The following is a 57,544-nucleotide window of genomic DNA, read 5'->3' as shown; positions in this document are numbered from 1 at the left end:
CGCCCTGGTCGTTCTGCCGCTGCTCGTGCTCGCCTGGGGCGGCACGAAGACCGCCGACAGTTCGCTCGTGAACTTGAATGCTCCAGTGGCGGAATGGAGGCAGGAACCGTCATGAACGATGCAACGCTGAAGGTCCGGCGGGTGGCCGCGACGGTGCTCGCAGCACTCGCCATCGTCGGGGGGACGCTCAGCCTCGCCGGGTGCGCGGAGGTCACCGAGGCCGGTGCCGCAGCCGGACCCGAGCCGGCCGTCAAGGAGGAGATCACGGAGGAGCTCAGCAGTCTCACGCTGACACCCCAGGCCATCGAACGGCTCGGACTCGAGACCGCCGAGGTCGAAGCGGGTGATGGCGGGCTCACGGTTCCCTACGCTGCGCTGATCTACGATCACGACGGCGACACGTGGGTGTACACCACCACCGAACCCGAGGTGTTCATCCGGGCGGCGGTCGTGGTCGACCGCATCGACGGCGAGACCGCCCACCTCTCAGAGGGCCCCGAGCCGGGCACGAGCGTCGTGACGCTCGGCGCTGCCGAGCTCTTCGGTGCGGAATTCGACACTGCGCACTGATCGCGACGGCACCGACATGCGACGCCTCATCGGGTTCAGCCTTCAGTTCCGGACCATCGTGATGACGCTGGCCATCGGCATCATGGTGTTCGGCGGCGTGCAGCTCAGCTCGGCGCAGGTCGACGTGTTCCCCGAGTTCGCGCCTCCGAGGGTCGAGATCCAGACGCTCTGCATCGGCCTGACCGCAGCAGAGGTCGAGCAGCTCGTGACTGTGCCCCTCGAGGAGGCGCTCAACGGCGTCGAGGGGCTCGACGAGATCCGATCGAAGTCGGTCAGCCAGATCTCGTCGATCGTGCTGATCTTCGAGCCGGGTGCCGATCTGCTCAAGGCGAGACAGCTCGTCGCCGAGCGCCTCACGACCGCCACACCGACCCTGCCGACGTGGGCCTCGCCGCCGATCATGCTGCAGCCGCTGTCGTCGACGAGCCGGGTGATGAAGATCGGCCTGACCTCAGAGGAACACTCGGTCATCGAGATGTCGATGATCACCTACTGGAAGATCCGCGCGCACCTGCTGCGCGTTCCCGGGGTGGCGAACGTCCCCATCTGGGGCGAGCGGCTGCAGATGCTGCAGGTGCAGGCCGAGCCCGAGAAGATGGCCGCCGAGGGGGTCAGCCTCGAGCAGGTCATGACCGTGACCGCCGACGCGCTCGATGCCGGGCTGCTGCAGTTCTCGAATGGCTCCGTCATCGGAACGGGCGGGTACGTCGCCACACCCCAGCAGCGACTCGGGATCCAGCACGTGCTGCCCATCACGACCCCCGAGGAACTCGCCGAGGTGACGATCGAGGAGCGCGGCGGCGATCCGCTGCGGCTGAGTGACGTCGCCCGCGTCGTCGAGGATCACCAGCCGCTCATCGGCGACGCCGTGATCAACGAGGGCGAAGGGCTCATGCTCATCGTCGAGAAGCTGCCGTGGGGCAACACGCTCGAGGTGACCGAGGGCGTCGAGGCGGTGCTCGCCGACCTGGCGCCCGGCCTGCGCGGCATCGAGATCGACACCGAGATCTTCCGGCCCGCGACCTTCATCGAGGAATCGATCAGCAACCTCTCGCTCGCGCTCCTGCTCGGCGTCCTCCTCGTGATGATGGTGCTCGCCCTGTTCCTGTTCCAGTGGCGCACCGCGCTCATCAGCATCATCGCGATCCCGCTTTCGCTGGTCTCGGCGGCGCTCGTCATCTACCTGACGGGCACGCCGATCAACACCATGATCCTCGCCGGGCTGGTGATCGCCGTCGGCGTCGTGGTCGACGACGCCATCATCGACATCGAGAACATCGTGAGACGCCTGCGCCAGGAACGCGCCGAGGGCGGGCAACGATCCACGGCGAGGGTCGTGCTCGAGGCCTCGCTCGAGGTGCGCGGCCCGATCATCTACGCGACCCTCATCATCATCGTGGCCGCCGTGCCGATCTTCTTCCTCGAGGGTCTCACCGGGGCCTTCTTCCGCCCGCTCGCGCTGGCCTACACCCTCGCCGTGCTCTCGTCGATGGTCGTCGCCCTCACGGTCACACCCGCGCTCGCGCTGATCCTGTTGCGCAAGGCGCCGCTCGACCCGCGCGATCCGCCGGTCGTCCGGGTGCTCAAGCGCGGGTACCGCAAGGGGCTCGAGCCCATCGTCGACCGCCCGTGGCCCGGGTACGTGTTCTTCGGCGCGCTGGTCGTCGTCGGCGCGGTCACGGTGCCGTTCCTCGGCCAATCGTTGCTGCCCGACTTCAAGGAGCGCGACTTCCTGATGCACTGGGTCACGCAACCCGGCACCTCCGCTCCCGAGGAAGTGCGAATCAGCGAGCGGGCCTGCCGGGAACTGCTCGAGATCGAGGGTGTGCGCAACTGCGGCGCGCACATCGGGCAGGCGTACAACGGGGACGAGGTCTACGGCGTGTACTTCGGCGAGAACTGGATCAGCATCGATCCGGCGGTCGACTACGACGCGACCCTCGCGAAGGTGCAGGAGCTCGTGCAGGGCTACCCGGGCATCCGTCGCGACGTGCAGACCTACCTCAAGGAACGCATTCGCGAGGTGCTCACGGGCGGCGATACCGCGGTCGTCGTGCGGTTGTACGGCGATGACCTGCAGACCCTGAGAGACACGGGCGAGGAGATCCTCGAGATCTTCCTCGAGACCGACGGGGCGATCGACGAGCACATGTCGCTGCAGGTCGATGTTCCCCAGCTCGAGGTCACGGTCGACCTCGACGCCGCGCAGGAACACGGCCTGAAACCGGGCGACGTGCGTCGCGCCGCGGCCACGCTCGTCGCGGGTGAAGAGGTCGGCGACGTCTTCCGGGGCGGCAAGGCCTACGATGTGCAGGTCTGGAGCCCGGTCGAGATCAGATCCGATGTCACGAGCATCCGCAACCTGCCGATCGATACTCCGTCGGGCGAGGTGATCCCGCTCTCGGCGGTCGCCGACGTGTCGTTGCGGGCGACTCCGAACGCGATCGAGCGCGACGACAACTCGCGCCGCATGGACATCGAGGCCAACGTCGAAGAGGGCAAGCTCGGTTCGGTCGTGGCCGCGATGGAGGAGGGGCTGCGCGAGGTCGAGCTGCCCGCCGGATTCCATGCCGAGATCATCGGCGAGGCCGAGGAGCGCGACGCGGCGACCAACCGGTTGCTCCTGCTCGCCGTGGCGGCGATACTCGTGATCTACCTGCTGCTGCAGGCGGCGTTCGCAAGCTGGCGACTGGCGACGCTGATCCTGCTGACGCTGCCCGTGGCCCTGGTCGGCGGCGTGTTCGCGGCCTTCATCACCGGTGCCGTGCTCTCACTCGGTTCGATCGTGGGGTTCCTCACGGTCATGGGCATCGCGGCGCGCAACAGCATCCTGCTGATCAACCACTGCCAGCACCTCGAACGCTACGAGGGCGAGACGTTCGGCAGGCAACTCGTGATGCGCGGTGCCGCCGAGCGACTCTCGCCCATCCTCATGACCACGCTCGCCACGGGGCTCGCCCTCGTGCCGCTCGTGGTCATGGGCGAGATCCCCGGCCACGAGATCGAGCACCCGATGGCCGTCGTCATCCTCGGCGGGCTCGTCACGTCGACGCTGCTCAACCTCTTCGTCGTGCCGCCGCTGTACCTGCGGTTCGCGAAGCCGAAGTCGCAGCGGACTCCGCCGCCCGAGGAGCCCGAGCCCGAGGCGGCGCCACCGGCGCCCGAGCCGGCCGCGGTCTGATCGCGGCGTCTGATCAGCGGGGGAGCGGCGGGCCCGGACGTGCGGCCGCTTCCTCGACGAGTTGCAGGATGCGCGCGGCGACGCTCACCGCGATCGCCGCCGGATCCTTCGACGCGATGCCGTCGATGCCGATCGGCGTCGTCACCCGGGCCAGCTCGGCCTCATCGTGACCGGCGTCGATGAGTCGCGCCCGGAACCGCGCCCACTTCGACCGTGAGCCGATGAGCCCGATCGATGCGAGGCCCGGCGTGTTGAGGGCGGACTCGACGATCGCGAGGTCCTCACCGTGGTCGTGCGTCATCACGAGCACGTGCGCGCCGTCGGGCAGGTCGGCCAGCGCCGCCTCGGGCACCGGCAGGTGCCGCACGTGCACCGTCGCGACCGCATCGGCGAGCACCCCGATGCGCTCCGACGCCAGCATCTCGGCGCGCGAGTCGACGAGGTGCAGCTCGACCTGCTGCCGGCTGAGCACACGGGCGAGCTCGAGACCGACGTGGCCCAGACCGAAGATCGCCACCGACGGCACGACCCGCACGGGTTCCAAGAGCATCGTGACCTCTCCTCCGCAGCACTGCACGCCGTAATCGGTGACGGCCCGGTCGCTGAGGGTCAGCGTGAGCAGATCGGGCTCGGCCGCGCCGGAGGCCAGCATCGCGCGGGCCCGGTCGACGGCGGTCGCCTCGAGGTTGCCGCCGCCGACCGTGCCGAAGAGCGAGTCGGCGGCCACGACCATCTTCGCCCCGCCGTCGCGCGGCGCGTGCCCGCGCACCATCGCGAGCGTGACGATCACGAACGGCGTGCGCGCACCGCGCAGCCGCTGCACGGCGTCGACCCAGTCCACGGCACGCCCCGGCTCAGGTGTCGGACGCGACGAGCGGTTGCGACGTCGTGCGCGCGGTCGCGACATCCGATCGGGGTGCTTTGCGCACCACAGCCCCGGCACCCCGTGCCGCGCGGATCGCCATGAACACCGCCTCGGGCGTCGCCGGCGAGCCCAGCTCGACGCAGTGGCCGGCGGGGCCGAACGCGGCGACCGCCTCGCGGATCGCCTCGCGCACGCTGAACGCGAGCATGAGCGGCGGCTCGCCGACCGCCTTCGACCCGTAGACGGCACCGTCTTCGGCGGCGTGCTCGACGAGGTGCACGTTGAACACCTCGGGCATCTCGGAGAAGCTCGGCAGCTTGTAGGTGCTCGCCGACTGGGTGAGCAGGCGGCCACGGCCGGGGCCGTCGGTCTCGTCCCAGCGCAGCTCTTCGAGGGTGAGCCAGCCGGCGCCCTGGACGAAGCCGCCCTCGATCTGGCCGAGGTCGATGAGCGGCGAGAGCGAGTCGCCGACGTCGTGCACGATGTCGACCCTCCGGGTGCGATACGAGCCCGTGAACCCGTCGACCTCGACCTCGCTCGCCGCCGCGCCGTAGGCGAAGTACTTGAACGGCTGGCCCTGCATGCGCGCGGTGTCCCAGGCCAGTCCCTCGGTGCGGTAGAAGCCCGCCGCCCACAGCTGCACCCGCTGGTGGTAGGCCGCCTGGGTGATCTCGGCGAACGAATACGAGCGATCGGATGTCGCGTGCGCCGACACTCGACCGTCGGCGAAGGACACGTCGCCCGGGTCGGCGTCGAGCATGCCCGCCGCGACCGCGGCCATGCGGCCGCGGATCTGCTCGCACGCGGCCTTGACGGCGCCGCCGTTCAGGTCGGCGCCCGACGATGCGGCCGTGGCCGAGGTGTTCGGCACCTTGTCGGTGCGGGTCGGCGCGAGTCGCACGGACTCGATCGGCAGGCCGAGGGCGGTCGCGGCGACCTGCAGCATCTTGGTGTGCAGGCCCTGACCCATCTCGGTGCCGCCGTGGTTCACGAGCACCGAGCCGTCTTTGTAGACGTGCACGAGCGCGCCGGCCTGGTTGTACGCGGTGAGGGTGAACGAGATGCCGAACTTCACCGGCGTGATGGCGAGGGCGCGCTTGGCGTCGGGGTGGGCGGCGTTGTACTCGGCGATCTCGGCGCGCCTTGCGTCGAAGTCGCTCGACTCGCGCAGCTCGCTCCAGATGCGCCGCAGCCGCTCGGCGTGCCGCACCGGCTGTCCGTACGGGGTGGCCTGCCCGGGCGCATAGAGGTTGCGCTCGCGCAGGGTGGCGGCGTCGATGCCGAGCGCGGGCGCCACCCGGCCGAGCACGTCTTCGATGACATGCATGCCCTGTGGCCCGCCGAACCCGCGGAACGCGGTCTGCGAGGTCTTGTTCGTCTTCGCGATGCGGCCGTGGGCGGCGAAGTCGGGGACGAAGTAGGCGTTGTCGACGTGCAGCAGGGCGCGGCCGAGCACGGGCTCCGAGAGGTCGAGGCTCCATCCGCCGTCGGAGGTGAGCGTCGTCTCGAGTGCGACGATGCGCCCGTCGTCGTCGAACCCCGCCGTCCACTCGGCGTGGAACGGATGCCGCTTGCCGGTCATCGTGAGGTCTTGCGTGCGGTTGAGCCGCAGCCGCACCGGCCGGCCCGTGAGCGTCGCGCCGAGCGCGGCGATGGCCGCGAAGCCGTGCGGCTGCATCTCTTTTCCCCCGAAGCCGCCGCCCATGCGCAGCGCCTGCACGGTGACCCGGTGGCTCGACACCCCGAGCACGTGCGCGACGATCTCCTGCGTCTCGCTCGGATGCTGCGTGCTGCACTCGACGAACACCTGCCCCTCGGAGTCGACGTGCGCGAGCGACGCGTGCGTCTCGAGGTAGAAGTGCTCCTGGCCGCCGATCTCGGTGACGCCCGTGAACACGTGCGGCGCGGTCGCGAGGGCCGCGGCCGGATCGCCGCGCTGCACGGTGGGCGAGATGCCCTGGAAGGACCCCGCCTCGATGGCCTCGGCGATCGTGATGATCGAGGGGAGCGCCTCGTACTCGACCGTCACCGCGGCCGCGCCGAGCCGCGCGGCCTCGGCGCTCTCGCCGAGCACCCACGCGAGCGCGTGCCCGTGGAACATCGCCTCGGAGGGGAACAGCGGCTCGTCGTGCTTGACGCCCGCGTCGTTGACGCCCGGCACGTCGGCGGCCGTGAGCACCCGCACGACGCCGGGCACCTCGAGCGCGGGCCGCACGTCGAGCAGCACGTGCGCGTGCGCCTGCGTCGACTGCACCGGCCACGCGGTGAGCACGCCGTCGGTGCGGGCGGCGAGGTCATCGGTGTACATCGCGGTGCCCGTGGTGTGCATCGCCGCGCTCTCGTGGGGCATGGGGACTCCGACCACGGGGTTCGCCGGACGTGCCGCGAGTTCGCTCATGCGGGCACCTCCTCGCTCGCCATCGGGTGGGTGCGGTGCAGTTTCAGCAGGGCGCTCTCGAGCATGAGCGCGCGGTACTCGGCGCTCGCGCGATGGTCGGACATCGGCGTGCCCTCGGACCCCAGCACGGATGCCGCGTTGCTGACGATCTCGTCGTTCCACGGCTGCCCGTAGAGGGCCGCCTCGGTGGCTCGAGCCCGGATGGGGGTGGCGGCGACGCCGCCGAGCCCGATGCGCGCCGAGGCGACGACACCGTCGTCGAGGTCGAGTGCGAACGCGACGGCGACACTCGAGATGTCGTCGAAGCGTCGCTTCGCGATCTTGTGGAACGCCGTGACGTGCGCCATCGGCAGCGGCACGCGCACGGCCCGGATGAGTTCGTCGGAGCGGCGCACCGTGGTGCGGTACCCGGTGAAGTAGTCGGCGAGGTCGACCACGCGCTCGCCGTCGACCGACGCGAGCACGACCCGCGCCTCGAGGGCGAGCAGGGCGGGCAGCGTGTCGCCGATGGGCGAGCCGGTGCCGAGGTTGCCGCCGAGCGTCGCGCGGTTGCGGATGAGCGGCGACGCGAACTGCGGGAAGACCTGGTCGAGCAGTGGCACGCGACCCGAGAGGCGGCGCCCGATCTCGGAGAGCGTGAGCGCGGCGCCGATCTCGAGCGAGGCGTCGCCCACGGTGAGTTCGCGCAGCTCGGGCAGCCGCTCGATCGCGATCGCGAGTTCGGCCCGCAGGCCGCGCAGGTTCACGTCGACGCCCCAGTCGGTGCATCCGGCGACGACCACCGCATCGGGCTCGTCTCGCACGAGCCGCAGCGCCTCGTCGAGCGACGCCGGGCGCACGAAGCGGGCGCCGTCGGCGCCGAGACGGGTGGCGACGGGCTCGGGGGCCGGACGGGCACGGCGTTGCGCGAGCGGGTCGGCGGGTTCGGGCGTGCCGAGCCCGAAGGCGGCGTCGCGAATCGGACGGTAGCCCGTGCACCGGCAGAGGTTGCCGCTGAGCGCGTGCAGGTCGAAGCCGTTCGGGCCGTGTTCGCCGTTGCCGCCGTGTGAAGCGCCGTCGGCCGGCGCCCGCCCGGCACGGTAGAACTCGGCGGCCATGCTGCACGCGAAACCCGGGGTGCAGTAGCCGCACTGCGAGCCGCCGGCGGCGGCGAGGCCGGCCTGCACGGGGTGCGGCGCCGCGGGCGTGCCGAGTCCCTCGGAGGTCACGACCTCTTGGCCGTCGACCGCGGCGACCGGCACGAGGCAGGCGTTCACCGCCGTCCATTCGGCGCCGCCCCGCTCGTCGGCCGTGGCGAGCAGCACCGCGCACGCACCGCACTCGCCCTCGGCGCAGCCCTCTTTGCAGCCCGTGAGCCCCAGATCGCGCAGCGCATCGAGCAGGCTCGTATGCGCGGCGACACCCGGCAGCGGGCGCGCCATCCCGTTGACCGTCACAACGACGTGATCCATGGTCCAACTCCTCGTGTTCGGAGTCTACGCCGCGCCGTTCCCGCTGTTCTTGTACCCACGCGGTCGCTTCTGCGCGAAGATGAAGCAGAGCGTGTGAGCGACATCCCCGGAAGGGAGCGGAAGCCGCATGAGCATCGAGACCGCCCGCCACGACGAGGTTGCGGGCAGCAGCGAGATCCTCACCGATGAGGCCCTCGCCTTCGTCGAGCAGCTGCACCATCGATTCGACGCACGCCGTCGCGAGCTGCTCGCCGCGCGGCACGCGCGCCGCGAACGCATCGCCCGCGGTGAGCCGCTCGACTTCCTGCCCGAGACCGCCGACGTACGGGCCGCCGACTGGACCGTTCCGCCCCCGCCCGAGGCGCTCGTCGACCGCAGGGTCGAGATCACGGGGCCGGCGATGCCCGCCAAGATGGCCATCAACGCGCTCAACTCGGGCGCGCGGGTCTGGCTCGCCGACATGGAGGACGCGTCGAGCCCCACCTGGGCGAACGTCGTCGGCAGCGTGCGCAACCTGCGCGACGCGGCGCGCGGCACGCTCGCCTACACGTCGCCCGAGGGCAAGGCGTACGCGCTGCGCACCGACCTGCGCCGACCCACCGTCGTCACCCGGCCGCGCGGCTGGCACCTGCCCGAGAAGCACGTGCTCGTCGACGGCGAACGCGCCTCGGGGTCGCTCGTCGACTTCGGGCTGCACTTCTTCCACACGGCGAGGCAGCTCATCGACAACGGCGACGGCCCCTTCTACTACCTGCCGAAGCTCGAGAGCCGTCTCGAGGCACGCCTCTGGAACGACGTGTTCGTGTTCGCACAAGAGGCGCTCGGCATCCCCCGGGGCACCGTGCGTGCGACGGTGCTCATCGAGACGATCCCGGCCGCGTTCGAGATGGACGAGATCCTCCACGAACTGCGCGAGCACATGTCGGGCCTCAACGCCGGCCGCTGGGACTACCTGTTCAGCATCATCAAGGTGTTCCGCGACGCGGGCCCCGAGTTCATCGTGCCCGATCGCGCGTCGGTGTCGATGACGGCGCCGTTCATGCGCGCGTACACCGAGTTGCTCGTGAAGACGTGCCACCGCCGGGGAGCGGTCGCGATGGGCGGCATGGCGGCGTTCGTGCCGAACCGAGCCGACCCCGACGCCACGGCAGTCGCATTCGAGAAGGTGCGCGCCGACAAGACCCGCGAGGCGAACGACGGGTTCGACGGGTCGTGGGTCGCGCACCCCGACCTCGTGCCCGTCTGTCGCGAGGTGTTCGATGCGGTGCTCGGCGACCGGCCGAACCAGCTCGACCGGCAGCGCCCCGACGTCGAGGTCGCCGCCGCGCAGCTGCTCGACATCGCGGCGGGCGGCGGCGAGGTCACCGAGGCGGGCCTTCGCACCAACCTGTCGGTCGGCGTCGCCTACACGGCGGCCTGGCTCGCCGGCAGCGGTGCCGTCGCGCTGCACAGCCTCATGGAGGACGCCGCCACCGCCGAGATCTCGCGCTCGCAGGTGTGGCAGCACGTGCAGCACGGCGTCGTGCTCGCCGACACCGGGCGCACCATGACGCCCGAGCTCGTACGCGAGGTCTTCGACGAAGAACTCGCGCACCTGCGCGCCGACACCCCGCCCGAGCGGTTCGCCGCCTATACCGAGCCGGCCGCGCGACTCGTCGCCGACCTGTGCCTCGCCGACGAGTACGTCGACTTCCTCACCCTGCCCGCCTACGAGCTCCTGGAGTGAGCGTGACCACCTCGCTCACCGCAGCCGATCTCGCCGCGATCGACGCCCGCCTCACCGCGACCGACGACCTGCTGCGCACGGCGTACCCCGGCGACGACGGATCCCGCCAGCCCGTGCACACCGTGTACGTGCCGGCCGACCGGTTCACGCCCGAGTTGGCGACCGTGTGGCGGCGCACCGTGCGCGACGCCGTCGACGATGCCGGCGGTCTCGACGCCGTCGCGTCGCTCGTCGGCCTGCATCCGACGCTCGCCGCCGACGTCGTGCCGCGCGTCCGCGAGAAGCTCGCGATCGAACCCATCGAAGACCTGCGCATCGACTTCGAGGACGGCTACGGCGACCACGGCGACGTGGCCGAAGACGCCGAGGCGATGCGCGCCGCCAAGCGCATCACCGCCGCCGCGGGTGCCGGATTCGCGCCGCCCTTCATCGGCATCCGGTTCAAGTCGTTCGAAGCCGCGACCCGCGCCCGGGGCATCCGCACCCTCGATCTCTTCATCGGCACCCTCATGGAGAACGGCGGGCTGCCCGACGGCCTCGCGCTCACCCTGCCGAAGGTGTCGACGGTCGCCCAGGTCGAAGCCGCAGCCGAGGTCATGACCGTGCTCGAACGCGCGCACGGACTGCCGCACGGGCGGCTGCGGTTCGAGGTGCAGGTCGAGACGCCGCAGCTCGTGCTCGGCGTCTACGGATCGTCGCCGGTGGCGCAACTCGCCCTGGCCGTGCCGGGTCGCATCAGCGGACTGCACTACGGCACCTACGACTACAGCGCCGCGCTCGGCATCGCGGCACGCTATCAGTCGCTGGAGCACCCGGCGGCCGACCTCGCCAAGGGCTTCATGCAGCTCGCGGTCGCGGGCACGGGCATCCGCCTCTCGGACGGGTCGACCAACATCCTGCCCGTCGGCCGGCGCACCGCCGACGCGTGGCGGCTGCACGCGCGGCTCGTGCGCCGGTCGCTCGAACGCGGGTTCTTCCAGGGCTGGGACCTGCACCCCAACCAGCTCGTCACCCGGTACCTCGCCACCTACGCCTTCTACCGAGAGGGCTGGCCCGAGGCATCCGAACGCCTTCGCGACGCCCTCCGCGGCGCCACTGGCGCAGTGCTCGACGAACCGGCCACCGTGCGCGCGCTCGCCGGATTCGTGCTGCGCGGCGTGCGCTGCGGCGCCATCTCGGTCGACGAGGTCGCGGCCGCAACCGGAATCGACGAGGCGACCCTCGTCGCGCTCGCACATCCGCCGCGTCACCAGGAGGCGTCATGAGCTACTACACCCCGTCCGGCGGGCTGCCTGCACAGAGCGAACTGCTCACCGACCGGGCGATCGTCACCGAGGCGTACACGGTCATTCCCAAGGGCGTGCTGCGCGACATCGTGACGAGCAACCTGCCGGGATTCACCGGCACGCGCGCATGGATCCTCGCGCGCCCCATCGCCGGGTTCGCCACGACGTTCTCGCAGCTCATCGTCGAGATCGCGCCGGGAGGCGGAGCCGACTGGCCCGAGCGCGAGGAGGGAGTCGAGGGCGTCCTGTTCGTGACGACCGGCCAGCTCACGCTCGAGCTCGAAGGAGAGCGATACGTGCTCGAAGCCGGCGGCTACGCGTACATCGCGGCAGGGGCCGACTGGGCGATCTCGAACGAGGGCGCCGAGCTCACGAGCTTCCAGTGGATCCGCAAGGCGTACGAGCCGCTCGAAGGGTACGAGGTCGCCTCGTTCGTGACCCGCGACCAGGATGTCGCGCCGCGAGAGATGCCCGGCACGAACGGCGCCTGGGCCACCACCCGATTCGTCGACCCCGACGACCTCGCGCACGACATGCACGTGAACATCGTGACGTTCCAGCCCGGAGGAGTCATCCCGTTCGCCGAGACGCACGTCATGGAGCACGGGCTCTTCGTGCTCGAGGGCAAGGGCGTCTACCGGCTCAACGGCGACTGGGTCGAAGTCGAGGCGGGCGACTTCATGTGGCTGCGGGCGTTCTGCCCGCAGGCCTGCTACGCCGGCGGTCCCGGGCCGTTCCGCTACCTGCTCTACAAGGACGTGAACCGCCAGGTGCGGCTCACCGGCCCCGACCTCGCGAGGGCGGCGAGCCGATGGGGGTGAGCCGGTGATGGCGGTGAGCGAGCGGATGTCGCGTGCGGCCGCGGCCGCGGCATCCGAACCGTTCGATCTCGTGGTCAGGGGAGAGCGGGTGCTCGTCGGCGGAGAGTTCTCGCCGCACGAGGTCGGTGTGCGCGACGGCGTCATCGAGCAGGTCGTGCCACTCGTGTCGGGACTGCGGCTCGCTGGGGTTCGCGAGGTCGAACTCGCCGACGACGAAGTGCTCATCCCCGGGCTCGTCGACACGCACGTGCACGTCAACGAGCCGGGGCGCACCGAGTGGGAGGGCTTCGCGTCGGCGACCCGGGCCGCCGCGGCCGGCGGCGTCACGACGATCGTCGACATGCCGCTCAACAGCATCCCGCCGACGACGAGCATCGACGCGCTCGCGGTGAAGCGCGCGGCGGCCGAGGGCGAGGTGTTCGTCGACGTCGGGTTCTGGGGCGGAGTCGTGCCCGGCAACGACGACGATCTCGTGCCCCTCGCCGAAGCCGGGGTGTTCGGGTTCAAGTGCTTCCTCGTGCACTCGGGCGTCGACGAGTTCCCGCCCGTCACGGTCGACGAGCTCGAGACGGCGATGCGCGTGCTCGTCGAGGCCGACGACTCGCTGCTGATCGTGCACGCCGAGGACGCGGCGCTCATCGACGGCGCGGCGCACCCGCACAGCTCGTCCTACGCCGACTTCCTCGCCTCGCGTCCCCGTGCGGCCGAGGGCGCCGCGATCGCCGCGGTCATCGAGCGCGCCGCGCACACCGGGGTGCGCGCGCACATCCTGCACCTCAGCGACGCCGACGCACTCGACCGCATCGCCGCGGCGAAACGTCACGGGGTGCGGCTCACCGTCGAGACCTGCCCGCACTACCTGACGCTGTGCGCCGAAGAGGTTCCCGCCGGCGCCACCGCGTACAAGTGCTGCCCGCCGATCCGCGAGGCCGGCAATCGCGACGCGCTCTGGCACGGGCTCGAGTCGGGAGTCGTCGACTTCGTCGTCTCCGACCACTCGCCCGCGCCGGCCGCACTGAAGTTCGCGGGCGACGGCGACTTCGCCGAGGCGTGGGGCGGCATCGCCTCGGTGCAGCTCGGACTGCCGCTCGTGTGGACCGAGGCGCGCGGGCGCGGCATCCCGCTCGCGCGCGTCGTCGAATGGATGTCGCCGGCTCCGGCCCGTCGCGTCGGCCTGAACGCGAAGGGGGCGATCGCCGCGGGCTTCGCTGCCGACCTCGTCGTGTTCGCGCCCGACGAGTCGTTCACCGTCGACGCCGAGGCGCTCGAGCACCGGCACCCCATCACCCCGTACGACGGGCGGGAGCTCACCGGGGTGGTGCGGTCGACGCTGCTCGCGGGCGAGCCGGTCGACCGGTCGGTGCCGCGCGGGCGGCTGCTGCGACGGGAGGTGGGGCCGTGACCCCGGCACTGTCGCTCGATCAATTCAACGCCACGCCGCGCGACGAGGCGCTCGCGCTGTTGCGGCCCTGCCTCGACATCGCTCGCTGGTGCGCCTCACTCGTCGACGGCCGCCCGTACGCCGGAGTCGACGAACTCGTGGCTGCCGCCGAGGACGCCGCGTCGCCGTTCACCACGGCCGAGGTCGACGGTGCGCTCGCGCAGCATCCGCGCATCGGCGAGCGCCTCGGCGGCTCGAACGCCGAAGCCCGGATGTCCCGTGCCGAGCAGGCCGGCATCGGCACGCCCGAGACCGCCGTGGCCGCGGCGCTCGTCGAGGGCAATCTCGCGTACGAGCGGAGGTTCGGCCGGGTCTTCCTGATCCGGGCTGCGGGCCGGTCGGCGACCGAGATCCTCGGCGCACTCAACGAGCGTCTGGGGCACTCCGATGACGAGGAGTTGCCCGTGGTCGCCGATCAACTGCGCCAGATCGCGGTGCTGAGGCTGAAGGGACTGTTCGAATGAATTCGCGCATCACCACCCACGTGCTCGACGCCACGAACGGCCGGCCCGCGGCGGGCATCGCCGTCGAGTTGCAGACCCGCCAGGGCGGCAGCTGGCATCGCGTCGCGACATCCGTCACCGATGACGACGGTCGCGTCTCGCAACTCGGACCCGACGAGTTGGCGTCGGGGGAGTACCGGCTGCGGTTCGACACCGGCGCGTGGTTCGGCGGGCGGGGCGTCGACACGTTCTACCCCGAGGTCGTGCTCACCGTGCGCATCGTCGACGACGGCCGGCACGTGCACGCGCCCCTGCTGCTGAGCCCGTTCGCCTATTCGACCTATCGAGGGAGCTGAGCCATGACCGAACCCGCCATCGTCCTCGGAGCCAACCAGTACGGCAAGGCCGAGGTGCGTGTCGTCAAGGTGACTCGCGATACCGCCCGGCACGAGATCGACGACCTCAACGTCACGTCGCAGTTGCGCGGCGACTTCACCGCCGCCCATCTCGCCGGCGACAACGCGCACATCGTGCCCACCGACACGCAGAAGAACACGATCTTCGCCTTCGCGCGCGACGGCATCGGTTCGCCGGAGGAGTTCCTGCTGCGCCTCGCCGACCACTTCACGGGCTCGTTCGACTGGGTGAGCGGCGGGCGGTGGGAGGCCGAGAAGTTCGCGTGGCAGCGCATCGTCGCCCACGGCGAGCCGAACGACCACGCGTTCGTGCGCTCGGGGCAGGAGGTGCGCACCGCGCTCGTGGTCGCCGATGGCGCTGATCGGCACGTCATCGCCGGGCTCAAGGACCTCACCGTGCTGAAGACCACCCAGTCGGGGTTCGAGGGGTACCCGAAAGACCGGTACACGACGCTCCCCGAGACGCGCGACCGCATCCTCGCGACTGATGTGTCGGCGCGGTGGCGCTACCGCGGGGCAGGCGTCAACGCCGGCTTCGACTACAACGACGCCTGCGACAGCGTGCGCGCGCTACTGCTCGAGGCGTTCACCGAGGCGTATTCGGCCGCCCTGCAGACCACCCTCTTCGACATGGGCCGCCGAGTGCTGGAACGGCACGACGAGATCGCCGAGATCCGCCTCTCCATGCCGAACAAGCACCACTTCGTGGTCGACCTCTCGCCGTTCGGGCTCGACAACCCCAACGAGGTGTTCTACGCCGCCGACCGCCCCTACGGCCTCATCGAGGCCGCCGTCGTCCGCGAGGGAGTCGAGTCACCCGCAGCCGCCTGGGACGCGGTCGTCGGCTTCTGCTGACGCCCGTCCGCTCCGCGGGGTCGTCCTCGCCCGATCCATCCCCATGGTTCGCTCCCGAAACCCACTCTTCGCTCGTCGGCCAATGCAGGAACCTCTGGTTCCCCTGCGGCGTGTCGCGCCCCGGCGCGCCAGCACAGACGCGGATGTTCCTGCACTGGCTCTGACCACGCGTGGAATCCGCAGCCCGCCTGCCTGCACTCGTCCTCCCGGGTCCCGGTCGTCGGAGCCCCGTCCCCGGTGTCGCGATGTCCGCCCAATGGGCCGGCGCGCTGCCGCACGATGTGGTCATGCCCGATCTTCTCGCCGAACTCACCGTCCTCGGCGAGGTCGCACGCGCCACGACGTTGCGGGCACGGGGCATCCGCGAGGCCGATCTGTACGCAGCCGTCGCATCGGGACTGGTCAGCCGACCCCGGCGCGGCTGGGTCGCTTCGCCGCTCGCCGATCCGGACCAGCTCCGCGCGATCACGGTCGGCAGCCGCATCGGATGCTCGTCCGCCCTCCGTCGCTTCGGCGTGTGGGCGGGCGTCGACGAGAGGCTGCATCTCCGCGTGCCGCGCACGGCGTCGCGACTCGTTGCCCCATCCGAGAAGCTCGAGGTCGCGAACCCCGGTGTGTGGCATCCGTCGGTGCCGAATCGGAAGCGCCGTTCGCGCAAGGTCCTTCTCGCACCTGATGCGCCACCCCGCGTGCACTGGGCTCGCGAGATCGCCCCGCGGCGCGCCCTCGACTGGATCGACTCGCCGCAGACCGCGCTGGCCGCGGCCGTGCGCTGCATGGACGCCGAGCACGCGAGCGCGGTGATCGATTCGGTGCTCCACGAGCGCGTGCTCACCCGTCGTGAGGTCCATGCCGTGCTGGCGACCCTGCCGAGCGCATCCGCCACGCTCGTCGACCGCTTCACCGGCATGCCGGAGTCGGGCGTCGAGAGCCTGTTCGTTCGACGGATGTCGCGGAGCGGGTTCCACGTCGAGCCGCAGGTCGACCTCACGGGCTTCGGGAGGTTCGACGGGCTCATCGATGGATGCGTCCTGTTCGAGGTGGATGGCCGTGGATTCCATTCGAGCGCCGCGGAGTTCTTCGCCGATCGCGATCGGTCGCTCGTCGGGCAGGCGTTCGGCATCCCCGTCGTGCGGCCGAGTGCGAAGCACGTGCTCGACGAGTGGCCGGTGACCTTCGCCGCGGTGGCCCGCGTCGTCGAGGATGCGAAGATCGTGCGCCGGCACCGTGGGTTGCCGCCCGTCGCGTGACGCCGAACGACCCGCAACCTCGGTCGTTCGGCCGGCCACAACAGGATGAATCGCCGTGCGAGCCCGATCGAGCGGCACGACACGCCGAGGGTTGGCCAGAAGTTCCTGCTGTGGCTCGGATGGCGGGTAGGCGGAGGTGCGCGGGAGCCCGGGCATGCGCCCACCCCGACCCTCGACCGCGGGGCGCTGCCACGCTAGCGTCGAGGCATGCGCATCCTCCTCGTCGGCGCCGGAGGCGTCGGAGACGCCATCGCCAAGATCGCGGCCCGCCGCGACTTCTACGAGCTGCTGGTGGTGAGCGACTACGACGAGTCCCGTGCGCAACGCACGGTCGAGTGGATCAGGGCGAGGCACGGCGACGAGGTCGCAGCCCGGTTCGCCACGGCGCAGATCGATGCATCCGATCCCGAGGTCGTGGCATCCGTCGCTCGCGAACATGCGGCGACCCACGTGATGAACGCGGTCGAGCCGAAGTTCGTGCCGGCGATCTTCTCGGGCGCGCTCGCGGCCGGCGCCGACTACCTCGACATGGCGATGAGCCTCAGCGAGCCGCATCCGACCGACCCCTACGAGAAGACGGGCGTGAAGCTCGGCGACGACCAGTTCGCGCAGACCACCGATTGGGATGCCGCGGGGCGGCTCGCCCTCGTCGGCATGGGTGTCGAGCCGGGGCTGAGCGACGTGTTCGCCCGCTTCGCCGCCGACCACCTCTTCAGCGACATCGACGAGCTCGGGGTGCGCGACGGCGCGAACCTCGTCGTGACCGACGACGAGGGCAACGAGATCTTCGCCCCGTCGTTCTCGATCTGGACGACGATCGAGGAGTGCCTGAATCCGCCCGTGATCTGGGAGGAGGACGCCGGCTGGTACACGACGCCGCCCTTCAGCGAGCCCGAGGTGTTCGAGTTCCCCGAGGGCATCGGGCCGGTCGAGTGCGTGAACGTCGAGCACGAAGAGGTGCTGCTCATGCCGCGCTGGGTCGACGCGAAGCGCGTGACGTTCAAGTACGGTCTGGGTGCCGAGTTCATCAACGTGCTGCAGGTGCTGCACCTGCTCGGGCTCGATTCGACGAGCCCGGTGCGGGTGCGCAGCGAGAACGGGCCGGTGCATGTCGCCCCGCGTGACGTGGTCGCGGCATCGCTGCCCGATCCGGCCACGATCGGTCCGCGCATGACGGGCAAGACGTGTGCCGGCCTGTGGGTCACGGGCACGGGCACCGACGGCGCGCCGCGGTCGTCGTACCTCTATCACGTCGCCGACAACGAGTGGACGATGCGCGAGTACGAGAGCCAGTGCGTCGTGTGGCAGACCGCACTCAACCCGGTGATCGCGCTCGAACTGCTCGCGACCGGCGTCTGGGCGGGCCGCGGCGTGCTCGGACCCGAGGCGTTCGATGCCGCGCCGTTCCTCGAGCTCATGGCACGTCCCGTCACCGACGGCGGCTACGGCCAGGCGTGGCGCATCGAGGACCGGGCCGCGTGACCGCCGCTACGCCCCACGTCGTCGCCGCGATCGTTCGCGAGGCGCATGAGGCGGCGGATGTCGCCGACCGGCGCGCCGCCGTCATCACGCGCCCGGCCGTGGGTGATGAGCTCGACGCCGTGCTCGACCGCTTCACGGTGACCTGGGGTGAGGGCCGCGGACCCGACAGGTCGATCCTCCAGGCGCTCGATCACGCGGGCAACACGTTGCTCATCGCAGTGCCGACCGAGCCGGCGACCCGGAACGGGCGGGTCGAGGCGCGCCCGCCGCAGGAGGACGCGTCTCGAAACCCCGCAGATCCGCCCCGCCCGCCCCCGGCCCCGGCCCTCGGCGCGCTCCTCGGCTTCCTCGGCTGGGGCGACGGCGTGCACCTGCACTCCCATATGAACGCCGTCGACCCGGTCGCGCGCGGCCGGGGCATCGGCCTGGCCCTGAAGCTGCGCCAGCGCGCGATCTGCCTCGAACACGGCGTCGCCGAGGTGCGCTGGACCTACGATCCCCTCATCCGCCGCAACGCCCGCATGAACCTCGTGCGCCTCGGTGCCGAGGTCATCGCGTTCCACCCCGACTTCTACGGCCGGCTCGACGACGCCATCACAGGCGCCGACCGCAGCGACCGCTTCGAGGTGCGCTGGCGCCTCGACTCGCCGCGCACGACGCGTGCGCTCGCCCGAGAATCGCAGCCGGCGTGGTCGGCGCGCGGCGGCCTCGCGCTCGTCCCCGATTTCGAGGGACTGCGAGCGGATGACCCGGCAGAGGCGGCGCGCCTGCGTGAGCTGTCCCGGGCCGCCTTCGCCGCGTTGGGCGACCGCGGCCAGGGGCTCCGCGTCGAGCTCGACGCCGCGGGCGACTACGTCTTCACGACCGACGACCCCGACCGGGAGGCCCGATGAGCGACACCATCCCCGACGCGCCCCGCATCGAGGCGATCGAGCTGCACCGCATCGAAGTGCCGCTCGTACGCCCGTTCGAGACGAGCTTCGGCCGCGAGACGGTGCGCGAGGTGCTCATGGTGCGCGTGCGCACCGACGCGGGCGACGGCTGGGGCGAGTGCGTGGCCGGTCGCGACCCGTTCTACTCGTCGGAGTACGTCGACGGCGCGGCATCCGTCATCGAACGGCATCTCGGCCCGGCGCTGCTCGGCCGGCTGCGCGTCGACGGGCGGGCGGTGTCTCGCGACCCGATGCCCCGTGGCGCATCGGTGCCGCTCGCAGCCGCGGTCGCGCCCGCGCTGGCGTTCGTCGCGGGGCATCGCATGGCGAAGGGCGCACTCGAGGCGGCGGTGCTCGACGCCGAGCTGCGGGCGCAGGGGCGGTCGATGGGGGAGGCGTTCGGGGCTGAGCGCGACTGGGTCGACTGCGGCGTGTCGGTCGGCATCGCGCCGACCCTCGAAGAGCTCCTCGACGAGGTCACCGGGTACCTCGAGGAGGGGTACCGGCGCATCAAGCTGAAGATCCGGCCCGGATGGGATCTCGTGCCGGTCGGCGCGGTGCGCGAGCTCATGGGCCCCGCCGGCATGCTGCAGGTCGACGCGAACACGGCCTACACGGCCGACGACATCCCGCTGCTCGCGCGCCTCGACGATCTCGACCTGCTGCTCATCGAGCAGCCGTTCGCCGAAGAGGACCTCGCGACGCACGCGCGACTCGCCGCCGAGTGCGACACGCCCGTGTGCCTCGACGAGTCGATCCTCGGCGTCTCGACGGCGATCGACGCGATCGAGCGGGGCGCCACGTCGATCATCAACATCAAGCCCGGCCGCATGGGCGGCTACCTCGAGGCGCTGCGCGTGCATGACGTCTGCTGCGAGCTCGACGTGCCGGCCTGGTGCGGCGGCATGCTCGAGACCGGCGTCGGCCGCGCCGCGAACGTCGCCCTGGCCGCGCTGCCGGGGTTCGTGCTGCCCGGCGACACGTCGGCGTCGTCGCGCTACTACGCCGAAGACCTCACCGAACCGTTCGTGCTGGGCACCGGCGAGCACCACGGCCAGTTGCGGGTTCCCGATGGCCCGGGCACGGGTGTCACCGTGCGCGACGAACTGCTGCGCGCGTGGGCGCCGGCGCAACCCGTCACGCTCGCCCGCTGATTCCCACATCGCGCCGCAGCTCGAGCGCCCGCTCGCCGATCGCCATCGCCGATGCCGCGAGCCGCGGATCGCCGTCGATCTCGAACCACGTCGACGAGAGCGCGCACCACGCCACGAGCCAGTCGGCGAGCCGCGCTGCTTCGAGACCGGTCGCGGCGACGACCACGCCGACCTGCCGCTCGAGGCGGCCGGGTCGCAGCGCCCGCTCGTGCGAGGGATTGCAGAGCAGGTTGCAGTAGTCGAACGCGGCCTCGCCGAGAAGGCCCTTGGGATCGATCGCGAGCCAGCCGCGCTCGCCGAAGTCGAGCACGTTGCCGTGGTGCAGGTCGCCGTGCAGCACGACGGCCGGGCGCTGGGCGTCGAGCAGCCTCGCGGCCGTGTCGGCACCGCGCCGATGGAACGCACTGAGACCGTCGGCGTTCGAGAACAGGTGCCGGAACCAGGTCGGCAGCCCGATGAGCCCGGGCGGGTCGTCGGACGCGAGCACGGCCGCGGATGCATCGTGGATGAGGTCGGCGGCGGCGCAGAGGATGCGCGTGGCCTCGTCGTCATGACCCGCCTCGACCAGGCGCACGAGGTCGCGACCACCGGTGGCTCGCTCGAGCAGCACCGCTGCACCGTCGCGCTCGAGGACCCGGGCGGCGCCGCGGCCGCCGAGCGCGACGAGCAGGTCGGCGCCGCGCGCCTCTTCGTCGGACTGCGCGAGCTTGAGCATCGCCGGCTCGCCGACCTCGGTGCGCACCGGGATGAGCGTGCTCGACGAGGTCGTGACGGGATCGGCGTCGGGTCGCAGGCGCCAGCGTCGCACCCAGGCGGCCTCTTCGGCGTGACCGGGATTCACCGGCCCCAGGTCGCTCACGAGCGGGTCCACTCCTTGCCCGCCCACGGGTCGTAGTCGATCTCGAGCGGCTCCTGTGCCGGGCGCTGCGCCTCGGGGACGTGCTGCAGGTTCACCCGGATGCGGTACCAGAGCGACGAGCTGCCCCGCATGCCGTCGACGAGCACGTCGGCCGGCTGCAGCAGCGCGACGACGTCGGCGTGCCGGGCCTTCCATCGCTCGAGCCCCTCGAGTGCCTCGGGCTTCGTCTTGGCCCTGGCGATCTCGATGAGCGGCATGCTCGACTGCCGCCGGCCCAACCCGTCGCCGCCGCTCGGCGCCTTCTCGGCGGGCCCGAGCTGTTCGGCGAGTGCCAGCAGTCGGTCGAGCCGGCCGACGGTCTCGTCGATGCCAGCGGCGGGGTCGCCGCGCTCGGCGAACCGCTCGAGCACCGTCGCCACGGTGAAGCGCTCGGGTCTGCTGTCGCGCACCTCGCTCCAGTCGAGCGGCGTCGACACGCGCGCGTCGGGCAGCGGCCGGATCGAGTACGCCGACGCCACCGTGCGATCCTTCGCGTTCTGGTTGAAGTCGACGAACACGCTCTCTCCGCGTTCCTCTTTCCACCAGCGCGCGGTCGCGAGGCCCGGTGCACGCAGTTCGACCTCGCGGGCGAGCGTCTCTGCCGCGTGCCGCACCTGGCGGAAGTCCCAGCGCCGTTCGATGCGCGCGGAGATATGGATGCCCCGTGAGCCCGACGTCTTCGGCCACCCGACGAGCCCGTGGTCGGTGAGCACCTCGCGCGCGACCATGGCGACGTCGACGATCTGGCTCCAGTCGACTCCGGGCATGGGGTCGAGGTCGACGCGCAGTTCGTCGGGGTGGTCGAGGTCGTCGGCCCGCACGGGGTGCGGGTTGAGATCGATGCAGCCGAGGTTCACGACCCAGGCGAGCGCCGCCGCATGCGTCACGACGACCTCTTCGGCCGAGTTGCCCGACGCGTAGTGCAGCGTGGCGGTCTCGATCCACTCGGGCCGCTTCTCGGGCGCGCGTTTCTGGAAGAACGCCTCCTGCGAGATGCCCTTCACGAACCGCTTGAGCACCATCGGCCGGCGGTCGACGCCGCGCAGGGCGCCGTCGGCGACCGCGAGGTAGTACTGCACGAGGTCGAACTTGGTGAGGCCGGGCTCGGGGAACACGACCTTGTCGGGGTTCGAGATGCGAACCTCGCGGCCGCCGATCTCGAGCACCGTCGCATTGTCCTTGGCGGGGCTCACGCCTTCACCCTAGGTCGCGGCAGCGCACGAGGTCGAGCCATCAGGAACGTCATGGCGAGACCCGCCGACAGCGACCCGAGGCCCCCGGCGAGGAGATCGCCGAGCGTGTCGGCGTAACCCACCAGGATCTCGTCGTCGAGGAACGAGCGGCCGAACCACTCGAAGAGCTCCCAGAGCACCCCCAGCGAGAGTCCGAGTGCGGTGGTGGCCACGGTCGCGGACAGCCTGGGATGCGGCAGTGTCGCTGGGTCGGCGAGCACGCCGAGCCGCACGAGCACCACGACGAGCAGCGCGGCGCAGAGCCCGTTCGTGACGAAGTGCATCGGCACGTCCCACCAGCGCGTCGTGTAGTAGACGCCCAGCACGCTGCTCCACGTCGAGAACAGCACGGCGACGCCGAACGCGATGTCGAAGGCGGGCCGCAGACGCAACACCCGCGGTACGAGCAGCGCGGCGACCACGGCGACGAAGCTCAGGCCCGAGAGCGGCCCCCAGCCGATGGCCGCGACGACGATGCTGAGCACCGCGAGGAGGCGCAGCACGTCGGCGGTCACCTCGGCGGGACCGCTTGGGGCACGCAGTGCCGTGCGCATCATGGCAGCACTCTAGACCCGCCCGCGGACCCCGAGCCCGCACGCAGCACCGCCTGCACCGGTTCGTGGTCGGATGCCGCCCTGCCGTCGAACCTCGTCACGTTGATGGCGGTTCGGGACACCTCGACGGCGCCGCCGACGAGGATGTGGTCGATGCGCCGCCCGCCGGGTCGACGGCCTCGATAGTTCGAGAAGGTGCCGAACAGCGGCGTGACCTGTTCCGCCGCCGCCTCCCATGCGTCGTGCAGCGTGCCGCCGTCGGTGAGCGTCTGGTGGGCGGGTGATCGCTCGTCGGCGTTGAAGTCGCCCAGGACGACGACCGCCGCGTCGGGATCGGCGGCGATGGCGGCCCGCGCGAGGCGCACGATCATGTGCGCGGAGTGTCGCCGGGAGCGCCGCGACAGGTGGTCGAGATGGGTGTTGAAGACGAGCAGGCGGTTGCTCGTCACGAGATCGGTGAACTCGGCCGACACCAGGATGCGGCGCGTCACGTTGCCCCACGATCGCGATCCGTGGTGCTCCGGTGTCGACGACAGCGCACGCTGGCGCCATTCGGTGATCTGGAGGCGCTCGGCGTCGTAGTAGATCGGGCACTTCTCCCCGCGCCCCGAGGGGTCGCGGCCGTCGCCGACCCAGCGGTACCGCGGGCCGAGGGCTTCGGCCACGAAGTCGGCCTGGTCGGTGAGCGCCTCCTGCACGCCGACGACGGTGGGTTGCTCGGCGGCGAGGATCCGCTCGACGAGATGCTTGCGCGTCGTCCATCGGTCGGGACTGCCCGGTCGATTGCCCGGGACACGCCGACGGATGTTGTACGTCATCACGTGCAGGTCGGGCGCGGTCGCCCGCCCGATGAGGGCGGCATCCGTCATCTGTTCAGCGTACGCGCGGAAGGCGCACGGTAGCGTGGTTCCGACCTGCCGGACGACGTGCCGGTCGACCACCCCGAACGAGAGGACCACGATGCGGCGCATCCTCGACCTGCGCATCGTGCGCTGGGAACTGAAGCTGCTCTACGTCGCCGTGGCCTACGGCATCGGGTACCCGATCCGCGCGCTGCTGTTCGCGGCGGGTGCGGCGCCGTTCGTGCCGAGCCTCGTCGACGCGACCGTGACGATCGGCGCGTTCGTGCTCGGCGCACGGCTGTTCCGGGGCGCCGGCGAGGCGGTCGCGCCGAAGCGCCCGTGGTGGCGCATGACCGCCTGGCCGACGCTGAGCAAGAACCTGGGCATCCTGTTCGCGTTCATGGCGGTCTCGTTCGTGTTCCTCGCGGTGCGGGCCGTCGGGGCCGCGCAGGTGCCCACCGTCGACCCGATCATCGGAGCCCTGCAGTTCGCGGTGCTCGCGTTCCTGTACCTGAACTCGGCGGTGCGACTGACGCGACGCGGCATCGCGAAGCCCGAACGACTCGGGCCGCCGCCTCGAATGCGACTCTGAGGGGCTGACGGGCCTGACCTGGCGGGCCTGATCCGGCTCAACCCGTGTGCGGCACCTCGTGAACCGGCGCGTTGCGGATCGCGAGCTGCTCGAGCCTGTCGGCTGCCAGCGCCGCCCCGCCCTCCTGCTTCATGGCCTCGGCGAACGCGGCGGCCGCCGGACAGAGGGTTCGTGCCCGTGCGACGGCGGCGCGCAGCGTGCGCGGCGAGAGCCTGCGCTTGGGCAGCACGACTCCCACCCCCGCCGCTTCGGCTCGCCGGCCGACCTCGGCCTGATCGCGGCCCCACGGAACGACGACGACGGGCACGCCCGCGCTCAGGGCCTTCTGGGTGACGCCCATGCCGCCGTGCGTGACGACGACATCGGCGATCGCCAGCAGCGGTGTGTGCGGCACGAAGCCGTCGACATGCGCATTCGCGGGCACCCTGTCGGGGATGGTGCCGGTCGGCATCGTCACGACGACCCCGCAGGCCTCATCGGCGAGAGCCGCCAGCGCGATCTCGACGAGCGCGCCGTCGTCTTGGAACGTCGACGAGTTGGTGAGCAGCACGAGGGGGCGGCGGATCGTGTCGAGCCATTCGGGGCGTTCTGCGGGCGGTTCCCACGTGATCGGGCCGGGCAGGCAGTACGAGTCCGGCCACGCTTCACGCGGATACTCGAACGCCGTCGACGTCAGGTACAGGGTGAGCGGGGCGCGAGTGTACAGGTCGGTCGCGTCGCGCAGCGGTCGAACGCCCAGACGACGGCGCAGGTCGTTGAGCGGCGGAAGCAGGGTGCGCTCGTAGCCACCGAGGACGAGTGGGCGCAACAGCCGGTCGCGCAACCGCCCGAGCCTGCCACGCGCCGGAGGGAACCCCGGCCCGAACGGAGGGACCTCGGCGGCGGGCAATGGAGTTGGGAAGTGCTGCAGCAGCGCCCACGGACCACCCCAGGCTTCGGCGGCAGTGGTGGCGCCGAACGAATTGGCGTCCACGAGGAGCACGTCGGGGCCCTCCGAGTCGATCGCCTTCCACAGTTCGTCGACCTCGAACTCCGCCCGGGCTGACATGACCGCGATCGCGCGCCTGATGGCACCGACGGCAGAGCGTGCGAGGTAGTCGTCGTGCTGGATGTGCTCGACGCGTGGGTCGACCGCTTCCGCAGTGAGGCCCAGCCCGCGCAGACGCGGTACCTCGGCTGCGAGGGCGTGCACGACGACGACGTGACCGCGTCGCTGCAGTTCGAGGAGGATCGGCACCGTGGGGTACAGGTCTCCGCGGTGGGGCGAGGTGTATGCGAGGAACTTCATTTCAGTACTCCCTTCACCAGTTCGGTCAGCGCCTGCTGCGTCGAGGCACGGGAAAGCCCCGACTGCCGGCGCAGCAGATACCACGTGTACACGTCGCACGTCGCGATCAGTTGCGCGTGCAGAAGTTGACGGGCGGCGTCGGTTCTCTCCTCGAGCCACGGCGCGAAAACGTGCGCGACCCATTCGGCGTGGGATCGCTTGCCGATCGTCGTCGCGTCGGCGATCGCGGGAACGCGCTCCTCCTGACGGAGGAGGAGCATCGCGAGGTCGCCGAACTGCTCGTAGTGCTCCACGAGGATCGGGATCGCACCCGCGACATCGCCCACCGGAGCCTCGCCACGCTGCGTGGCTATGGTGGCGCTCGTCGACTCGGTGAGTGCGCGCGCCAGGCCCGCCTTGGAGCCGAACCTGCGCATGACGGTCTGCACGGTCACGCCTGCGCCGGCGGCGATCTCGTCGAGGGTCACGTCGTCGTAGTAGGCGGTGGAGAAGCGCGCGAGTGCCGCCTCGAGAATCCGCTCGCCGGTGGCCCGCACGGAGTGCGCGCGGGTCGACATCGTGTACGAGCGGGTTTTCATGTTAACCAGCTTGACATGAAAATGCCGGAAGGGGAAGGGGGTCCCCGTCGATAGGATCGTGCGCATGGCCGATGACGCGGTGAAGCGAGCACAAGAGGCGGCCGCCGCTGCGGCCGAAACGGCGAAGGCGCTGCAGGCGCAGGCCGAGGCCGCCATCAAGGCGGCCGAAGAGGCGGCGGCGCTCGCGAAGGCAGCGGCCGAGCAGGCCGAGCAGGGCGAACAGGCAGCGGATGTCCCTGCCGAGGCCGCGCCTGAAGCAGCGCAGCCGCAGCCCGAGCCCGCGAAGCAGGCCGCGCCCGCGACATCCGACGGTCCGCTCGAGGCCGCGCACGTCGATGCGATCCGTGCGGGCTACGCGTTCGAGGGACCCGCCCTCGAGATGGGCGCGCTCGTCAACGGCGAGGCGATGCCCGATGTGCCGGTGCGCATTCCGATCGCGATGACCAACCGTCACGGGCTCGTCGCCGGCGCGACCGGCACCGGCAAGACCCGCACCCTGCAGGTGCTCGCCGAGCAGCTCTCGGCGGCCGGGGTCGCGGTGTTCGCCGCCGACATCAAGGGCGACCTGTCGGGTGTCGCGACGCCCGGCGAGGGCAGCGAGAAGCTCCTGAAGCGCACGACCGGCATCGGCCAGCAGTGGAGCGCCGCGAGCTTTCCCACCGAGTACTTCTCGCTCGGCGGCGTCGGCCGGGGCGTGCCGATCCGCGCGACGATCTCGGGCTTCGGGCCGCTGCTGCTGAGCAAGGTGCTCGGCCTCAACGACACGCAGGAGTCGAGCCTCGGCCTCGTCTTCCACTACGCCAACAAGAACAACCTCGCCCTGCTCGACCTCGAAGACCTGCGGGCTGTGCTCGCGTACCTCGTGAGCGACGAGGGCAAGGGCGAGCTCGAGGGGCTCGGCGGCCTGTCGAAGGCGACGGTCGGGGTCATCCTGCGCGAGCTCATCACGTTCGCCGACCAGGGCGCCGACGTGTTCTTCGGCGAGCCCGAGATCGACACGGCCGAGTTCCTGCGCACCGCAGCCGACGGTCGCGGCATCATCAGCCTGCTCGAGGTGCCGGGTGTGGCAGACAAGCCGGCGCTGTACTCCACGTTCCTCATGTGGCTGCTCGCCGACCTGTTCACCGACCTGCCCGAGGTCGGCGACCTCGACAAGCCCAAGCTCGTGTTCTTCTTCGACGAGGCGCACCTGCTCTTCAAGGACGCCTCGAAGGACTTCCTCACGCAGATCACCCAGACCGTGCGCCTCATCCGCTCGAAGGGCGTCGGCGTGTTCTTCGTCACGCAGACCCCGAAAGACGTGCCGGCCGATGTGCTGGCCCAACTCGGCTCGCGCGTGCAGCACCAGTTGCGGGCGTTCACACCCGACGACGCGAAGGCCCTGCGCGCCACCGTGTCGACCTACCCGAAGTCGGGCTACGACCTCGAAGAGACGCTCACCGTGCTGGGCACCGGCGAGGCGATCGTCACCGTCATGAACGAGAAGGGCGCCCCGTCGCCCGTCGCGTGGACCCGGCTGCGCGCCCCGCAGGCGTCGATGTCGCCGTCGCCCGACGCGTCGATCGACGCCACGGTCGCCGCGTCGCCCCTGCTCGCGAAGTACGGCACCGGGCTCGACCGCGAGTCGGCGCACGAGATCCTGACGAAGAAGCTCGCCGATGCCGCTGCAAAGGTCGACGCCGAAGCGGCTGCGGCCGCCAAGGCCGAGGCCGACGCCGACTACGCGAAGATGCAGGCGAAGATCCAGGCCGACGCTGCCAAGGCCGACAAGAAGGCGCAGGCCGAGTACGACCGGCTCATGAAGCAGACGTCGACCACTTCGCGCAGCCGGTCCCGCAAATCGCCCGAGAAGTCGGCGCTCGAAGAGGTGCTCGGCTCGCGCACGACCCAGACCATCTTGAAGCAGGTCATCACGGGCATCTTCGGCATGGCCAAGCGCAAGTAGGCCCGCGCACCCCGTGGGTTGAGGAGGGAGCGCAGCGACCGTCTCGTAACCCGTGGGTTGAGGAGGGAGCGCAGCGACCGTCTCGTAGCCCGTGGGTTGAGGAGGGAGCGCAGCGACCGTCTCGAAACCTCCCGCGGGTTTCGAGACGCTCCTTCGTCGCTCCTCAACCCGCCACGGTACGCCATGATGAACCCGTGCCCGAGATCCGCCCCTACCGTCCCGCCGACCGCGAGGCCGTCGCCGAGATCTGCCTGCGCACCGCGGCGGGCGGCGACGACGCCACGGGCGTCTACTCCGACGACAGCCTCATGCCCGAGGTCTTCGCGCTGCCCTACGTCGAGTACGCGCCCGAGCTCGCGTACGTCGTGGCCGACTCCGACCGGGTGCTCGGCTACGTGATCGCCGTGGCCGACACCGCCGCCTTCATCGAGTGGTGGAAGCGCGAGTGGACCCCCGGCTTCGCGGCGAGGCATCCGTCGGTCGGATCGCCGACCGGCCACGAACCGTCATTCACCGAGGCCGACCTCATCGGGGCCGGCCTCGATCCCGAGCGCATGCGCATCGCCGAACTCGCCGACTACCCGGCGCACCTGCACATCGACCTGCTGCCCGAGCTGCAGGGCATGGGGTTCGGGCGCCGCCTCATCGACACGCTGCGGCACGCGCTCGCCGCGCGCGGGGTCGACTCGGTGCACCTCGGCATGGACGCGGCCAACACCGGCGCGCGGGCGTTCTACGACCGGCTCGGATTCCACGAGCTGCCGTCGAGCACGTCGAGCGCGCCGCTGCTGGGCATCACGACGAGCTGAACGGATGGCGCGGCGGCCGCCGCCGAAGCGCGGGCGAGCGTGTTCAGCCGAGGACGGGAAGCACCGCCGCGCAGAAGTCGTCGGTGCGCCCGGTCGATCCCTTCACAACGCCGAGGTCCTCGAGGAAGACATCGTCGTCGGGATCGGCGGGCGTCCCGTTGTGGTCGACCAGGAACTCGAAGCGCACCTGCCCCGGGTTGCGGGCGATGGCCTTGCCGTCGGGGCCGTACACCGTCGCGCCACCGGTCGCGAGAACCAGGATCGTGAGCGTGCCGTCGCCGTTGTCGGTGATCTTCTGGTCCTTGTTGAGGGTGGTGATGGTCTCCGTGACCGTGACGCCTGCGTCGTTCGTGTAGGACTGCTCTACCCGCTCGTTCGCGACGAAGTACGGGGGTGTGCCGGGCTTGCGGGCGTTGACCAGGAACCGAATCTCGACGCTGGCCTCGATGAGGATGTCGAGGCCCTCGACATCGCAGAAGTCCTCTGCAGTGAACGAGAACTCCTCGGTGAATGAGCCTCGATCGAGTGGTTTCGCGCTCGCCGCCGGTGCGATCGCGAGCACCGAGAGCGCGAGTCCGACCGCGATTCCGGTGGCGAGAAGTCGGCGCACGCCGGAGTGCCGGGGAGATGCAGACATGGTTCCCTCGTTCCGTCAGGCGACAGTGCCCGGGCCCGCAGTGCCGCGCTCGAATCATCCCGCGACGCAGCCGTGGGCGGCGACCCCTGTTCGGGGGGTGTTTCGCGGCAGATGGGGGTCAACGGTGCCGATCCGATCCGGGCGACTGGTGGCAGAATGGAATCGCGCCGGCGGGGAGCGCGCGAAGGAATTCGCCATGGACTCCGGCGAGAGCACGAACCCGACGCAGGGCGAGCACGGCCCGCTCCTGACCCGCCGCACAGTGCTGCGGGCCGGCGCGGCGGTCATCGCCGCGGCGCCGATCATCGGCGGCGTGGGAGCAGGCCTCGCAGCGGCGCCCGCGACGGCGCTCGACGGAGTCGACCCGAAGCAGCGCTTCGTGCAGATGATCGGCGGCGGCAACGGCGTGATCTACGCGATCGCGGCCGACGGCAAGCTGTACTGGTACCGGCACCGGGGCTGGACGGATTCGAGCGCCTCCTGGGCGAACAACGGCGCCGGCCGACAGATCGGCAAGGGCTGGGCCGGCTTCGTGACCGTGCTCGCCGGATCGAACGGGACCCTGTTCGCGCTCCTGCCGAACGGCGACCTGACCTGGTACCGGTACCTGGTCGGCAATCCGGAGACGGGCGCCGGGTCGTGGGCGGCGAGGAGCGGGTCGCGCATCGGCACCGGCTTCACCAACTTCCCGCGCCACTTCGGCGGCTATGACGGGATCATCTGGGGTGTGACCGGCACCGGCGACCTCTACTGGTACCGATACCTGCGCAACGACGGCACCACGGGCAGCGGCGCATGGGCCGGCGGCACGAAGGTCGGCAACGGATGGTCGGGCGTGGGCGAACTCGTCGCGGACTCGGCCGGCGTGATCTACGCGATGGCCGGCTCGCTGCGGTGGTACCGCTATGTCAACGGCGGCTGGGCGCCCGGAAGCGGCCGGGTGATCGACAGCGGATGGGCCGAGACGTCGCAGAAGACGGGGTTCTGCGCAGGCTCCGGCGCGCTCTACCGGATCCAGCTCGACACCGGGGTCGTCCCGAACCTCGACGACAAGCTGAGGGCGTACCGGCTCATCACGTGGAGCACCGCGGGCACCCAGGGTGCCGCGTGGCACGCCGGAAAAGGGCGCCAGGTGGGCACCGGGTTCACGTTCGAGGCCACCGCCGCCCTACAGGGGTACGCGACCACGCTCGACGTGCGGCAGGGCGGTGTCGCCGCCGTCGCGGTGTCGACGAGTTTCGCCTCGTACCGTGCCTCGGTCGTGCGGCTCGCGCCGGGCACCGGGCCGCAGACGGTGCGCGACCCCGTGACGCTCGCCGGCGCCATCCGCACCCTGCCGGGTGACTACCGCAGCGCGGGCTGCGACTGGCCCGAGTCGTTCTCGTTCGACGTGCCGGCCGAATGGCCGTCGGGCCTGTACTCCGTGCGGGTGCAGGCGCCCGGCGGGCTCGCCCGGGACATCCCGTTCACTGTTCGGCCCGCGCTCCCCACCGCACCGATCGCCGTGCTGCTGCCCACGCTCACGTATCGCGCCTACAACCACTGGGGCGGCCATAACCAGTACACCGTCGGCCAGCCCGGCACGCGGCGGGCCCTGTCGATGTTGACGCCGCAGCGGCGCGTGCCCGTCGCGGCCTACGGGCGGCGGGACCACACCTGGTACAGCGATCAGCTGTTGCTGCGCTGGATGTCGGCGCAGGGCATCTCGTACGACGTCTACGAAGACGAGGACCTGCACGCGTCCGGGGACTGGCTGCTCGGCTACCAGGCTCTCGTGCTGCCCACGCACCCCGAATACTGGACCGAGACCATGCGCACCAACCTCATCGGCTGGCTCGGCACCGGCGGGCGGCTGATGTACCTCGGCGGCAACGGGATCTACGAGCGGGTCACATACGACACCAGCACGAGCACCGCCACCTTCCGCAACGCCGACGGTAGCCGCGACGAGTACCGCGAGCTCGGACTCCCCGAGTCGCAGATCTTCGGCGTCGCCTACGACCCGACCACGTGGGGCAGCTTCGCCGCGTACCGGGTCGTGCGCGACCATCCGCTCTTCGCGGGAACGGGGTTGAGCGTCGGATCGACGTTCGGCGCCAGCGGGTACAACGGTCCCGCGAGCGGGTGGGAGGTCGACGCGCGCCTCGGGCTCGGTGGCGACGCGACGTCCGCGCAGGTGCTCGCCGAGGGGCTGCACGCGCGGCGCTCCGCGATGGTGTTCATGGAACGGCCGAACGGCGGCTTCGTCTTCAGCGCGGCGTCGCTGACCTTCGTCGGCGGACTTGATTCCGATCCGCGGATGTCGCGACTCCTGCGCAACGTCTTCGATCGCGCTCTCGCACCGCACGCGCAGCAACTCGAGGCGGTACCCGAGACGGCGACGCCGACGCCGACCACGCCGATCGAGGAGCGCGGCCCTGAGGGGGCGTACCCGTAGGTCGGTGTTCAGGCGCTGAGTGTGCGCCGCTCGAACCAGTAGAGCAGTTTCGGATCACTCGCCCGCAGCTCAGCGAGCGTCACCGGTTCGGTGCGCACCGACTCGTCGGCGCCGAGGGTCGCCGCGACGAGATCCATCGAACGCTGGTCCCAGAACTTGCCGCGCATGCGGAACCGACCGCGCCCGCCACGGCAGACGACGAAGAGTTCCCGTGAGGTCTCGAGGCTGTTGGCGCGGTAGAGCGGCAGGCGCAGCACCTGGTCGATGTCGCGCGCGGCGACCGTGGTCGTGGCACCGAAGAAGCCCCGCTCGACGATGCCGTAGCGGCTGATCGACACCCGCGTCCGCCGATAGGCGATCCACGCGGCGATGCTGACGGCGGCGATGACCGCAGCGGTCCATGCCACGATCGGCCAGGCTCCGCTCGGGTCGAGCACCCACAGCTCGGCCGCGAGCAGTGGCAGCGCGAGCGCGGCGACCGGGAGCCCGACGCTCCAGCCGAGGGAGCGGCGAGGCCTCAGGGTGACCACCCTGAGGCCCTCGCCCCTTACTGCCGTTGCTCGAGCGGAGGAGCCCCCTGCGTCCCCACTCCGTGTTTCCACCCCTGCAACCGACATCCCTCACATCATGCGTCGGGGGAGCAGGCGGGCGCTATTCGGCATTAATGAGGACACGGATGCCGGCGCTCGGGTTTCCGCCGCGATCGGAAGGGCGAACTGCGTCCTTGCCCACAGCGTTCGGCCGAAGCCGATGCCAAGGTGATTCGGGACGCGGCGCGCTGGGCGGCGGAGCGATGGACTCATGGGTGGAGAAGATTGTGCCGGCGTCGTGGGGTCTACGAAACGCCTTCGTCTTCGTCGACACCCCGGGCCCTCACGACCCGGCTCAGGACAGCATAGGTCGAACTCCAGCGAAGAGCCATTCGAGCGAATTCCTGCGGTGAACGGCCGCCACCACCGCCCACGAAGAAGCGGCTGAACCCACGAAACCGGGGGTTCAGCCGTTCACGATGTCGAACTGGCGGAGGATGGGGGATTCGAACCCCCGAGGGCTTTCACCCAACACGCTTTCCAAGCGTGCGCCATAGGCCACTAGGCGAATCCTCCTTGGGCGCGGGCATGCGAACACGCGCGCGACCTCATGAAATGCTACCCGACTCCGGCCCGCGTTCAGTTCACGGGCGAGCGGATGCCTCGTGCTGCGACATCCGCTCGGTGTCTCAGGGGTGCCGCGGAGCAGGTAGGATTGATGACGGCTCCCCGCGTGGCGCCATCCAGGCCAACTCCCCCAGGGCGGAAACGCAGCAAGGGTAACCGGGCTCTGGCGGGTGCGCGGGGAGTCTTTTCGTGCCCGGGGTAACCGGGGCTGCGTTCATGCCCGGGCAACCCCCCCCGGACACCCCTGCCCCAGCACAATGCAGGATGAGAAGGCCGAGAGCTTCCGTGGGGTGTGTGAGCGGACTGTGGTCCCGCACTGCGTCGGCCATCGAACGTTCAGCCGCACGGCGAGTGCCGCCCAATAGGCTGGGGGAGTGGCCCACCGCATCTACATCTGCTCGGCCGAAGGCAATACCGGCAAGTCGACGGTCGCCCTCGGAACGCTCGACACACTGACCCGCCGGGCCACCCGCGTGGGCGTGTTCCGGCCGGTGGCGCGGTCGACCGACGAGCGCGACTACGTGCTCGACCTGCTGCTCGCCCACGACGCAGTGGTCGAGCTGTCGTACGACGAGGCGATCGGCGTCGGCTACGACGACGTGCACACCGACCCCGATGCCGCCCTCGCCACGATCGTGCGCCGGTTCAAGGCCGTCGAAGACCGATGCGACGCGGTCGTCATCCTCGGATCCGACTACACCGACGTGGGCACCCCCACCGAGCTCGCCTTCAACGCCCGCATCGCGGCGAACCTGGGCGCGCCCGTGCTGCTGGTGCTCGGCGGCCGCGTCGGCGAGAACACGGTGCTGGGCCACAGCGAGCGACTCGGGCACAGCGACGCGCGCACCCCCGGCGACCTGGCGCAGCTCACCGAACTCGCCGCCGAAGAACTCGAACGCGAGCACGCGAGCGTGCTCGGCATCGTCGTCAACCGGGCAGACCCCGAACGGCTCGATGAGATCGTCGAGTCGGTGCGCGCAGCGGCGCGGTGGGATGTCCCGGCCGGCGCAGCCGGCAGCCGGGTCGGCGCGGGTGCGGCCGCGGGTGATGGCGTGGCAGGGTCATCCCTTCGACAAGCTCAGGACGGCGCCGTCGCCGTCTGGGCGATTCCCGAGGATCCCTTCCTCGTCGCCCCCTCGATGCGCACGATCATGCAGGCCGTCGACGGCGAGCTGTACGCGGGCGATCCCGACCTGCTCGATCGCGAGGCGCTCGGTGTCGTGATCGCCGCGATGTCGATGGAGAACGTGCTGCCGCGGCTCATCGAGGGCTCGGTCGTGATCGTGCCGGGCGATCGCAGCGAGGTGCTGCTGGGCGTACTGACTGCGCACGCGTCGGCGACGTTCCCGTCGATCTCGGGCATCGTGCTGAACGGCGGGTTCCCGCTCTCCGAGCACATCGAGCGGCTCATCGAGGGGCTCAAGGCGGGCCTGCCGATCATCCAGACGTCGATGGGCAGCTACGACACGGCCCTCGCGATCCGCAACACCCGCGGTCGGCTCGCGGCCGAATCGCAGCGCAAGCGCGACACGGCACTCGCCCTGTTCGAGCAGCACGTCGACGGTGCGGCGCTGCTCGACCGGCTCGAGATCGCGCGGCCCGAGGTCGTCACGCCGCTCATGTTCGAGTACGGGCTGCTCGAACGGGCGCGGCGCGAACGCAAGCACATCGTGCTCCCCGAGGGGTACGACGACCGCATCCTGCGCGCGGCGGCCACGCTCATCGCACGTGATGTCGCCGATCTGACGATCCTCGGCGAAGAGATCGAGATCCGGGCAAGGGCCATCGGGCTCGGCCTCGACATCTCGCGGGCGACGGTGCTCTCGAACCACGACCACGTGCTCGTCTACCGCCTCGCCGACGAGTACCAGCGCCGCCGCGCGCACAAGGGCATCACGCTCGAACAGGCCCGCGACACCGTGCAGGACGTGTCGTACTTCGGCACCATGATGGTCGCCATGGGGCTCGCCGACGGCATGGTGTCGGGTGCCGTGCACACCACCGCGCACACCATCCGCCCGGCGTTCGAGGTCATCAAGACCGTGCCCGAGGTCGACGTGGTGTCGAGCGTGTTCCTCATGGCGCTCGCCGACCGGGTGCTCGTCTACGGCGACTGCGCGGTCGTGCCTGACCCCACGGCCGAGCAGCTCGCCGACATCGCGATCTCGTCGGCCGCGACGGCCGCGCAGTTCGGCATCGAGCCGCGCGTGGCGATGCTGTCGTACTCGACGGGCGAGTCGGGATCGGGGGCCGATGTCGACAAGGTACGCCGGGCGACGGCGCTCGTGCGCGAGCGGGCTCCCGAGCTCGCGGTCGAGGGGCCCATCCAGTACGACGCGGCCGCCGACGCCGCGGTCGCGCGCACGAAGCTCCCCGAGTCGACCGTCGCCGGGCGGGCGACGGTGTTCATATTCCCCGATCTGAATACGGGCAACAACACGTACAAGGCGGTGCAGCGCTCGGCGGGCGCGGTCGCCATCGGCCCGGTGCTGCAGGGACTGCGCAAGCCCATCAACGACCTCTCGCGCGGGGCGACGGTGCAAGACATCGTCAACACCGTGGCGATCACCGCGATCCAGGCGGCCGATACCCCGTGAGCGACATCCTCGTCGTCAATTCGGGGTCTTCGTCGCTGAAGTACCAACTGATCGAGATGGCGACCGAGCGCACGCTCGCCTCAGGGCTCATCGAGCGCATCGGCGAAGGGGTCGGGCGGGCGGTGCACACGATCCCGTGGGACGAGGTTCCGTCGGTCGATCGCGTCGACGCGCCGTCGATCACCGAGCGCGAGCTGTCGATCCCCGACCACGTCGCCGCATTCGGGGTCATGCTCGAGGCATTCGCGGCGCACGGGCCGTCGCTCTCCTCGCACCCGCCCGTCGCCGTGGGGCATCGGGTGGTGCACGGCGGTAAGCGGTTCTTCGAGCCGACGGTCGTCACCGATCTCGTGAAGATCAACATCGCCGACCTCGTCGAGCTCGCGCCGCTGCACAACCCTGCGAACCTGCAGGGCATCGAGGCGGCCGAGCAGGTGTTCCCCGACGTGCCGCACGTGGCGGTGTTCGACACCGCGTTCCACCAGACGTTGCCGCCGGCCGCGTACACCTACGCGATCGACGCCGAGGTCGCCGAGCGGTACCGGGTGCGGCGCTACGGATTCCACGGCACCTCGCACAAGTACGTCTCCGAGCAGGCGGCGCTGTTCGTCGGGCGGCCGCTCGCCGAGCTCCGCCAATTGGTGCTGCACCTCGGCAACGGCGCGTCGATCACGGCGATCGACGGCGGCCGGTCGGTCGAGACCTCGATGGGGATGACCCCCCTCGAGGGCCTCGTCATGGGCACGCGCTCGGGCGACATCGACCCCGCGGTGCTCGTGCACCTGCACCGTCGGGCCGGGTACGACTTCGACGCGCTCGACACGCTGCTCAACAAGCGCAGTGGCCTGCTCGGGCTCGCCGGCACCAACGACGTGCGCGATGTGCTCGCGGGGCGAGCGGCGGGCGATGCCGCGGCGAGCCTCGCGTTCGACGTGTACGTGCACAGGCTCAAGGCGTATGTCGGGGCGTACTTCGCCCAGCTCGGCGGAGTCGACGTGATCTCGTTCACCGCGGGGGTGGGCGAGAACGCCGCGCCCGTGCGCGCCGCCGCGCTCGCCGGACTCGAGCGCCTCGGCATCGAGCTCGACGCGGCACGCAACGAGGTGCGGTCGCGTGAAGCCCGGGTGATCTCGTCCGACGCCTCCGAGGTCGTGGTGCTCGTCGTGCCCACGAACGAAGAGCTCGAGATCGCCCGCCAGACGCTCGCGGTGGTCCGCGGGTAGCTCGCGGGCTTCGCCCGCGCCCGCGCCCCGTCGAGCTGGGGTGGATGGGATCGAGTGGATCCGGGCGCGGGTTCCGACGTCACCAGTGCAGGAACTTTCGGCTGCCAACGGCGTGTCGCCGCCGCGACACGCCTTCGGGAGACTCGAAGGTCCTGCGGTGGGAGGGTGAGGGCGGCGGCGGGAGGGCGCTCGAGGTGGGCCATCCGCACCCGGTTCATCGACAAGAGAAGCGCCCGCGGTTCGGCAAGAACACCGACTCCGGTCATCGGCAAGAACTATTGGGCAAGAAGTATTGTGCAATGAATCTTGTAGAACTACGATGAGGGCATGAGCGAGTCGACCCCTCCGCGCGAAGCGCGCGACGCCCAGGCCAGCGGTGCCCAGACCCGCGGCGCCCAGACGAGCGGTGCCCAGACAAGCGACGCCCAGGCCGGCGGTGCCCAGGCCAGCGGTGCCCACATGAGCGGTGCCCACATGAGCGGTGCCCAGGCCAGCGGTGCCCAGGCCGGCGACGCCCAGCCCGGCGACGCCCAGGCCGGCGACGCCCCAGAGCGCCGGGCCATCGACCTGCACGACGCCGGACCCATGCGGGCGCTCGCGCACCCGCTGCGGTTGCGCATCCTGGGGCTGCTGCGCAGCCGCGGCCCGCAGTCGGTCGGCATGCTGGCCGAGGCGACGGGCGTGGCGTCGGGTTCGGTGAGCTACCACCTCTCGACGCTCGCGAAGCACGGGTTCGTCGTGCCGGCGCCCGAGTACGAGCGCGACGGCCGAGAGCGCTGGTGGCAGGCCGCGCACGAGATGACGACCGTGCGCAGCGAGGAGTTCCTCGATGACCCCGAACGACGCGAGGCCGCCGAGGCCATGCGCCGCACCGTGCTCGACTCGTATCACCACGAGCTGGTCGACGCGCTGAACGCCGAGATCGACCTCGAGCCCGAGTGGGTCGCGGCGTCCGACTCGAGCGACGGCGCCGCGCACCTCACGCTCGATGAGTTCCGCGAGCTCGGCGCCGACCTGGCCGCGGTGCGCGACAAGTGGTGGGCGCGCCGGGGCGAGCCCCGCGAGGGCACGCGCCTGGTGCGGTGGATCACGCACACGTTCCCGAGGAGCGGATCATGACCGGCACCACGAAGAGCGACACCGCGACATCCGGCCCCGCGACATTCGGCACCGCGACATCCGATCCCGCGACATCCGGCACCACGAGGAGCGACACCGCGACATCCGACCCCGCGCTCGACGTGACGGGCGGTCTCGATACGGGCGCTGCGCGTCCTACTCGACCGACGCCGACGACGACGCCGACGCCGACGGGGCCGCCGCGCCGCCGCCTCCCGCTGATCGCGAACCTCACCGCGGCCTTCTTCTCGCTCGGCGGCAACGCGATCGCGCTGGTGGCGATCCCGATCATCGCCCTGACGCAGACCGGCTCCCCGCTCGCGGCGGGCGTGGTCGGCGTCTTCGCCACCGTGCCGCTCGTCATCGGCGGAGCCTTCGGCGGCGTCCTCGTCGACCGCTTCGGCTACCGCGCGTCGAGCATCGTCGCCGATGTCGCGAGCGCCCTCACGGTCCTCGCGATCCCCGTGCTGCATGCGACGGTCGGGCTGCCCTTCGGGGCGCTGCTCGCGCTCGTCTTCCTCGGCGGCCTGCTCGACCCGCCGGGCGACACCGCGAAGACCTCGATCACGCCCGACCTCGCGGCGCTCGCGCGCACCCCGATCGCCCGCGCCGCCGGGGCGCAGTCGGCCGTGCAGCGCACCGCGATGATGGTGGGCGCGGGCGCCGCCGGCGTCCTGGTCGCGTTGCTCGGCCCGATGCCGGCACTCGTCGTCGACGCGGGCGGGTTCCTCATCTCGGCGCTGCTGGTGCTGTGCTTCGTGCCACGCCGGGTCGCGGCATCCGATTCGCAGCACACCGATGCGCACGAACAGACGGATGCCTCGGGCCGAGGCTTCGTCGCCGGCATCAGGTTCGTCGTGACCCAGCCGCTGCTGCGCGCGATCGTGGTGCTCGTGACGCTCACGAACGCGATCGATGCGGCCGGCGTCATGGTGCTGAAGCCGCTGTACGCGACCGAGGTGCTCGGCGATCCGGCGCTGCTGGGTTTCATGGTCGGATGCTTCGCCGCGGGCGCCCTCGCCGGCTCGGCGTTGTTCGGGGTCGTGGGCCATCGGTTCTCGGGGCGGGTGATGTTCGCGACGTGCTTCGTGCTGGCGGGTGCTCCGCCGTACCTGGCGATGGCGGCGGGCGCGCCGGTGCCCGTGCTGCTGCCACTGCTCGCCGCGTCGGGGCTCGCGGCCGGAGCGCTGAACCCGATGATCTCCACGGCGATGTACGGGCTGATCCCGAACGGCATGCGGGCGCGGGTGTTCGGCGCCACGACGGCCGGGGTCGCGGCGACGATGCCGCTCGGGGCGTTCCTCGGTGGGTTCGCGGCCGAGCAGTTGGGGCTCGTTCCGACGCTCGTCGCCTGCGGACTGCTGTACCTCGCGCTCGGGTCGAGCCCGCTCTACCTGCGTTCCTTCTCAGGGCTCGCGGCCGCGCGCGGGGCTGCCGCCTCGTCGGTCTGATGCTGTTGCCGGATCAGGGGATTTCGACGACGCGCCGTCGTGAGGGGCTGCCGCCGCGGCGTGTCGCGAGAATCCCCTGAACGGGAAGAATGACGAGCGGCTCGCTGGGCGGGGTCGAGGCCGAGCGGGTGCGGCTCCTCAGCGCGCGAGGCGCGCGCAGTCGATGCACAGCGTCGCGGTGGGCCTGGCGTCGAGGCGGCCGACCGCGATGCGCTTGCCGCAGCGGGCGCACACCCCGTAGGTGCCGTCGGCGATGCGCGCGAGGGCGCGGTCGATGTCGGCGAGCTCGCCGTCGACGTCCGCGAGCACGGCGGTGCGCTGCGACCATTCCTGCGTCATCGTCGGCCCTTCGGGGTCGTGCTCGTCGTCGGCATTGGCGCCTGCGCGGGCGGCGCGCACCTCGGTCATCGCGTCGTCGAACTCGACGTGCCGCGCCTCGGCGTCCGCTCGCTCGGCGAGCAGTCGAGCCGTGAACCGTTCGAGCTGCGCCGGAGTCATCTTCGTCACCGTCATCACGCTCCTTCCGTCCGAGCATCGTACGCCCCGCGGCATCGGCTGCCGTGTCAGACGCGGCAACTACGATTGATGCGTGGTCACCGCCCTGTATCGCCGCTACCGGCCAGAGACGTTCGCCGAGATGATCGGCCAGTCCCAGGTGACGGAGCCGCTGATGACGGCGCTCCGCACCGATCGCGTCAATCACGCGTACCTGTTCAGTGGTCCGCGCGGGTGCGGAAAGACCACATCAGCGCGCATTCTCGCGCGCTGCCTGAACTGCGTCGAGGGGCCTACCGATGCTCCATGCGGCGTGTGCCCCAGCTGCGTCGAGCTGTCGCGGGGTGGGGGCGGGTCGCTCGACGTGGTCGAGATCGACGCGGCGAGCCACGGTGGCGTCGACGACGCGCGCGACCTGCGCGAGCGGGCGATCTTCGCGCCGGCACGCGATCGATACAAGATCTTCATCATCGACGAGGCGCACATGGTGACCTCGGGCGGGTTCAACGCGCTGCTCAAGATCGTCGAAGAGCCGCCCGAGCACGTGAAGTTCATCTTCGCGACGACCGAGCCCGACAAGGTGCTCGGCACCATCCGTTCGCGCACGCACCACTACCCGTTCCGGCTGGTGCCGCCCGCGCCGATGCTCGAGTACGTGCAGCAGCTGTGCGCCGAAGAGGGCATCACGGTCGAGCCCGGGGTGCTCGCGCTCGTCGTGCGGGCGGGCGGCGGCTCACCGCGTGACACGCTGTCGCTGCTCGACCAGCTCATGGCCGGGTCCGAGGGCACGACCATCGACTACGAGCGGGCGGTGGCGCTGCTTGGCTACACCCACGGCGCGCTGCTCGACGAGGTCGTCGACGCCATCGGGGCGCGCGATGCGGCCGGCGCGTTCGCCGCGGCCGACCGCGTGGTGCAGACGGGGCAAGACCCGCGGCGATTCGTCGAAGACCTGCTCGAGCGACTGCGCGACCTCATCGTCGTTGCGGCCTCGTCGCCCGCGGCGGCCGCGGCCGTACTGCGCGGCGTGCCCGAAGACGAGCTCGCCCGCATGGCCGTGCAGGCCGGCGCATTCGGCTCCGCCGAGCTTTCCCGTGTGGCAGACCTCGTCAACCAGACCCTCACCGAGATGACCGGTGCCACCTCGCCGCGCCTGCACCTCGAGCTCATGCTCGCGCGCGTGCTCGTGCCGGGCGCCGATGACACCGAGCGCGGAGCGCTCGCTCGGGTCGAGCAGCTCGAGCGGCGCGTCGCCGGGGGCGAGTTCGCCGCCGGTCGAGCCGCCACGCCCGACGCCGGCCGCGCAGCCGCGGAGCGACCGGCGGGGGAGCCGGCTGCGTCGACGACTCGACCGGCGGGGGAGCCGGCTGCGCCGACGCCTCGACCGGCGGGGGAGCCGGCTGCTGCGCCGACGCCTCGACCGGCGGGGGAGCCGGCTGCGCCGACGCCTCGACCTGCGCCTGCTCGTTCGGTCGGCCCGGTGACCCTCCAGCAGATCCGCGACGCATGGCCCGAGGTGCTCGCGGCGCTGCAGCGCACCAAGCGCACCGCGTGGATGGCGGCACTCTCGGCCCAGGTTCTCGAGTACCGCACCGAAGGCGACGTGCTCGTGCTCGGCTTCACGAGCCCGAGTGAGGTGCAGGGGCTCCGCGCGGGCACCGGCAGCCAGAACTCCGCCGAGCTTCTTCGCACGGCGATCCACGACGTGCTCGGCGTGACGGTCAAGTTCCTCCCGCGGGTCATCGGCGCGAACGCCACGCCGAGTCCCGGCGCCGACGAGTCCGCGGGGGCGCCGCAGGCGAGCGCGCCCCTCGCCGGCGGCGGGCCCGAGCGGGCTCCGGCAGCCGCGGCGCCACGGGCGCCCGGTTCCGACTCGGCGTCGCCGGCGCCCGGTTCCGACTCGGCGTCGTCGGTTCCTCGCGCATCGTCGCAGCCGGTCGATCCGCCCGCTCAGACGGCACCTGCCCCGATCACGCCCGCCGGACCGGTCGACTCGTGGGCGACCGTCGCGATCCCGACCGACCCCGTTCCCGAGGCAGAAGCCGGGGCCGTTTCGCATGCGCGCACGACGACGATGGTCGCCGAGCGTGCAACCGTGCCCGATGCGGCCGACGACGCACCGCCGTTCGACGAGAGTGCGGCACCTCCGGAAGACATCGAGCCGCCGTTCGACCCGGGTCCCGAGCCCGAGGTCGTAGCCGAGGCATCCGTGCCGACGAGTGCCCCTGCGGCCGCGACGAAGACCGCGACCTCGAAGCGTCGCCGCGCCCCCGCCGCGCCTGCGGCGACCGACGGCGGCATCCAGCGCTACGGCGAGGCGGTCGTGCGCGAGGTGCTCGGCGCAACGTTCATCGAAGAGACCGAGGCACCGCCGGCCCGCGCCGGCTTCGGGGAGCGTGGCTAGCCCGTGTACGAAGGCATCGTCCAGGAACTGATCGATGAGTTGGGGCGCCTGCCCGGCATCGGTCCGAAGTCGGCGCAACGCATCGCATTCCACATCGTGCAGACCGAGCACTTCGACGTGAGCCGGCTCGCCGAGATCCTGCTGCAGATCCGCGACAAGGTGCGGTTCTGTGAGATCTGCGGCAACGTGTCCGAGCAGTCGACGTGTTCGATCTGCCGCGACCCACGACGCGATCCCACTTCGATCTGCGTGGTCGAGGAGGCGAAAGACGTCGTCGCGATCGAGCGCACGCGCGAGTTCCGTGGCCTATACCACGTGCTCGGCGGCGCGATCAGCCCGATCGACGGCATCGGACCCGACGAGCTTCGCATCCGCCAGCTCATGCAGCGCCTCGCCGACGGCACCGTCACCGAGGTCATCATCGCGACCGACCCGAACCTCGAGGGCGAAGCCACGGCCACCTATCTCAGCCGACTGCTGACCACCCTCGAGATCCGCGTGACTCGCCTCGCTTCGGGCCTGCCCGTCGGCGGCGACCTCGAGTACGCCGACGAAGTCACCCTCGGACGCGCCTTCGAGGGGCGCCGCGTCGTCGGCTGACCCCGTCTGCGGAGGCCGCCGGCGGAGGCCGGTGGCTGGGCCCGGGGCCGAGTCCCTCGGCCGGGGCCGCCGGATGACCCCGCCAACGGTGCCCGTCGCGCGGCTGCCAGGCCGCGCCGGTTGTACAGGACCAGAGCGGCGCGACCGAGCTCCGAGGATGTCGCGAGCCTCTCATCCTGCAGTGCGCGGAGACTCGGGCGAGTGGTGGCCGGTGGTGGGTCGTCGATGCTGGGCACTTGGGCACTTGGGCACTTGGGCACTTGGGCACTTGGGCGCTCCGGCACTCCGGTACTTGGGCACTTGCGGGTCTCGCTACGCTCGCTGACGTCCGATGCTCGGAGCGCGGCAGCGGCAGTTCGGTGCGCCGGCGGCGCTTGACGCACTCGGGCGGCGGCACTAGAACGGGGACATGGTGAGCGCGGGCGCGAAATGGGTGGCGGGGTACGTGGCCGCATGGGAGTCGAATGATCCCAAGCAGATCGGGGCGCTGTTCACCGACGACGCCGTGTACCTGACTTCTCCCGACGCGCAGCCGCGGCGTGGCCGCGAGGCGATCGTCGCGGGATGGCTCGAGGACCTCGACGACCCGGGCACGTGGGCCTTCGACTGGAGGCTCCTGCACGAAGACGAGACGCCGTCGGGCAACTTCGTCATCGTGCAGGGTCGCACCGAGTACCCCGCCGGGAAGGACTACCTGAACCTCTGGGTCATCCGACTCGACCCCAGCGGCCGGGCGACCGAGTACACCGAGTGGTACATGCCCCGCCCGCGCTGAGCGCGTGTCGGGCGCGCCCGACAGCAACGTCGACCTGCGCTGACGGGTCGACCTGTGCTGACGGGTCGACCTGCGCTGACGGGTCGTCTGGTCGCGGCATCCCTTCGTCTCGGAATATCGGCGGCGGATGTCGCGACCGCGCGCCGCGGGTGCGAGACCGCTGGGGGCGACAGCGACAGCGTCAGCGCAGAACCTCGACCAGCACGATCCACGCGTACAGGATCGCCGTCACGACCGCGAGCACCGAACCCGCGGCGAGGAACGCGAGGCCGGCTGCGACGAGGGCGAGCCCGCTGCCGGTGCCGCCCACGATCAGCAGTACCGCACCGATGGCGAACGCGGCGAGCGGCAGGATTCCGACCACCGATTTCGCGATGCGCGCCCCGCCGGTCGTTCCCGGCTCGCCGAGGATCGTGCGGATCGCATGCACCTCGAGCCCAACGGCGACGAGGGTGGCCGCGAGCACCTCGGCACCGTACAGCCAGTGCGGCTGGCTCGGCACGAGCCCGAGCGCGGTCGCGACGATGGCGACCACGAGCGTCGCGATCGCGGCTGCGGCCCGCGAAGGCAGCGTGGCCGCCTTCATGATCTCGGCGATGTTCACCGACATCGCCACGATGAGCAGCCCGGCGAGCGCTGCGGTGGCGCCGAGCATCGCCACGTTGAACTCGCTCCAGCCTTCGATCACGTCGGCCATGTCCGCACTCTAGCGCCGCACCGGCCGCCGCCGCGCGGGCCCGGCCACGAGGCATCCGTACCCCGTTCGCCCGCGCCGACCCCAGGCGTCACATGAAGGGCGCCGCATGCGCCCCGCCGTATGATTGGACTTTCGGCGCCGGTCTCCGAACCGGCGCGTGCAATCCATCCCCAGGAGACCACGTGAGCTTGATCGTGCAGAAGTTCGGCGGGTCGTCCGTCTCAGACGCTGAGAGCATCAAGCGGGTCGCCAAGCGCATCGTCGAGACCCGCAAGGCGGGCAACGACGTGGTCGTCGCGGTGTCGGCGATGGGCGACACCACCGACGAGCTGCTCGACCTCGCCAACGAGGTCACGCCGCTTCCGGCGCCGCGCGAGCTCGACATGCTGCTCTCCGCGGGCGAGCGCATCTCGATGGCGCTGCTCGCCATGGCCATCAAGAGCATGGGGCACGAGGCGCGCAGTTTCACGGGCAGCCAGGCGGGCATGATCACGGATGCCACGCACGGTGCCGCGCGCATCGTCGATGTCACCCCGGTGCGACTGCGAGAGGCGCTCGACGACGGCGCGATCGTCATCGTCGCGGGCTTCCAGGGCTTCAACCGCGACACCCGTGACATCACGACCCTCGGCCGCGGCGGCAGCGACACGACCGCGGTCGCGCTCGCGGCGGCGCTCGAGGCCGACGTGTGCGAGATCTACACCGACGTCGACGGGGTGTTCACGTCAGACCCGCGCGTGGTCAAGAAGGCTCGCAAGCTCGATCGCATCACCTCCGAAGAGATGCTCGAGCTCGCGTCATCCGGTGCCAAGGTCCTGCATATTCGCGCCGTCGAGTTCGCACGCCGGCACGGCGTCACCCTGCACGTGCGTTCGTCGTTCAACAACAACGAGGGGACGATCGTCTACGACCCCTCGCGTCTTCCCGAAGGAGCAGCTGTGGAAGAGTCCGTCATCGCCGGTGTCGCCGTCGACCTCTCCGAGGCCAAGATCACGGTCGTCGGGGTGCCCGACAAGCCTGGCGTCGCCGCGAAGATCTTCAAGATCGTCGCCAACACGAACGCGAACGTCGACATGATCGTGCAGAACGTGTCGGCCGCGTCGACCGGCCGCACCGACATCTCGTTCACGCTGCCGAAGACCGAGGGCGAGAAGGCCCTCACCGCCCTCGCGGGTGCGCAGGACGCGATCGGGTTCCTGTCGCTGCAGTACGACGACCAGATCGGCAAGCTCTCGCTCGTCGGCAACGCGATGCGCTCGGCGACGGGCGTGTCGGCGGGCCTGTTCGAGGCGCTCTACGACGCGGGCATCAACATCGAGATGATCTCGACGAGCGAGATCCGCATCTCGGTCGTCACGCGTGCCGACAGCGTGCACGCCGCCGCGCGCGCGGTGCACACCGCGTTCGACCTCGACGGCGACGACGATGCGGTCGTGCACGGCGGCACCGGTCGCTGAGCGCCCCGGCCGTCGAGCCCCGGCCGTCGAGTCCCTGCCGTCGAGCCCCGGCCGTCGAGCCCCGGCCGTCGAGCCCCTGCCGGTTTACAGGACATTCCTGCCTTTGCAGGACACTTGGGCGCCCAGACGTCCTGTCAATCGGCGAATGTCCTGCAAACTGGAAGATGACGTGCGGGCCTCATGCGCCCGAGAAGTGAGGAAGACACCATGGCCAACGGAGTGAACATCGGCGTCGTCGGCGCGACCGGACAGGTCGGCGCGGTCGTGCGCAAGCTGCTCGAGGAGCGCGACTTCCCGGTGGCGAGCATCCGCTACTTCGCGAGCGCCCGCTCGGCCGGCTCGACGCTGCCGTGGAAGGGAGACGACATCGTCGTCGAAGACGCCGCGACCGCCGACCCCGCGGGCCTCGACATCGCGATCTTCTCGGCCGGCGCCACGACCTCGAAGGCGCAGGCGCCGCGCTTCGCCGCTGCAGGCGTCACCGTCATCGACAACTCGAGCGGCTGGCGCATGGACCCCGACGTGCCGCTCGTGGTCAGCGAGGTCAACCCGCACGCCATCGACGAGGCGCGCAAGGGCATCATCGCCAACCCGAACTGCACCACGATGGCGGCCATGCCCGTGCTGAAGGTGCTGCACGACGAGGCCGGCCTCGAGCGCCTCATGGTCTCGACGTACCAGGCGGTCTCGGGCGCGGGCCTCGCGGGCGGCGAAGAGCTGCTCGAGCAGGCGCGTGCCGCCATCGAGCAGGACACGATCGGGCTGCTGCACGACGGGTCATCCGTCACGTTCCCCGACCCCGTGAAGTTCCCGCGGCCGATCGCGTTCGACGTGATCCCGCTCGCCGGCTCGATCGTCGACGACGGCGAGCTCGAGACCGACGAAGAGAAGAAGCTGCGCAACGAGAGCCGCAAGATCCTCGAGCTGCCGGGTCTGCGGGTCGCGGGCACGTGCGTGCGCGTGCCGGTGTTCACGGGGCATTCGCTGTCGATCCACGCCGAGTTCGCGAACCCGATCACCCCAGAACGTGCCACCGAACTGCTGTCGGATGCCCCGGGCGTCGAGCTCTCCGACGTGCCCACGCCGTTGCAGGCCGCGGGCAACGACCCGAGCTACGTCGGCCGTATTCGCCAAGACCAGTCGGCCGCCGACGGCAAGGGCCTCGTGCTCTTCGTCTCGAACGACAACCTGCGCAAGGGCGCGGCCCTGAACGCCGTGCAGATCGCCGAGCTCGTCGCGGCGAAACTGCCGACGCTCTCGGCGGTCGAGTAGGCCCGAAGGGCCGTCTCGAGACCCCGCCCAGGTCCGTGTCCGTTCGAGGCATCCGGCGAACAGCGGCGATAGTCGCCGCGATCGGATGCGTCACGATCGGATGCCTCGCGCTGAGCGCATGCACGATGCCGGTGACCTCGGCGCCGGGGCAGGCGGCATCGCCCTCCGCAGGCCAGGTCGTCGTCGCGTTCTACGGCGACTCGTACACCCGCGGCACCGGGGCGAGCTCACCCGAGCGGCGCTGGTCGACGATCGTGAGCGCCGAGCGGGGCTGGTTCGAGTTCAACCCGAGCGTCGACGGGATCGGATTCGTGACCAACCGCGCCTTTCTCGCGGGCAACGACCTCGTCGACCAGATCGTCGATCACGAGCCCGAACCCGACGTCGTGATCGTCACGATGGGGCTCAACGACAACTTCGCGTTGCCGACCGACGCGGGCGACATCGAGTCCGCGATCGAGGCCGACTTCGCGCGTTTTCGGGCGGAGCTGCCCGATGCCCGGCTCGTCGTCGTCGAGCCGTTCTGGTACCAGGATGAACGGCCCGAGTCGGTCGCGCAGATCATCGGGTGGGTCGAAGCGGGTGCCGCAGGGGTCGGGGCCGACCACATCGACGGGGCATCGCGGTGGATCGAGGGGCATCCCGAGTGGATGTCCGCTGACACCATCCACCCGAACGACGACGGCTACGCCGAGATCGCCCGTCGCATGGACGAGGAGCTCGAGCGGCTCGGGCTGTGACGCGGCCATGATCGGCTGGGGGACTTGACGTTTCTGCGTTTTGTATACAGAATACGAGCGAGTGATTCCCTGAGCCCACCCTCGGGCCGGGCCCCTGCAATGACGAAAGAGGTGGCGGAATGCCCCGCGCGAACTCGAAGATGAGGCGCCTACTCGCGGTTGGAGCCGCGAGCGCCCTGATGATCGGTCTGGCAGCATGCAGCGCGGGAGGAGGTGGATCCGACAGCGACACGGTCGTCTGGTCGACCTGGGGAACACCCGAGGAGCTCACACGTTTCGAGGAGTTCAACGACGAGTTCATGAAGCGACACCCCGACATCACGGTCGAACTGCAGCCCGTCGCGAGCTACTCCGACTATCACTCGAAGCTGCTCGCCCAGCTCACGAGCAACACCGCTCCCGATGTCTTCTACGTCGGCGACGACATGCTCGGCCAGTTCGTCGATTCCGGTCGACTGATGCCGCTGACCGAGCTCATGGAGTCCGACGCGAGCCAGACGAAGCCCGACGACTTCTTCCCCGGCCTGTTCGGCGCCGCCGAGTCCGAGGGTGAGGTCTACGCCGCACCGAACGACTCGAACCCCGACGTCTTCTTCTACGACAAGCAGGCCCTCGCCGCGGCCGGCATCACCGAAGACCCCGCGACCCTCGCCGAGAGCGGCGAGTGGACGACCGACAAGTTCCTCGAGATGAACGACAAGCTGGCTGCGGCCGGCCTCACCGGGTCGATGTTCTGGAATTACTGGGCCACCCACTACAGCTGGATCTCGTCGCAGGGCGGCACCGCCTACGACGATTCCGGGGAGTTCGTCGGCAACTCCGACGCGACCACGGTCGACGCCGTCGACACCCTCGGCAGCTACTTCCAGGACGGCACGTTCGTCGTCGCCGACGTGCTGCCCGAGGGCGCCGGGGCAGACAGCCTGTTCGTCACGCACCAGGCGGGCTTCTTCTCGCAGGGCCGCTACACGATCGGCACGCTCGAGAGCGCCGGCGTGCAGGACGACTACGACATCGTGCGCTGGCCGACGCCCGACGGCGCGGAAGCGCCCACGGGTGTCGCGGCCTCGTACCTCGCGATCGACGCCAACACCGATGCATCCGATGCCGCGTTCACGTTCTGGACCGAGTTCCTCTCGGCCGAGGGCCAGACGTTCCGCCTCGAAGGCGCCGGCAACGCGGTGCCGTCGATCCAGGGCGCCGACGAGGTCGTGCTCGACGCCGGGTACCCTGCGCACGCGCAGACGTTCCTCGACATGCGCGACATCGGCTTCGCCAACTACCCCTCCGAGGCGCGCGTACCGGGCCTTTCGGGCGACATCAGCGAGTTGTTCCTCGGTCTGTACCAGGGCAAGTCCGACGCGCAGGGCACGCTCGACGCGGTCGCCGACCTGATCGCCGAGAACACGGGCGAGTGACGAGAGCATGACCGCGACCACGGTTGACGCCGGCGCTGCGGCGGCAGCGTCACCCTCCGCGGGCCGCGCGCCGGGCGGACTCCGAAAGGAGTCCGCCTGGCGGCGCCGCGACCGCAGTTGGGGCTACATCTTCATCGCCCCGCAGGTGGTCGGCATGGCCGTGTTCGTGCTCGTGCCGTTCATCGCCAGCATGGTGCTGGCCTTCGCCGAATGGAACGGCCTCACCGAGCTCACCTGGGTCGGCTTCGAGAACTTCACCGCCCAGCTGCAGGACGAACTGCTGCTGCGGTCGATCGTCAACACCCTGCTCATCGCGATCATCACCGTGCCGATCGGGCTCGGCCTCGCGGTGGTCATCGCCGTCGCGCTCGAGAAGCTCAAGACGCGCACGCTGTACCTGATTCTGTTCTTCGCCCCCGTGGTCACGTCGACCATCGCGGTCGCGATGATCTGGCAGCAGATGTTCCGGGTCGACGGCGTGCTGAGCGACACCATCGCGAAGATCTTCGGCATCGCACCGCCCGACTGGCTCGGCGACCCGCGCCTCGCGCTCCTCGCCGTGTGCATCGTCACGATCTGGTCGGCGCTCGGCTTGAATGTCATCATCTTCCTCGCCGGCCTGCAGAACATCTCGCCGTCCGTGATCGAGGCCGCCCGCATCGACGGCGCCGGCCCGCTGCGGCTGTTCTGGAGCATCCGCATGCCCCTGCTGTCGCCGATCATCTTCTTCTCGTCGATCGTGGCCTTCATCTCGTCGCTGCAGACCTTCGACACCGTCTTCATCCTCACGGCCGACGCCGGGCCCGACAACGCGACCCGCACGATCGTCTACCACATCTACGACCTCGGATTCGGGCGCTTCGAGTTCGGTCCGGCGAGCGCGGCTTCGGTGATCCTGCTGCTGCTCACGCTCGTGATCACCGGCATCCAATTCGGCGCCCAGAAGAGATTCGTGCACTACGAGGACGACGCAGCATGAGCGACCAGCGGATGACCCGACTCACCGATGGCGTGCGCGACGCGCCGACCGACTCGACGATCGCGATCGTCGCGCCCGACCTCGAGGTGCGCCCGGGCAGCGCACGTGCCGGGCGCGGGCGCCGTCGCCTGAGCTCCACCCTGCTGCACGTCGCCCTCATCGTGGCGGGTGCCGCGATGGTGTTCCCGTTCGTGTGGATGCTCATCACGTCGTTCAAGACGCTGCCGCAGCTGTTGCAGGATCCGCTGAGCTTCTGGCCCGCGCCATGGACCCTCGACAACTACGTCGAGGCCTGGAACGCGGCGCCCTTCGCGCAGGCCTACTTCAACAGCATCTACATCGCCGTGCTCGCGGTCGTCGGCACCCTGCTCACCGCCTCGATGGCGGGGTACGCGTTCGCGCGCATCAAGTTCCGCGGCAGCCGGGTGATCTTCATCGTGTTCCTCGCGACGCAGATGATTCCGAAGCAGGTGACGCTGATTCCGTTCTACCTGCTGATGGCGCAGTTCGGCTGGGTCGATTCGCACCTGTCGCTCATCGTGCCGGCGATGCTCGTGAACCCGTTCGCGGTGTTCCTGATGCGCCAGTTCGTCATGTCGCTGCCGAAGGAGCTCGAGGAGGCCGCGATCGTCGACGGTGCCGGTCGGTGGCGCATCTTCTGGAGCGTCATCCTGCCGAACCTGAAGCCGGGTCTGGGGGCGCTCAGCATCATCGTGGCCCTCGACGTGTGGAACAGCTTCCTGTTCCCGCTCGTGCTGCTGAACACGCCCGACCTGTTCACCGTGCCGCTGCTGCTGTCGAGCTTCCGCGGGCAGTTCGGTGCGATCAACTACGGGCTCGTGATGGCGGCGTCGGCGGTCGCGACGATCCCGATGCTGATCGCCTTCATCATCGGCCAGCGCCGAATCCTGAACAGCATGGCCGCGTCGGGCCTCGGCGGACGATGACGGTGACGGATGCCGCTGCCCTCGCCGCGCTCGCGGGCGAGCACCTCGACCTCGTGCGGGCGCCGTTCACCCTGCCCCGCTCGCGTGTCCTCGTCTTCCGCGAGGGCGACGGCGTGCGCGTGCACACGGCGGAGTACGAGCGGTCGCTCGCCGAGTGCCGGGTGCTCGACACGCTCGTCGTGCGCGATCGCGACGGGGCGGCACTGCCGATCACGGCGGTGCTGCCGCACGTGATCGAGTTCGGCGGCGGCATCGGACTGACGTTCGCCGGGCCGCATGCCCTCACTGTCGGTCGAGTAGCGAGCGCCAGCGAGCGTATCGAGACCACCGACGGGCAAGGCCTCGATACGGCGCTGCGCGCCTACTCGACCGACGGGATGTCGATCGAGTGGACGACGCCCGACGGCGCGCTCACCCGAATCGCGCTCGACGACGAGACCACCGCGGCGCGCCTCGACATCGGCGCCGACCGCAACGTTCAGCACGCGGCATCCGTCACGCATCCCGCGGACCTCGCGGCAACCGAGACGATCTGGCTCGACTGGTTCGAGCGCTGCCCGCGAGTGCGCCGCGACCTGCAGTCGATGACGGCATTCTGCTGGTGGGTGCTCGGCGCCAACATCGTCGAGTTGCCGGCGCTCGGGCATGCACGTGCCGTCGTGCCCTCGAAGATCGGGTACGTCGGGCTCTGGCAGTGGGATGCCTACTTCATCGCGGTCGGCCTGCGGCACGGCGACCCCGAGCTCGCTCGCGAGCAGCTCGAGCTCGCGTTCCGGTTCCCGAGCGACGACGGGCAGCTGCCCGATGTCGTGCACGAGCACGGGGTGCTGGCGACGAGCGACGACCTGCCGCCGAGCGACCGCGAGACCCTGCGGCGCGCCGGCTCGGCGATCGCCGACCCCTCGGCGCCCGTGCCGCTGACCAAGCCGCCCCTCGCCGCGTGGGCGCTCGCGAAGGTGCTCGAGATCGAGCCCGCCGACGACTGGGCGCGCGAGCAGCTCGCGAGGATCCGCCGTTCGCAGGACTGGTGGTTCGCGGCGTCCGACCTCGACGGCGACGGCATGCCCGAGTACGGTCATCCGTACTCGTCGGGGCTCGACGACAGCCCCATCTTCGACGGCCCGCTGCCGACGACGGCGCCCGACCTCGGCGCGTACCTCGTGCTGCAGGATCTCGAGCTCGCGCGATTCGCGGAACGATTCGGCGATGCGGATGCCGCAGCACATCGCTCGCGCGCCGAGCGAACGCTCGGGCTGCTCCTCGATCTGTGGGACGACGAACGCGGGCTGTTCCGGGCTCGCGCCGCCGGCGTCGACGTCGTGAGCGACACGGTCGTCGGACTGATGCCGTTGCTCACCGGGCACCTTCCCGAACCGATCGTCGACCGGCTCGTGGCCGCGCTCGCGGATCCGCGTCGCTTCGGTGCCGCGTGGGCGGTGCCGACGGTTGCGGTCGGCGATGCCGACTTCTCTCCCGAGCACATGTGGCGCGGGCCCGTGTGGGTGAACACGAATGCGCTCATCGTCGCGGGCCTGCGCGCGTCGGGGCGCGCGGGGCTCGCCCTCGACCTTGCCGAGCGCACGGTCGCCCTCGTCATGCACGGCGGCGGGCCGCACGAGTACTTCAACCCGATCACGGGCCAGAAGGCGGCGACCGCCACCACGGCGTTCGGCTGGTCGGCGGCGCTGTTCGTCGACCTCGCGGTGGGGCTCTCGAGCCCCCCGGTCGAATAGGCGCGCCAGCGCCGTATCGAGACCTCCTTCGTCGGTCGAGTAGGCGCGCCAGCGCCGTATCGAGACCTCCTTCGTCGGTCGAGTAGGCGCGCCAGCGCCGTATCGAGACCCCCTTCGTCGGTCGAGTAGGCGCGCCAGCGCCGTATCGAGACCCCCTTCGTCGGTCGAGTAGGCGCGCCAGCGCCGTATCGAGACCCCTCGCCGGTGCAGGTCTCGATACGCGCCTTCGGTGCTACTCGACCGACGGCGTGGTCTCGATACGCGCCTTCGGTGCTACTCGACCGACGGCGTGGTCTCGATACGCGCCTTCGGTGCTACTCGACCGACGGGGTGGATACGCGCCTTCGGTGCTACTCGACCGAGGGGCATCCGATCACGTATGCTGTATACAAAATACCGAACACAAACACGACAAAGGAGTCACCTTGAAAGCGCGCACCCTGCTCGTCCCCGTGGCCGCACTCGCCCTCTTCTCGGGCTGCACCATGGGCGCCGGCGCCCCGAGCGCCGTCGTGCTCGACCCCGACGCCAAGGTGTCGGGCGAGATCACCGTGTGGTCGTGGGATGTCGCGGCAACGGCGCTCGACCGCCTGGGCGACGAGTTCGAGGCCGAGCACCCCGACACCACCGTCAACGTGGTCGACGTCGGCTACGACAACGCCTACGACAAGCTCTCGGTCGGGCTGCAGGCCGGCAGCGGACTGCCCGACGTGGTCACGGTCGAGACCGATCGCGCGCCCGGGTACATCAACGAGTTCCCGACGGGGCTCGTCGACCTCACACCGGTGCTCGGTGATGCCGAAGCCGACTTCGACCCGTTCAAGTGGTCGGCGCAGTCCGACGCCGACGGCGCGCTCAAGGTCGCGCCGTGGGACTCGGGCACGGTCGGCCTGTTCTTCCGCGCCGACTACTTCGATGCGGCGAGCGTCGACCCGTCGTCGATCGAGACCTGGGACGACCTCGTCGCGGCCGGTGAGACCATCAAGGCGAAGACCGGGCACACCCTGCTCTCGGCTGACATCTCGACCGGCGGCACCTTCCAGATGCTCCTCCAGCAGCAGGGGATCGGCCTCTTCGATGACGCCGGCGACATCACGATCACCTCGCCCGAGGCGGTCGACGCGCTCACCCTGCTGCAGACGATGAACGAGAAGGGGCTCCTGAAGAACGTCAAGGGCTGGGACGGCCGCGTGAGCTCCGCGAAGGACGGCGACTCGGCGGCGACCGTCGAGGCCGTGTGGTGGATCGGAACACTGCAGGGTGACGCTCCCGAGCACGCCGGCACGTACGGCGTCACCGAGCTGCCCGCCTTCGAGCAGGGCGGCGCCCGCACGTCGAACAACGGCGGCTCGGGGCTCGCGGTGCCCGCCCAGGCGAAGAACCCCCAGCTCGCCGCCGCGTTCGTCGACTACGCGCTCGCCGACGCCGACAACCAGGCGTCGATGATGGCGACCGAGGGCCTGTTCCCGTCGTACCTCCCGGCCCTGCAGGACGCGTACTTCCAGGAGCCGCTCGAGTACTTCGGCGGCCAGCCCGTCTACGAGCTGTTCGCCGAGCAGACCGCGAGCATCCCGGCGATCACCTTCACGACCGACAACGCCGAGGCGAGCGACATCGTGGCGAACGCGGTCGTGGCAGCCGTGCTGAACGGCGCCGACCCGGCGACCACGCTGCAGGACGCGGCCGACCAGATCGCCACCGCGACCGGGCGCGAGATCGCCGAGTAGTCATGGCCACCACCGCCACAGCCGCACGAGCGGCGGCGAAGCCGGCCACGCGGCGCCGGGCGCTGGGGCGAAGGCTCCAGCGCCCGGGCGCGTGGTTCGTGCTTCCCGCGGTCGCGCTGCTCATCGTCTTCTTCACCTACCCGCTGCTGTCGTCGCTCTGGCAGAGCTTCTTCGCCACTTCGGGCGGCGTGTCGACCTGGGTCGGCCTCGAGCAGTACGCGCGACTCTTCAAGGACCCGCTCGTCGGCAAGAGCCTGCTGAACGCGGGCATCATCCTCGTGATCCAGGTGCCGCTCATGATCGGGCTGGCCCTGGGGCTCGCGTACCTGCTCAACCAGTCGTGGCTTCGATTCCGGTCGGGGTTCCGGCTCTTCACCTTCCTGCCGGCCGTCACCACGCTCGTGGCCTACGCCGTCGTGTTCCGGGTCATGCTCGCCACCGACGGGGGAGCGGTCAACCAGTTGCTCGCCTTCGTGGGCGTGGCACCGATCGACTGGCTCAACAACGAGTGGTGGGCGCGCATCGCGCTGATCGGTGCGATCACCTGGCGCTGGACCGGCTACAACATGGTCATCATCCTCGCGGGACTCCAGTCGATTCCGGCCGAGCTCTACGAGGCCGCCCGCATCGACGGCGCCGGCCGCTGGCAGATCTTCACAAAGATCGTCATCCCGCAGTTGCGGCCCGTGCTGATCTTCACCACGGTGACCTCGACCATCGGGGCGCTGCAGCTCTTCGACGAGAACTTCATCCTCACCGAGGGCGGACCGAACGATGCGACGCTCACGCCCGTGCTGTACCTGTACAAGGTCGGGTTCCGCCAGTTCGACTTCGGCTACGCCTCGGCGATCGCGTGGCTGCTCGTCGTCATCACCGCGATCATCGCGATCGTGCAGTTCCGACTCATGAGGGAGAAGCCGTGACCGCGACGTCCGCCCTGGCATCGGTCAACCCCGCGACATCCGATGCCCGTGAACCGGCGCCTGCCGGCCGCGGGCCGGCGCTGCAACGCGGCATCCTGCGCTCACCGGTGTATCTGGCGCTCGCGATCGCGAGCGTGATCTCGATCCTGCCGTTCGCGTGGATGGTCATCGCGTCGACGCACCAGACCTCCGACCTGTTCGGCACGCCGCTGCCGATGCTGCCGGGCGGCGAGCTCTGGGAGAACCTGGCGCGGCTGCAGGAGTCGGTGAACTTCAGCCGCGTGATGTTCAACAGCTTGGCGATCGCGGTCGTCTACACCGTGTTCAGCTCGATCGTGAGCATCATGTGCGGGTACGGGCTCGCGACGTATCGGTTCCGCGGACGCGGGGTGCTGCTCGGTGTCGTGCTCGTCACGATGATGATCCCGATGCAGGTGCTGCTCGTGCCCCTGTTCCAGATGATGGCGAGCGTCGGATGGATCGACACGTACCAGGCCGTCATCCTGCCGTTCCTCGCCAACGCGTTCGGAATCTTCCTCATGCGACAGGGATTCCTTGATTTCCCCGTGTCGCTCATCGAGGCGGCGCGCATCGACGGGGCGAATGAGCTGCGCACGTTCTACCGCATCGTGCTGCCCGTGGCGCGCCCGCAGATCGCCGCGCTCGTGATCTACACGTTCATCAGCCAGTGGAACGCGTTCATCTGGCCGCTGCTGATGCTGAACACCGAAGACCAGTACACGGTGCCCGTGGCGCTCAACACCATGATCGGCATGTCGCGCGTGGACTACTCGGGGCTCATGCTCGGGTCGCTGCTCGCGACCCTGCCGCTCATGCTGCTGTTCCTGGTGTTTCAGAAGCAGTTCGTGTCGGGCCTGCTCGGCGGTGCGGTCAAGGGGTGACCCGCCGTTGGTCGAGTAGGCGCGCCAGCGCCGTATCGAGACCCTGCCCGTCGGTCGAGTAGGCGCGCCAGCGCCGTATCGAGACCTCCCGCCGTCGGTCGAGTAGGCGCGCCAGCGCCGTATCGAGACCCGCGGATGGTCTCGATACGCGGCCTCCGCCACTACTCGACCGACGAGAGGTCGCCCGCTACTCGACCAACGGGCGCCCGAACCGCTTCTTCGCCAACGACGGCAGCAGCTCGAACCGCCCTTCAATGAGTGCGATGCGCTTCGCCCGACTCCAGTTCTGCACCTGCTTCTCGGCCGAATACGCCTGCTCGATGCGGTCGAACTGTTGGTGGTAGACCAACACGACCGGCAGTCGCCGGCGGGTGTACGCGGCTCCTTCGCCGTGTGCGTGCTGTGCGATGCGGCGATCGAGATCGATCGTGCTGCCGACGTAGAACGAGCCATCGCGGCAGCGCAGTATGTAGAGATGCGCCATCGGTTGATTGTGGGCCGCTTGCGGCGGCGCGGATGCCGCATCACGGGCATTGCCGGACAACACCTGACACCGCTTCACTGGTGAGGACGAGTTGCTCGTCGGTCGAGTTGGCGCGCCAGCGCCGTGTCGAGGCCTGCGCTTATGGGGGCGTGGTCTCGATATGCTCCTTCGTCGCTTCTCGACCGGCGGGGTTGTTCGTCGGTCGAGTTGGCGCGCCAGCGCCGTATCGAGGCCTGCGCTTACGGGGGCGTGGTCTCGATACGCTCCTTCGTCGCTTCTCGACCGGCGGGGTTGTTCGTCGGTCGAGTTGGCGCGCCAGCGCCGTATCGAGGCCTGCGCTTACGGGGGCGTGGTCTCGATA

General features: G+C 70.4%; 49 protein-coding genes, 1 tRNA gene, 1 other RNA gene and 1 pseudogene (1 of these 52 cut by a window edge). 36 read left to right on the top strand and 16 right to left on the bottom strand.

What is annotated here, in order from left to right; genetic code table 11:
• The 3 genes in view from LSF15_RS09655 to LSF15_RS09645 are tightly spaced (at most 16 nt apart) and all read left to right on the top strand, a layout consistent with a single transcriptional unit that may run on beyond the window.
• Positions 1–115 carry the 3' portion of an efflux RND transporter permease subunit gene (locus tag LSF15_RS09655; protein WP_232498322.1) on the top strand. Its footprint begins 3,116 nt before the window's first position, so the window shows 115 of its 3,231 coding nt (coding positions 3,117–3,231); the start codon falls outside the window, past its left edge; the stop codon is at positions 113–115.
• Positions 112–570: an efflux RND transporter periplasmic adaptor subunit gene (locus LSF15_RS09650; RefSeq protein ID WP_232498321.1), complete on the top strand. Its 459-nt coding sequence runs from the start codon at positions 112–114 to the stop codon at positions 568–570. Before LSF15_RS09655 ends, LSF15_RS09650 begins: the two co-directional genes overlap by 4 nt.
• Before the next feature lie 16 nt (positions 571–586).
• On the top strand, positions 587–3,751 hold the full coding sequence (locus tag LSF15_RS09645; protein WP_232498320.1) for an efflux RND transporter permease subunit: 3,165 nt from the start codon (positions 587–589) through the stop codon (positions 3,749–3,751).
• A 13-nt stretch (positions 3,752–3,764) separates the two neighbouring features.
• On the opposite strand, the gene xdhC is transcribed toward LSF15_RS09645, so the two are convergent.
• From xdhC to LSF15_RS09630, 3 genes are read right to left on the bottom strand one after another with little or no spacing between them, the layout of a single operon-like run.
• Positions 3,765–4,592 (bottom strand): xanthine dehydrogenase accessory protein XdhC, encoded by an 828-nt coding sequence (gene xdhC / locus LSF15_RS09640; RefSeq protein WP_232498319.1) that lies wholly within the window; start codon positions 4,590–4,592, stop codon positions 3,765–3,767.
• Between the two features lie 13 nt (positions 4,593–4,605).
• A complete protein-coding gene (xdhB, locus tag LSF15_RS09635; RefSeq protein ID WP_232498318.1) occupies positions 4,606–7,014 on the bottom strand; it encodes a xanthine dehydrogenase molybdopterin binding subunit in 2,409 nt (802 codons plus the stop codon).
• Entirely contained in the window at positions 7,011–8,465 is a 1,455-nt protein-coding gene (locus LSF15_RS09630; RefSeq protein WP_232498317.1) for a xanthine dehydrogenase small subunit, read from the bottom strand. Before LSF15_RS09630 ends, xdhB begins: the two co-directional genes overlap by 4 nt.
• 127 nt (positions 8,466–8,592) lie before the next feature.
• On the opposite strand from LSF15_RS09630, the gene aceB reads away from it, so the two are divergent.
• The 11 genes from aceB (at position 8,593) to menC (ending at position 20,271) form a co-directional block, all read left to right on the top strand.
• The gene (gene aceB, locus LSF15_RS09625; RefSeq protein WP_232498316.1) at positions 8,593–10,191 is read left to right on the top strand and encodes a malate synthase A; all 1,599 of its coding nucleotides are present in this window, start codon (positions 8,593–8,595) and stop codon (positions 10,189–10,191) included.
• Positions 10,192–10,193: 2 nt separating this feature from the next.
• Complete coding sequence (locus tag LSF15_RS09620) at positions 10,194–11,456, top strand: DUF6986 family protein (RefSeq protein ID WP_372459980.1); 1,263 nt, start codon at positions 10,194–10,196, stop codon at positions 11,454–11,456.
• Positions 11,453–12,298, top strand: a complete 846-nt coding sequence (locus LSF15_RS09615; protein WP_232498314.1) for a bifunctional allantoicase/(S)-ureidoglycine aminohydrolase — start codon at positions 11,453–11,455, stop codon at positions 12,296–12,298. Before LSF15_RS09620 ends, LSF15_RS09615 begins: the two co-directional genes overlap by 4 nt.
• A 7-nt stretch (positions 12,299–12,305) precedes the next feature.
• Positions 12,306–13,700 (top strand): allantoinase AllB, encoded by a 1,395-nt coding sequence (allB, locus tag LSF15_RS09610; protein ID WP_232498313.1) that lies wholly within the window; start codon positions 12,306–12,308, stop codon positions 13,698–13,700.
• Positions 13,697–14,203 (top strand): 2-oxo-4-hydroxy-4-carboxy-5-ureidoimidazoline decarboxylase, encoded by a 507-nt coding sequence (gene uraD / locus LSF15_RS09605; RefSeq protein WP_232498312.1) that lies wholly within the window; start codon positions 13,697–13,699, stop codon positions 14,201–14,203. Before allB ends, uraD begins: the two co-directional genes overlap by 4 nt.
• Entirely contained in the window at positions 14,200–14,538 is a 339-nt protein-coding gene (gene uraH / locus LSF15_RS09600; protein ID WP_232498311.1) for a hydroxyisourate hydrolase, read from the top strand. Before uraD ends, uraH begins: the two co-directional genes overlap by 4 nt.
• Before the next feature lie 3 nt (positions 14,539–14,541).
• Entirely contained in the window at positions 14,542–15,453 is a 912-nt protein-coding gene (gene pucL / locus LSF15_RS09595; protein WP_232498310.1) for a factor-independent urate hydroxylase, read from the top strand.
• 287 nt (positions 15,454–15,740) lie between these two features.
• A complete protein-coding gene (locus LSF15_RS09590) occupies positions 15,741–16,703 on the top strand; it encodes a putative endonuclease domain-containing protein (RefSeq protein WP_232498309.1) in 963 nt (320 codons plus the stop codon).
• Positions 16,704–16,910: 207 nt separating this feature from the next.
• Complete coding sequence (locus tag LSF15_RS09585; RefSeq protein ID WP_232498308.1) at positions 16,911–18,185, top strand: saccharopine dehydrogenase family protein; 1,275 nt, start codon at positions 16,911–16,913, stop codon at positions 18,183–18,185.
• Positions 18,182–19,078, top strand: coding sequence for a hypothetical protein (locus tag LSF15_RS09580; protein WP_232498307.1), 897 nt, complete (start codon positions 18,182–18,184; stop codon positions 19,076–19,078). Before LSF15_RS09585 ends, LSF15_RS09580 begins: the two co-directional genes overlap by 4 nt.
• Positions 19,075–20,271: an o-succinylbenzoate synthase gene (gene menC, locus LSF15_RS09575; RefSeq protein WP_232498306.1), complete on the top strand. Its 1,197-nt coding sequence runs from the start codon at positions 19,075–19,077 to the stop codon at positions 20,269–20,271. Before LSF15_RS09580 ends, menC begins: the two co-directional genes overlap by 4 nt.
• Here menC and LSF15_RS09570 read toward each other — a convergent pair.
• From LSF15_RS09570 to LSF15_RS09555, 4 genes are read right to left on the bottom strand one after another with little or no spacing between them, the layout of a single operon-like run.
• Entirely contained in the window at positions 20,255–21,130 is an 876-nt protein-coding gene (locus tag LSF15_RS09570) for an aminoglycoside phosphotransferase family protein (protein WP_232498305.1), read from the bottom strand. The genes menC and LSF15_RS09570 overlap by 17 nt on opposite strands.
• Complete coding sequence (ligD, locus tag LSF15_RS09565; protein WP_232498304.1) at positions 21,127–22,362, bottom strand: non-homologous end-joining DNA ligase; 1,236 nt, start codon at positions 22,360–22,362, stop codon at positions 21,127–21,129. Before ligD ends, LSF15_RS09570 begins: the two co-directional genes overlap by 4 nt.
• The gene (locus LSF15_RS09560; RefSeq protein ID WP_232498303.1) at positions 22,359–22,958 is read right to left on the bottom strand and encodes a DUF2238 domain-containing protein; all 600 of its coding nucleotides are present in this window, start codon (positions 22,956–22,958) and stop codon (positions 22,359–22,361) included. Before LSF15_RS09560 ends, ligD begins: the two co-directional genes overlap by 4 nt.
• A complete protein-coding gene (locus tag LSF15_RS09555) occupies positions 22,955–23,824 on the bottom strand; it encodes an endonuclease/exonuclease/phosphatase family protein (protein ID WP_232498302.1) in 870 nt (289 codons plus the stop codon). Before LSF15_RS09555 ends, LSF15_RS09560 begins: the two co-directional genes overlap by 4 nt.
• Before the next feature lie 91 nt (positions 23,825–23,915).
• On the opposite strand from LSF15_RS09555, the gene LSF15_RS09550 reads away from it, so the two are divergent.
• Positions 23,916–24,389: a hypothetical protein gene (locus LSF15_RS09550; protein WP_232498301.1), complete on the top strand. Its 474-nt coding sequence runs from the start codon at positions 23,916–23,918 to the stop codon at positions 24,387–24,389.
• Between the two features lie 37 nt (positions 24,390–24,426).
• Here the strand turns inward: LSF15_RS09550 and LSF15_RS09545 are convergent, their stop codons facing one another.
• Both LSF15_RS09545 and LSF15_RS09540 read right to left on the bottom strand, forming a co-directional pair.
• A complete protein-coding gene (locus LSF15_RS09545) occupies positions 24,427–25,677 on the bottom strand; it encodes a glycosyltransferase (protein WP_232498300.1) in 1,251 nt (416 codons plus the stop codon).
• Positions 25,674–26,255: a TetR/AcrR family transcriptional regulator gene (locus tag LSF15_RS09540; protein WP_232498299.1), complete on the bottom strand. Its 582-nt coding sequence runs from the start codon at positions 26,253–26,255 to the stop codon at positions 25,674–25,676. Before LSF15_RS09540 ends, LSF15_RS09545 begins: the two co-directional genes overlap by 4 nt.
• Positions 26,256–26,319: 64 nt before the next feature.
• Between LSF15_RS09540 and LSF15_RS09535 the strand changes: the two genes are divergently transcribed.
• The gene (locus LSF15_RS09535; protein ID WP_232498298.1) at positions 26,320–28,200 is read left to right on the top strand and encodes a helicase HerA-like domain-containing protein; all 1,881 of its coding nucleotides are present in this window, start codon (positions 26,320–26,322) and stop codon (positions 28,198–28,200) included.
• Between the two features lie 21 nt (positions 28,201–28,221).
• Here the strand turns inward: LSF15_RS09535 and LSF15_RS19205 are convergent.
• Positions 28,222–28,302, bottom strand: a pseudogene (locus LSF15_RS19205) (hypothetical protein); the annotation flags it as partial.
• Between the two features lie 92 nt (positions 28,303–28,394).
• Here LSF15_RS19205 and LSF15_RS09530 point away from each other — a divergent pair.
• Complete coding sequence (locus LSF15_RS09530; RefSeq protein ID WP_232498297.1) at positions 28,395–29,009, top strand: GNAT family N-acetyltransferase; 615 nt, start codon at positions 28,395–28,397, stop codon at positions 29,007–29,009.
• 43 nt (positions 29,010–29,052) lie between these two features.
• On the opposite strand, the gene LSF15_RS09525 is transcribed toward LSF15_RS09530, so the two are convergent.
• The gene (locus LSF15_RS09525; protein ID WP_232498296.1) at positions 29,053–29,646 is read right to left on the bottom strand and encodes a hypothetical protein; all 594 of its coding nucleotides are present in this window, start codon (positions 29,644–29,646) and stop codon (positions 29,053–29,055) included.
• A gap of 196 nt (positions 29,647–29,842) precedes the next feature.
• Between LSF15_RS09525 and LSF15_RS09520 the strand changes: the two genes are divergently transcribed.
• Positions 29,843–32,083, top strand: coding sequence for a N,N-dimethylformamidase beta subunit family domain-containing protein (locus tag LSF15_RS09520; RefSeq protein WP_232498295.1), 2,241 nt, complete (start codon positions 29,843–29,845; stop codon positions 32,081–32,083).
• Positions 32,084–32,091: 8 nt separating this feature from the next.
• On the opposite strand, the gene LSF15_RS09515 is transcribed toward LSF15_RS09520, so the two are convergent.
• The gene (locus LSF15_RS09515; RefSeq protein WP_232498294.1) at positions 32,092–32,613 is read right to left on the bottom strand and encodes a hypothetical protein; all 522 of its coding nucleotides are present in this window, start codon (positions 32,611–32,613) and stop codon (positions 32,092–32,094) included.
• A 488-nt stretch (positions 32,614–33,101) separates the two neighbouring features.
• Positions 33,102–33,189, bottom strand: a tRNA-Ser gene (locus tag LSF15_RS09510).
• Positions 33,190–33,333: 144 nt separating this feature from the next.
• Here LSF15_RS09510 and ffs point away from each other — a divergent pair.
• The 5 genes from ffs (at position 33,334) to LSF15_RS09485 (ending at position 39,630) form a co-directional block, all read left to right on the top strand.
• Positions 33,334–33,430, top strand: an RNA gene (ffs, locus tag LSF15_RS09505) — signal recognition particle sRNA small type.
• Between the two features lie 184 nt (positions 33,431–33,614).
• Positions 33,615–35,837, top strand: a complete 2,223-nt coding sequence (gene pta, locus LSF15_RS09500; RefSeq protein WP_232498293.1) for a phosphate acetyltransferase — start codon at positions 33,615–33,617, stop codon at positions 35,835–35,837.
• Positions 35,834–37,060: an acetate/propionate family kinase gene (locus LSF15_RS09495; protein WP_232498292.1), complete on the top strand. Its 1,227-nt coding sequence runs from the start codon at positions 35,834–35,836 to the stop codon at positions 37,058–37,060. Before pta ends, LSF15_RS09495 begins: the two co-directional genes overlap by 4 nt.
• Before the next feature lie 327 nt (positions 37,061–37,387).
• Complete coding sequence (locus tag LSF15_RS09490; RefSeq protein ID WP_232498291.1) at positions 37,388–38,179, top strand: helix-turn-helix domain-containing protein; 792 nt, start codon at positions 37,388–37,390, stop codon at positions 38,177–38,179.
• Positions 38,176–39,630 carry an MFS transporter gene (locus LSF15_RS09485; protein WP_232498290.1) on the top strand — a complete coding sequence of 485 codons (1,455 nt, stop codon included), beginning with the start codon at positions 38,176–38,178 and terminating at the stop codon, positions 39,628–39,630. Before LSF15_RS09490 ends, LSF15_RS09485 begins: the two co-directional genes overlap by 4 nt.
• A gap of 138 nt (positions 39,631–39,768) precedes the next feature.
• On the opposite strand, the gene LSF15_RS09480 is transcribed toward LSF15_RS09485, so the two are convergent.
• The gene (locus LSF15_RS09480) at positions 39,769–40,143 is read right to left on the bottom strand and encodes a TraR/DksA family transcriptional regulator (RefSeq protein WP_232498289.1); all 375 of its coding nucleotides are present in this window, start codon (positions 40,141–40,143) and stop codon (positions 39,769–39,771) included.
• 76 nt (positions 40,144–40,219) lie between these two features.
• Here LSF15_RS09480 and LSF15_RS09475 point away from each other — a divergent pair, with 76 nt between their 5' ends.
• From LSF15_RS09475 to LSF15_RS09465, 3 genes are all read left to right on the top strand, one after another.
• A complete protein-coding gene (locus LSF15_RS09475; protein ID WP_232498288.1) occupies positions 40,220–42,529 on the top strand; it encodes a DNA polymerase III subunit gamma and tau in 2,310 nt (769 codons plus the stop codon).
• Positions 42,530–42,532: 3 nt separating this feature from the next.
• Entirely contained in the window at positions 42,533–43,129 is a 597-nt protein-coding gene (recR, locus tag LSF15_RS09470) for a recombination mediator RecR (protein WP_232498287.1), read from the top strand.
• Positions 43,130–43,538: 409 nt separating this feature from the next.
• The gene (locus tag LSF15_RS09465; protein ID WP_232498286.1) at positions 43,539–43,904 is read left to right on the top strand and encodes a YybH family protein; all 366 of its coding nucleotides are present in this window, start codon (positions 43,539–43,541) and stop codon (positions 43,902–43,904) included.
• 181 nt (positions 43,905–44,085) lie between these two features.
• Here LSF15_RS09465 and LSF15_RS09460 read toward each other — a convergent pair whose 3' ends face one another.
• Positions 44,086–44,601 carry a hypothetical protein gene (locus LSF15_RS09460; protein WP_232498285.1) on the bottom strand — a complete coding sequence of 172 codons (516 nt, stop codon included), beginning with the start codon at positions 44,599–44,601 and terminating at the stop codon, positions 44,086–44,088.
• Between the two features lie 182 nt (positions 44,602–44,783).
• Here LSF15_RS09460 and LSF15_RS09455 point away from each other — a divergent pair, with 182 nt between their 5' ends.
• From LSF15_RS09455 to LSF15_RS09410, 10 genes are all read left to right on the top strand, one after another.
• Positions 44,784–46,058 (top strand): aspartate kinase, encoded by a 1,275-nt coding sequence (locus LSF15_RS09455; RefSeq protein ID WP_232498284.1) that lies wholly within the window; start codon positions 44,784–44,786, stop codon positions 46,056–46,058.
• A 207-nt stretch (positions 46,059–46,265) separates the two neighbouring features.
• Entirely contained in the window at positions 46,266–47,330 is a 1,065-nt protein-coding gene (locus LSF15_RS09450; protein ID WP_232498283.1) for an aspartate-semialdehyde dehydrogenase, read from the top strand.
• A gap of 125 nt (positions 47,331–47,455) precedes the next feature.
• Positions 47,456–48,070, top strand: a complete 615-nt coding sequence (locus tag LSF15_RS09445) for an SGNH/GDSL hydrolase family protein (protein ID WP_269756343.1) — start codon at positions 47,456–47,458, stop codon at positions 48,068–48,070.
• A 179-nt stretch (positions 48,071–48,249) separates the two neighbouring features.
• Positions 48,250–49,488 (top strand): ABC transporter substrate-binding protein, encoded by a 1,239-nt coding sequence (locus LSF15_RS09440; protein ID WP_232498281.1) that lies wholly within the window; start codon positions 48,250–48,252, stop codon positions 49,486–49,488.
• A 7-nt stretch (positions 49,489–49,495) separates the two neighbouring features.
• Complete coding sequence (locus LSF15_RS09435; RefSeq protein ID WP_232498280.1) at positions 49,496–50,467, top strand: carbohydrate ABC transporter permease; 972 nt, start codon at positions 49,496–49,498, stop codon at positions 50,465–50,467.
• Entirely contained in the window at positions 50,464–51,414 is a 951-nt protein-coding gene (locus LSF15_RS09430) for a carbohydrate ABC transporter permease (protein WP_232498279.1), read from the top strand. The genes LSF15_RS09435 and LSF15_RS09430 overlap by 4 nt, the downstream gene beginning before the upstream one ends.
• A complete protein-coding gene (locus LSF15_RS09425; protein ID WP_232498278.1) occupies positions 51,411–53,147 on the top strand; it encodes an amylo-alpha-1,6-glucosidase in 1,737 nt (578 codons plus the stop codon). Before LSF15_RS09430 ends, LSF15_RS09425 begins: the two co-directional genes overlap by 4 nt.
• A 425-nt stretch (positions 53,148–53,572) precedes the next feature.
• Positions 53,573–54,874 (top strand): ABC transporter substrate-binding protein, encoded by a 1,302-nt coding sequence (locus LSF15_RS09420; protein WP_232498277.1) that lies wholly within the window; start codon positions 53,573–53,575, stop codon positions 54,872–54,874.
• 2 nt (positions 54,875–54,876) lie between these two features.
• Complete coding sequence (locus LSF15_RS09415) at positions 54,877–55,797, top strand: carbohydrate ABC transporter permease (protein ID WP_232498276.1); 921 nt, start codon at positions 54,877–54,879, stop codon at positions 55,795–55,797.
• Positions 55,794–56,699: a carbohydrate ABC transporter permease gene (locus tag LSF15_RS09410; protein ID WP_232498275.1), complete on the top strand. Its 906-nt coding sequence runs from the start codon at positions 55,794–55,796 to the stop codon at positions 56,697–56,699. Before LSF15_RS09415 ends, LSF15_RS09410 begins: the two co-directional genes overlap by 4 nt.
• Positions 56,700–56,886: 187 nt before the next feature.
• Here the strand turns inward: LSF15_RS09410 and LSF15_RS09405 are convergent, their stop codons facing one another.
• Positions 56,887–57,183, bottom strand: a complete 297-nt coding sequence (locus LSF15_RS09405; RefSeq protein WP_232498274.1) for a GIY-YIG nuclease family protein — start codon at positions 57,181–57,183, stop codon at positions 56,887–56,889.
• Between the last annotated feature and the right edge of the window lie 361 nt (positions 57,184–57,544).

It is taken from the genome of Agromyces humatus, assembly GCF_021228295.1.
Lineage (GTDB): Bacteria > Actinomycetota > Actinomycetes > Actinomycetales > Microbacteriaceae > Agromyces > Agromyces humatus.
The sequence above is the reverse complement of the archived record's forward strand: the minus strand, read 5'-3'. Positions and strand labels throughout refer to the sequence as shown.

Excerpts from the sequence above, each read along its gene's own strand:
- LSF15_RS09650 (WP_232498321.1), top strand. The coding sequence starts at position 112 with ATGAACGATGCAACGCTGAAGGTCCGGCGGGTGGCCGCGACGGTGCTC.
- LSF15_RS09645 (WP_232498320.1), top strand. The coding sequence starts at position 587 with ATGCGACGCCTCATCGGGTTCAGCCTTCAGTTCCGGACCATCGTGATG.
- xdhB (WP_232498318.1), bottom strand. The coding sequence starts at position 7,014 with ATGAGCGAACTCGCGGCACGTCCGGCGAACCCCGTGGTCGGAGTCCCC.
- LSF15_RS09630 (WP_232498317.1), bottom strand. The coding sequence starts at position 8,465 with ATGGATCACGTCGTTGTGACGGTCAACGGGATGGCGCGCCCGCTGCCG.
- aceB (WP_232498316.1), top strand. The coding sequence starts at position 8,593 with ATGAGCATCGAGACCGCCCGCCACGACGAGGTTGCGGGCAGCAGCGAG.
- LSF15_RS09615 (WP_232498314.1), top strand. The coding sequence starts at position 11,453 with ATGAGCTACTACACCCCGTCCGGCGGGCTGCCTGCACAGAGCGAACTG.
- allB (WP_232498313.1), top strand. The coding sequence starts at position 12,306 with ATGGCGGTGAGCGAGCGGATGTCGCGTGCGGCCGCGGCCGCGGCATCC.
- uraH (WP_232498311.1), top strand. The coding sequence starts at position 14,200 with ATGAATTCGCGCATCACCACCCACGTGCTCGACGCCACGAACGGCCGG.
- pucL (WP_232498310.1), top strand. The coding sequence starts at position 14,542 with ATGACCGAACCCGCCATCGTCCTCGGAGCCAACCAGTACGGCAAGGCC.
- LSF15_RS09590 (WP_232498309.1), top strand. The coding sequence starts at position 15,741 with ATGCCCGATCTTCTCGCCGAACTCACCGTCCTCGGCGAGGTCGCACGC.
- LSF15_RS09585 (WP_232498308.1), top strand. The coding sequence starts at position 16,911 with ATGCGCATCCTCCTCGTCGGCGCCGGAGGCGTCGGAGACGCCATCGCC.
- menC (WP_232498306.1), top strand. The coding sequence starts at position 19,075 with ATGAGCGACACCATCCCCGACGCGCCCCGCATCGAGGCGATCGAGCTG.
- LSF15_RS09560 (WP_232498303.1), bottom strand. The coding sequence starts at position 22,958 with ATGATGCGCACGGCACTGCGTGCCCCAAGCGGTCCCGCCGAGGTGACC.
- LSF15_RS09555 (WP_232498302.1), bottom strand. The coding sequence starts at position 23,824 with ATGACGGATGCCGCCCTCATCGGGCGGGCGACCGCGCCCGACCTGCAC.
- LSF15_RS09550 (WP_232498301.1), top strand. The coding sequence starts at position 23,916 with ATGCGGCGCATCCTCGACCTGCGCATCGTGCGCTGGGAACTGAAGCTG.
- LSF15_RS09545 (WP_232498300.1), bottom strand. The coding sequence starts at position 25,677 with ATGAAGTTCCTCGCATACACCTCGCCCCACCGCGGAGACCTGTACCCC.
- LSF15_RS09540 (WP_232498299.1), bottom strand. The coding sequence starts at position 26,255 with ATGAAAACCCGCTCGTACACGATGTCGACCCGCGCGCACTCCGTGCGG.
- LSF15_RS09535 (WP_232498298.1), top strand. The coding sequence starts at position 26,320 with ATGGCCGATGACGCGGTGAAGCGAGCACAAGAGGCGGCCGCCGCTGCG.
- LSF15_RS09525 (WP_232498296.1), bottom strand. The coding sequence starts at position 29,646 with ATGTCTGCATCTCCCCGGCACTCCGGCGTGCGCCGACTTCTCGCCACC.
- LSF15_RS09520 (WP_232498295.1), top strand. The coding sequence starts at position 29,843 with ATGGACTCCGGCGAGAGCACGAACCCGACGCAGGGCGAGCACGGCCCG.
- LSF15_RS09490 (WP_232498291.1), top strand. The coding sequence starts at position 37,388 with ATGAGCGAGTCGACCCCTCCGCGCGAAGCGCGCGACGCCCAGGCCAGC.
- LSF15_RS09485 (WP_232498290.1), top strand. The coding sequence starts at position 38,176 with ATGACCGGCACCACGAAGAGCGACACCGCGACATCCGGCCCCGCGACA.
- LSF15_RS09480 (WP_232498289.1), bottom strand. The coding sequence starts at position 40,143 with ATGACGGTGACGAAGATGACTCCGGCGCAGCTCGAACGGTTCACGGCT.
- LSF15_RS09465 (WP_232498286.1), top strand. The coding sequence starts at position 43,539 with ATGGTGAGCGCGGGCGCGAAATGGGTGGCGGGGTACGTGGCCGCATGG.
- LSF15_RS09460 (WP_232498285.1), bottom strand. The coding sequence starts at position 44,601 with ATGGCCGACGTGATCGAAGGCTGGAGCGAGTTCAACGTGGCGATGCTC.
- LSF15_RS09450 (WP_232498283.1), top strand. The coding sequence starts at position 46,266 with ATGGCCAACGGAGTGAACATCGGCGTCGTCGGCGCGACCGGACAGGTC.
- LSF15_RS09445 (WP_269756343.1), top strand. The coding sequence starts at position 47,456 with ATGCCGGTGACCTCGGCGCCGGGGCAGGCGGCATCGCCCTCCGCAGGC.
- LSF15_RS09440 (WP_232498281.1), top strand. The coding sequence starts at position 48,250 with ATGATCGGTCTGGCAGCATGCAGCGCGGGAGGAGGTGGATCCGACAGC.
- LSF15_RS09435 (WP_232498280.1), top strand. The coding sequence starts at position 49,496 with ATGACCGCGACCACGGTTGACGCCGGCGCTGCGGCGGCAGCGTCACCC.
- LSF15_RS09430 (WP_232498279.1), top strand. The coding sequence starts at position 50,464 with ATGAGCGACCAGCGGATGACCCGACTCACCGATGGCGTGCGCGACGCG.
- LSF15_RS09425 (WP_232498278.1), top strand. The coding sequence starts at position 51,411 with ATGACGGTGACGGATGCCGCTGCCCTCGCCGCGCTCGCGGGCGAGCAC.
- LSF15_RS09415 (WP_232498276.1), top strand. The coding sequence starts at position 54,877 with ATGGCCACCACCGCCACAGCCGCACGAGCGGCGGCGAAGCCGGCCACG.
- LSF15_RS09405 (WP_232498274.1), bottom strand. The coding sequence starts at position 57,183 with ATGGCGCATCTCTACATACTGCGCTGCCGCGATGGCTCGTTCTACGTC.